Annotated in this window: 37 protein-coding genes and 1 tRNA gene; 26 read left to right on the top strand and 12 right to left on the bottom strand. The window is 61.4% G+C overall.

Annotated elements, in window-relative coordinates; translation table 11 throughout:
• Positions 1-120: 120 nt before the first annotated feature.
• The gene (gene nadE / locus RDN59_RS04130; protein WP_374044584.1) at positions 121-933 is read right to left on the bottom strand and encodes an ammonia-dependent NAD(+) synthetase; all 813 of its coding nucleotides are present in this window, start codon (positions 931-933) and stop codon (positions 121-123) included.
• Between the two features lie 217 nt (positions 934-1150).
• Between nadE and ykgO the strand changes: the two genes are divergently transcribed.
• The 4 genes from ykgO to nrdE all read left to right on the top strand — a co-directional run bounded on the left by ykgO (position 1151) and on the right by nrdE (position 4614).
• Entirely contained in the window at positions 1151-1273 is a 123-nt protein-coding gene (gene ykgO, locus RDN59_RS04125) for a type B 50S ribosomal protein L36 (RefSeq protein ID WP_003847162.1), read from the top strand.
• A 440-nt stretch (positions 1274-1713) separates the two neighbouring features.
• Entirely contained in the window at positions 1714-1953 is a 240-nt protein-coding gene (gene nrdH, locus RDN59_RS04120; RefSeq protein WP_308606737.1) for a glutaredoxin-like protein NrdH, read from the top strand.
• A 9-nt stretch (positions 1954-1962) separates the two neighbouring features.
• Complete coding sequence (gene nrdI, locus RDN59_RS04115; RefSeq protein WP_308606736.1) at positions 1963-2388, top strand: class Ib ribonucleoside-diphosphate reductase assembly flavoprotein NrdI; 426 nt, start codon at positions 1963-1965, stop codon at positions 2386-2388.
• Between the two features lie 63 nt (positions 2389-2451).
• Entirely contained in the window at positions 2452-4614 is a 2163-nt protein-coding gene (gene nrdE / locus RDN59_RS04110; RefSeq protein ID WP_308606740.1) for a class 1b ribonucleoside-diphosphate reductase subunit alpha, read from the top strand.
• On the opposite strand, the gene RDN59_RS04105 is transcribed toward nrdE, so the two are convergent.
• Entirely contained in the window at positions 4611-5300 is a 690-nt protein-coding gene (locus tag RDN59_RS04105; protein WP_308606735.1) for an FCD domain-containing protein, read from the bottom strand. The two genes, nrdE and RDN59_RS04105, sit on opposite strands and share 4 nt — an antisense overlap.
• A gap of 124 nt (positions 5301-5424) precedes the next feature.
• Between RDN59_RS04105 and nrdF the strand changes: the two genes are divergently transcribed.
• From nrdF to RDN59_RS04085, 4 genes are all read left to right on the top strand, one after another.
• Positions 5425-6414, top strand: coding sequence for a class 1b ribonucleoside-diphosphate reductase subunit beta (gene nrdF / locus RDN59_RS04100; protein ID WP_046647383.1), 990 nt, complete (start codon positions 5425-5427; stop codon positions 6412-6414).
• Positions 6415-6765: 351 nt separating this feature from the next.
• Entirely contained in the window at positions 6766-8457 is a 1692-nt protein-coding gene (gene ctaD / locus RDN59_RS04095; protein WP_070509772.1) for a cytochrome c oxidase subunit I, read from the top strand.
• 103 nt (positions 8458-8560) lie between these two features.
• Positions 8561-9754 carry a phosphoserine phosphatase SerB gene (gene serB / locus RDN59_RS04090; protein WP_308606734.1) on the top strand — a complete coding sequence of 398 codons (1194 nt, stop codon included), beginning with the start codon at positions 8561-8563 and terminating at the stop codon, positions 9752-9754.
• Complete coding sequence (locus RDN59_RS04085) at positions 9747-10472, top strand: peptidyl-tRNA hydrolase (RefSeq protein WP_308606733.1); 726 nt, start codon at positions 9747-9749, stop codon at positions 10470-10472. The genes serB and RDN59_RS04085 overlap by 8 nt, the downstream gene beginning before the upstream one ends.
• On the opposite strand, the gene RDN59_RS04080 is transcribed toward RDN59_RS04085, so the two are convergent.
• The 3 genes from RDN59_RS04080 to RDN59_RS04070 are packed head-to-tail and all read right to left on the bottom strand — an operon-like array spanning position 10469 to position 14439.
• Positions 10469-12430, bottom strand: a complete 1962-nt coding sequence (locus RDN59_RS04080) for an ATP-dependent DNA helicase (protein ID WP_308606732.1) — start codon at positions 12428-12430, stop codon at positions 10469-10471. The genes RDN59_RS04085 and RDN59_RS04080 overlap by 4 nt on opposite strands.
• A 36-nt stretch (positions 12431-12466) precedes the next feature.
• Positions 12467-13819 carry a nicotinate phosphoribosyltransferase gene (locus RDN59_RS04075; RefSeq protein ID WP_308606730.1) on the bottom strand — a complete coding sequence of 451 codons (1353 nt, stop codon included), beginning with the start codon at positions 13817-13819 and terminating at the stop codon, positions 12467-12469.
• Between the two features lie 41 nt (positions 13820-13860).
• Entirely contained in the window at positions 13861-14439 is a 579-nt protein-coding gene (locus tag RDN59_RS04070) for a hypothetical protein (RefSeq protein WP_308606728.1), read from the bottom strand.
• A gap of 88 nt (positions 14440-14527) precedes the next feature.
• Between RDN59_RS04070 and clpS the strand changes: the two genes are divergently transcribed.
• The 8 genes from clpS (at position 14528) to rdgB (ending at position 20073) form a co-directional block, all read left to right on the top strand.
• Positions 14528-14863: an ATP-dependent Clp protease adapter ClpS gene (gene clpS, locus RDN59_RS04065; protein ID WP_049155733.1), complete on the top strand. Its 336-nt coding sequence runs from the start codon at positions 14528-14530 to the stop codon at positions 14861-14863.
• 3 nt (positions 14864-14866) lie between these two features.
• Positions 14867-15403, top strand: a complete 537-nt coding sequence (locus RDN59_RS04060) for a DUF2017 domain-containing protein (RefSeq protein WP_046647374.1) — start codon at positions 14867-14869, stop codon at positions 15401-15403.
• 22 nt (positions 15404-15425) lie between these two features.
• The gene (locus RDN59_RS04055) at positions 15426-16370 is read left to right on the top strand and encodes a P1 family peptidase (protein WP_308606739.1); all 945 of its coding nucleotides are present in this window, start codon (positions 15426-15428) and stop codon (positions 16368-16370) included.
• 13 nt (positions 16371-16383) lie between these two features.
• Entirely contained in the window at positions 16384-17106 is a 723-nt protein-coding gene (locus RDN59_RS04050) for a rhomboid family intramembrane serine protease (protein ID WP_308606727.1), read from the top strand.
• The gene (gene murI / locus RDN59_RS04045) at positions 17106-17882 is read left to right on the top strand and encodes a glutamate racemase (protein ID WP_308606726.1); all 777 of its coding nucleotides are present in this window, start codon (positions 17106-17108) and stop codon (positions 17880-17882) included. The genes RDN59_RS04050 and murI overlap by 1 nt, the downstream gene beginning before the upstream one ends.
• A gap of 67 nt (positions 17883-17949) precedes the next feature.
• Positions 17950-18717, top strand: a complete 768-nt coding sequence (locus RDN59_RS04040) for an MBL fold metallo-hydrolase (protein ID WP_308606725.1) — start codon at positions 17950-17952, stop codon at positions 18715-18717.
• A gap of 22 nt (positions 18718-18739) precedes the next feature.
• The gene (gene rph / locus RDN59_RS04035) at positions 18740-19468 is read left to right on the top strand and encodes a ribonuclease PH (RefSeq protein WP_070516105.1); all 729 of its coding nucleotides are present in this window, start codon (positions 18740-18742) and stop codon (positions 19466-19468) included.
• Positions 19462-20073, top strand: a complete 612-nt coding sequence (rdgB, locus tag RDN59_RS04030; RefSeq protein ID WP_308606724.1) for an RdgB/HAM1 family non-canonical purine NTP pyrophosphatase — start codon at positions 19462-19464, stop codon at positions 20071-20073. The genes rph and rdgB overlap by 7 nt, the downstream gene beginning before the upstream one ends.
• 293 nt (positions 20074-20366) lie before the next feature.
• Here rdgB and RDN59_RS04025 read toward each other — a convergent pair.
• A tRNA-Leu gene (locus tag RDN59_RS04025) sits at positions 20367-20448 on the bottom strand.
• Positions 20449-20591: 143 nt separating this feature from the next.
• Between RDN59_RS04025 and RDN59_RS04020 the strand changes: the two genes are divergently transcribed.
• The 3 genes from RDN59_RS04020 to RDN59_RS04010 are packed head-to-tail and all read left to right on the top strand — an operon-like array spanning position 20592 to position 21955.
• Positions 20592-20987, top strand: coding sequence for a hypothetical protein (locus tag RDN59_RS04020; RefSeq protein ID WP_308606738.1), 396 nt, complete (start codon positions 20592-20594; stop codon positions 20985-20987).
• Complete coding sequence (locus RDN59_RS04015; RefSeq protein ID WP_070443384.1) at positions 20987-21343, top strand: DUF3817 domain-containing protein; 357 nt, start codon at positions 20987-20989, stop codon at positions 21341-21343. The genes RDN59_RS04020 and RDN59_RS04015 overlap by 1 nt, the downstream gene beginning before the upstream one ends.
• A 6-nt stretch (positions 21344-21349) precedes the next feature.
• A complete protein-coding gene (locus RDN59_RS04010; RefSeq protein WP_308606723.1) occupies positions 21350-21955 on the top strand; it encodes a hypothetical protein in 606 nt (201 codons plus the stop codon).
• A gap of 69 nt (positions 21956-22024) precedes the next feature.
• Here RDN59_RS04010 and RDN59_RS04005 read toward each other — a convergent pair whose 3' ends face one another.
• A complete protein-coding gene (locus RDN59_RS04005; protein ID WP_308606722.1) occupies positions 22025-23947 on the bottom strand; it encodes a solute carrier family 23 protein in 1923 nt (640 codons plus the stop codon).
• Positions 23948-24301: 354 nt separating this feature from the next.
• Between RDN59_RS04005 and pflB the strand changes: the two genes are divergently transcribed.
• The 5 genes from pflB (at position 24302) to RDN59_RS03980 (ending at position 30127) form a co-directional block, all read left to right on the top strand.
• On the top strand, positions 24302-26413 hold the full coding sequence (gene pflB / locus RDN59_RS04000; RefSeq protein ID WP_374044582.1) for a formate C-acetyltransferase: 2112 nt from the start codon (positions 24302-24304) through the stop codon (positions 26411-26413).
• Between the two features lie 35 nt (positions 26414-26448).
• Positions 26449-26700: an autonomous glycyl radical cofactor GrcA2 gene (gene grcA2, locus RDN59_RS03995; RefSeq protein WP_039676708.1), complete on the top strand. Its 252-nt coding sequence runs from the start codon at positions 26449-26451 to the stop codon at positions 26698-26700.
• Positions 26701-27570, top strand: a complete 870-nt coding sequence (gene pflA / locus RDN59_RS03990) for a pyruvate formate-lyase-activating protein (protein WP_308606720.1) — start codon at positions 26701-26703, stop codon at positions 27568-27570.
• A gap of 4 nt (positions 27571-27574) precedes the next feature.
• Complete coding sequence (locus tag RDN59_RS03985; RefSeq protein ID WP_308606719.1) at positions 27575-28825, top strand: alpha/beta fold hydrolase; 1251 nt, start codon at positions 27575-27577, stop codon at positions 28823-28825.
• Positions 28826-28930: 105 nt separating this feature from the next.
• On the top strand, positions 28931-30127 hold the full coding sequence (locus RDN59_RS03980; RefSeq protein WP_308606717.1) for an SPFH domain-containing protein: 1197 nt from the start codon (positions 28931-28933) through the stop codon (positions 30125-30127).
• A gap of 119 nt (positions 30128-30246) precedes the next feature.
• On the opposite strand, the gene RDN59_RS03975 is transcribed toward RDN59_RS03980, so the two are convergent.
• From RDN59_RS03975 to RDN59_RS03955, 5 genes are all read right to left on the bottom strand, one after another.
• Positions 30247-31956: an ABC transporter family substrate-binding protein gene (locus RDN59_RS03975; RefSeq protein ID WP_308606716.1), complete on the bottom strand. Its 1710-nt coding sequence runs from the start codon at positions 31954-31956 to the stop codon at positions 30247-30249.
• 60 nt (positions 31957-32016) lie between these two features.
• Positions 32017-33987: an ABC transporter ATP-binding protein gene (locus RDN59_RS03970; RefSeq protein WP_308606715.1), complete on the bottom strand. Its 1971-nt coding sequence runs from the start codon at positions 33985-33987 to the stop codon at positions 32017-32019.
• Positions 33984-35069, bottom strand: coding sequence for an ABC transporter permease (locus RDN59_RS03965; protein WP_308606714.1), 1086 nt, complete (start codon positions 35067-35069; stop codon positions 33984-33986). Before RDN59_RS03965 ends, RDN59_RS03970 begins: the two co-directional genes overlap by 4 nt.
• The gene (locus RDN59_RS03960) at positions 35070-36053 is read right to left on the bottom strand and encodes an ABC transporter permease (protein WP_070516086.1); all 984 of its coding nucleotides are present in this window, start codon (positions 36051-36053) and stop codon (positions 35070-35072) included. It lies immediately after the preceding gene.
• A gap of 369 nt (positions 36054-36422) precedes the next feature.
• Positions 36423-37205, bottom strand: coding sequence for an HNH endonuclease family protein (locus tag RDN59_RS03955; protein ID WP_308606713.1), 783 nt, complete (start codon positions 37203-37205; stop codon positions 36423-36425).
• 37 nt (positions 37206-37242) lie between these two features.
• Here RDN59_RS03955 and RDN59_RS03950 point away from each other — a divergent pair, with 37 nt between their 5' ends.
• The gene (locus RDN59_RS03950) at positions 37243-37413 is read left to right on the top strand and encodes a hypothetical protein (RefSeq protein ID WP_308606712.1); all 171 of its coding nucleotides are present in this window, start codon (positions 37243-37245) and stop codon (positions 37411-37413) included.
• A 5-nt stretch (positions 37414-37418) separates the two neighbouring features.
• On the top strand, positions 37419-40542 hold a 3124-nt coding region (locus RDN59_RS03945; RefSeq protein ID WP_308606711.1), incomplete at its 3' end, for a fatty acid synthase subunit beta domain-containing protein.

Raw genomic sequence — 40542 nt, 5'->3', positions numbered from 1 at the left:
GTAGGTTTCGATATCCCCCATGGGCACAGAGACTAAAACAGCACCGTGTACCCCGCAACCGGAGAGGCAAAATTCCTGGTTGGAGGGCATGCAGGTAGGGGAGGGACTGGCGAGACCTTGTTAGTTGGTGGGGCCGGGCGGCATGATGCGCTTGTGGGCGCCGCGGTGCCAGAGGCTTTCGATGCGCTCGCGGGCGTCGTCAGGCACGGCCTTGCCCTCGAGGTAGTCGTCGATATGGGCATAGGTCACGCCGAGTGCTTCCTCATCAGCTAGCTGTGGGCGGTCATCCTCCAAGTCGGCGGTAGGAACCTTCTTCCACGTGGACTCGGGTGCTCCGAGGTGCTCGAGAAGTTGAGCACCCTGACGCTTGTTGAGCCCGGCCAGCGGGATGAGGTCAGCGGCGCCGTCGCCCCACTTGGTAAAGAAAGCCGTGACGTTTTCGGCGGCATGGTCGCTTCCGATAACGAGTGCGCCGACCTCACCAGCCACCGCATATTGGGCGGACATGCGCAGGCGTGCCTTGAGATTCCCACGGTTGAAATCGTCCAAGTGCTCCGTGTCGAGTGAGGAAGCCACGGCGCCGGCGAGAGCTGCTGTGGCGTCGGCGATGTTGATGGTGAGCCGGTAATCGGGCTGGATGAAATCGAGCGCTACTTGCGCATCGTCCTCGTCTGCTTGCGTGCCGTGGGGAAGACGTACGGCCCAAAAGTGTGCGCCATCGACACGCTCGACGGCCAGCTGGGCCAAGCGGCCGGCAAGGGTAGAATCCTGGCCACCGGAAATGCCGAGAACAAAGCCCTGAGCGCTGGTGTTGCGCAGATACGTGGCGAGGAAGTCGATACGGCGTTCAATCTCCTCTGCCGGATTAATGAAAGGTTTCGTCCCTAGCGCAGCGATGATCTCTTGTTGAAGCTCCCTGGATGCTTGTGTCATAGCGACCATGGTAGCCATTACGCGCAGGGGTGGTCCGAGGGTCTGTCAGGTTGGTTCGGGGAAAACTTGGCGTGGCTAGTTCTCGGTGATGTGAGTGTTTTGGTAATGAGGCGCTCGTGGGGTAATATTTTTCCTCGTGTCATTGCTGGGTGTCTGCCCAGCTGTGCTTTGAACTAATCAATCGCATCAAGATTGCGCATAACGAAAGGAGCGCCCGATGAAGGTTCGCAAGTCGCTTCGGTCGCTGAAGAAGAAGCCGGGCGCCCAGGTTATTCGCCGCCACGGTAAGGTCTTCGTGATCAACAAGAAGGATCCGCGCTTCAAGGCTCGCCAGGGCTAAGAAACGAGTGTCCTTGGTCCGCCGTCCCCGCATTGTGGGGGCGGCGGATTTTTTATGCCTCCCTTCGCCGGCTGGGGTCGGGGGAGGCGTCGCGGGGCGGCCTGCTCCCATTTGTGGACTTTGTCACAAACTGAGTGAATGTTTGGTAAACGTGCAGGGAATATCACCCGTGTAGTTACCGCCGTGGCGGCGGGGGTTGTGGCGGGGTGTCAACATGTGGGGTCGGGCCGAGTTACATCCTGGGAATACCAGCCATGTAACTACTACATATTGTGTTGGTTGCGGGTTGTGGGCACAAAGTATAGTGTCGTTGATGTTGCTCGGGCGGCGGCCCTACATCACCGCTCAGAGCTCGCATGCAGAGCCGCTAAACGCTCTGCTCGTATCGAATTCAACAGTCACTCCGCGTGTAGTGCCGAAGGAAGCTAAAGGAACGTCACATGAGCATCACCCTCTACACCAAGCCAGCTTGTGTCCAGTGCAACGCCACCAAGAAGGCCCTCGACCGTGCTGGCCTCAATTACGAGACGGTGGATATCTCCCTAGATGATGATGCCCGCGACTACGTGATGGCTCTGGGGTACGTCCAGGCACCGGTCGTTGAGGCGCACGGTGAGCACTGGTCGGGCTTCCGTCCTGACCGCATCAAGGCACTCTCTGCGATGGCGGCGAGCGCCTAGGGCAAAACCATGTTGGTCGTGTATTTCTCTTCCGCTACGGAAAACACCCACCGCTTCGTCGAGAAGCTCGGCCTTCCCAGCGTCCGCATCCCGCTGCGTCTCAGCGATGAGCCCATCACCGTGAATGAACCCTACGTTTTGATTTGTCCGACGTATGGGGGAGGGGCATCGATGAGCGGGCGGAACACGCGGCCTGTCCCCAAGCAAGTCATTCGTTTCCTGAATGACGAACACAACCGCAGTTTCATTCGTGCTGTCGTCGCTGGAGGTAACAGCAACTTCGGCAGTGACTTTGGCAAGGCCGGCGAGGTCATCGCAGCCAAGTGTAAGGTTCCTTATGTGTACCGCTTCGAACTTCTCGGAACCGAGGAAGATGTCACAATTTGCCGTGAAGGCCTCTTGGCCAACGCGGCCGCTTTAGGTTTAGCCGCCTAAGGCTTTAATTCCTACCAACCCATCTCTCCATTTCGCCATAGCAAAGAAAGGCCCGTGAACGTCGTGACCACGCAACTGGGTAAGACCGTCGCTGAACCTGTGAAGCCGGAAGAGCAGCTGGACTACCATGCGCTCAACGCCCTGCTGAACCTGTATGACGAGAACGGCAAGATTCAGTTCGACAAGGACCGCGAGGCCGCGAACCAGTTCTTCCTCCAGCACGTCAACCAGAACACAGTCTACTTCCATGACTTGGAAGAAAAGATGCGCTACCTGGTAGAAAACAAGTACTACGAGCCGGAACTGATCGAGCAGTATGACTTTGAGTTCATCAAGTCCCTGTTTAAGCGCGCCTACGCCTTTAAGTTCCGCTTTAAGACCTTCCTGGGTGCCTACAAGTACTACACCTCCTACACGTTGAAGACCTTCGACGGCCGCCGCTACCTCGAGCGCTTCGAGGACCGTGTATCTATGACTGCCTTGTTCCTGGCTGACGGAGACACGAAGCTGGCAGAGCGCCTCGTCGATGAGATCATGACCGGTCGCTTCCAGCCGGCCACCCCGACGTTCCTCAACGCCGGCAAGGCACAGCGCGGCGAGCTGGTGTCTTGTTTCCTGTTGCGCATCGAGGACAATATGGAGTCGATCGGCCGCTCCATTAACTCTGCTCTGCAGTTGTCCAAGCGCGGTGGCGGCGTCGCTCTGCTGCTGTCCAATATCCGCGAGTCTGGTGCACCCATCAAGCACATCGAGAACCAGTCTTCCGGCGTCATCCCCGTAATGAAGCTGCTCGAGGATTCCTTCTCCTACGCCAACCAGCTGGGTGCTCGTCAGGGTGCTGGTGCGGTCTACCTCAACGCGCATCACCCAGACATCATGAACTTCCTCGACACCAAGCGTGAGAACGCAGATGAGAAGATCCGTATCAAGACTCTCTCGCTCGGCATCGTGATCCCGGATATTACGTTCGAGTTGGCAAAGAACAACGACGACATGTACCTGTTCAGCCCGTACGATGTTGAGCGCGTCTACGGTAAGGCCTTCGGCGATATTTCCGTCACTGAGCACTACGAAGAGATGGTCGAGGATCCGCGTATTCGTAAGAAGAAGATTAACGCTCGCCACTTCTTCCAGACCGTCGCGGAGCTGCAGTTCGAGTCCGGATACCCGTACATCATGTTCGAGGACACCGTGAACCGTGCCAACCCGGTCAAGACTGGGCGCATCAACATGTCGAACCTCTGCTCGGAGATTCTGCAGGTGAACTCCCCGTCGGAGCTCAACGAGGACCTCACCTACAAGACCTTGGGCAGCGACATTTCCTGCAACCTTGGATCCCTCAACATCGCCGCGACCATGGATTCTCCGGACTTTGCCCTCACGGTGGAAACGGCCATCCGCGGATTGACCGCTGTGGCAGACAAGACTTCCATCAACTCCGTGCCCTCCGTGCGCAAGGGCAACGATGATTCCCACGCCATTGGCCTGGGGCAGATGAACTTGCACGGTTACCTCGGTCGCGAGCACATCGAGTACGGATCGGAAGAAGGCCTCGATTTCACCAATGCTTACTTTGCGGCGATCATGTACGCCGCGCTGCGCGCATCTAACAAGCTGGCGCGTGAACGAGGCGAGTACTTCACGGAGTTCCCGGAGTCTGAATACGCGAGCGGCGAATTCTTCGACCGCTACGACCCGGCCGACTTTGCTCCCCGCACGGAGAAGGTCAAGGAGCTCTTCGCTAAGTCGTCGATCCACACTCCGTCGGTAGAGGAGTGGGCGGAGCTGAAGGCGGACGTCGCCAAGCATGGCATGTACAACCGCAACCTGCAGGCGGTGCCGCCGACGGGCTCGATTTCCTATATCAATAACTCGACCTCCTCGATCCATCCGATCGCGTCCAAGATCGAGATTCGTAAGGAAGGCAAGATCGGCCGCGTCTACTACCCAGCGCCGCACATGGACAACGACAACCTGGAGTACTTCAAGGACTCCTACGAGATCGGCTACGAGAAGATCATCGATACCTACGCCGAGGCCACGAAGTACGTTGACCAAGGTCTGTCGCTGACGCTGTTCTTCAAGGACACCGCTACTACCCGCGATATCAACCGCGCCCAGATTTACGCTTGGCGCAAGGGCATTAAGACCCTCTACTACATCCGCCTGCGTCAGATGGCGTTGGAGGGAACCGAGGTTGAGGGCTGCGTTTCCTGCATGCTCTAATCCTTATTCGCACGCGCCTCAAGCAAGATGGCGCGTGCGATTTTTTCTGCGCCCGGTTGGTCGCCTCGGCCGATGGCTTCTGCCAAATCGAGGTGAAGCTGGGCGGTACCGGCCGTCGGGTTTCGCTTGCGGGAACCATAGAGTGAACGCCCGCGCACCATGGAGAGGAGATAGGGGCTCAGCGCTGAGAACATCTCATTGCCTGAGGCGTGGAGGACCATGGCGTGAAAGCGTAGGTCGGTGGCGAGGTGCTCGCCGACGCGCCGTGTGGGCGTGATTTGGAGGCGCTGGGCCATCTCGAGGATCTCTTCCTTATCTTCTGGGGAAGCATGCACGGCGGCGAGCCCGGCAGCGACAGGCTCAATGGCGAGGCGCAGGTCATTAAGGGAGGTGCGCTGGCTATCGCGCGCTTTCTCTGAGCCCAGGCGCCACGAAATGATAGCGGGATCGTAGACCGCCCATTCGCTGATGGGGAGCACTGTAATGCCGACGCGGCGCGAGGAAGAGACCATTCCCAGTTGCTCCAGTGCGCGCATGGCTTCGCGCGCCACGGTTCGGGAAATACCGAAGCGCTCGCAGAGGTCGTTGAGCGTAAAACGTTCACCGGCGGGGAGGGCACCACTGACGATGTCAGTGCCCAGCGCGTCCAAAACGGTGCTGAGTAGGGGAGCGGAGGGTTCAGTCATTCCATCGAAAATCAGGGTCGTGGGAGTAGGGCTTAAGTATAAAACATGCAGGAATTTTGGCCCCTAGTTTTACCGGGTACGATGGCACCAGACTTATCAAAACTAGTAAGACGAGGTGACGTGCGTGTCTCACGAGTACGACGATTACATCGCCAGCCACGAGGCTCCGGTGAAGGCAATCAACTGGAACACCATTCCAGATGAGAAGGATCTTGAGGTGTGGGATCGTCTAACCGGCAACTTCTGGCTCCCAGAGAAGGTCCCGGTGTCCAACGACATCCAGAGCTGGAAGACGCTCACGGAGAAGGAACAGGAGACCACCATGCGCGTCTTCGCTGGCCTGACGTTGCTTGACACTATCCAGGGCACCGTGGGTGCTGTATCGCTGCTTCCCGACGCCGTCACCCCCCACGAAGAGGCCGTCTACACCAACATCGCCTTCATGGAGTCGGTGCACGCGAAGTCCTACTCCAATATCTTCATGACGCTGGCGTCGACCCCGATGATCAACGATGCTTTCCGCTGGTCTGAGGAAAATGAGAACCTGCAGCGCAAGGCCAAGATTGTTATGTCCTACTACCAGGGTGACAATCCGCTGAAGAAGAAGGTCGCCTCCACGCTGTTGGAGTCCTTCCTCTTTTACTCTGGTTTCTTCCTGCCGATGCACTTCTCTTCGCGCGCGAAGCTGACGAATACCGCTGACATCATTCGCCTGATTATCCGCGATGAGGCCGTCCACGGCTATTACATCGGCTACAAGTTCCAGCAGGGGTACAAGAAGCTGTCGGGGCCGGAGCAGGAAGAGATGAAGGGCTACGCCTTCGACCTGCTCTACGACCTCTATGAGAACGAGATCGACTACACCGAGGATCTGTATGACGAGCTGGGCTGGACCGAGGATGTGAAGCGCTTCCTGCGCTACAACGCCAACAAGGCACTGAATAACCTCGGCTTCGAGGGGCTGTTCCCGGCTGATGAGACCCGCGTGTCTCCGGCCATCCTGTCCTCGCTGTCCCCGAACGCGGACGAGAACCACGACTTCTTCTCCGGCTCCGGCTCCTCCTATGTGATTGGTAAGGCGGAGGAAACGACCGATGATGACTGGGACTTCTAGCTAGTTCCTCGCATTTACCTGTCGCCGTACCGCGCCTTCTGGCAGGGATCATCCGAAAGGTTGATTCTTTCAGGGGGTGCGTTTTCGGGTTTTGGGGGACGACACCCCCGCGCTACTGTGTTCTAGATCACCGTATGCTAAGGCGTGGTGTGGGCAGTTGGCCACGTACATGGCGTTATCTGCTCCAAACGGGGTTAGCAAGGTTGGCGGAAAATAACAGAGCGCTGGAAATTCGGCCCTGAGGTGGCCTAATATAATGCGAGTAAACCTAGGTGTTTGACTACTGAGCGTGTGGCGCGAGAAAACGCGTGATGCCGATGTGGTTAAGCACTTGTTCTTCAGGAGGATTTTATGACCGCTGTGGCGCCACGGCTCGACGATTACGTCGCGCCTACACGTCCAGAGCCGACTGGTAACGCAAAGACCGGTTCCAAGGCTTGGATGATGCTAACCACCACCGACCACAAGCAGCTGGGCATCATGTACATGATCATGTCCTTCAGCTTCTTCTTCCTCGGTGGATTCATGGCTCTGCTGCTTCGCGCTGAGCTTTTCACCCCAGGACTGCAGTTCCTGTCCAACGAGCAGTTCAACCAGCTGTTCACCATGCACGGCACCGTGATGCTGCTGCTGTTTGCGACACCAGTGGTGTGGGCATTTGGTAACTACGTTATGCCCCTGCAGATTGGCGCACCGGACGTGGCCTTCCCGCGTCTGAACGCCTTTGGCTTCTGGATTACCCTGACCGGCGGCATCGTGATGCTCGCGGGCTTCTTGACTCCGGGCGGCGCTGCTGACTTCGGCTGGACCATGTACATGCCGCTGGCTGATTCCGTCCACACCCCGGGCATCGGCGCGGACATGTGGATCGTTGGTGTGGGTGCTACCGGTGTCGGTACCATTGCTTCCGCCATCAACATGATCACCACGATTCTTACCCTGCGTGCACCGGGCATGACCATGTTCCGTCTGCCGGTTTTCACCTGGGCTATCTTTACCGCTTCCATCATCGTGCTGATGATCTTCCCGCTGCTGACTGCTGCGGCTCTGGGTGTTCTGTATGACCGCAAGCTGGGCGGCCACATCTATGACTCTGCCAACGGCGGCGCCATCCTGTGGCAGCACCTCTTCTGGTTCTTCGGCCACCCGGAGGTCTACGTCCTCGCACTGCCGTTCTTCGGCATTATCTCTGAGATTGTCCCGGTCTTCTCCCGTAAGCCGGTCTTCGGCTACATCGGCCTCGTCTTCGCTCTGCTGGCCATTGGTGCACTGTCCATGGCTGTGTGGGCACACCACATGTTCGTGACTGGCGCCATCCTGCTGCCGTTCTTCTCCTTCATGACCTTCCTGATTGCGGTTCCGACCGGTGTGAAGTTCTTCAACTGGGTCGGCACCATGTGGAAGGGCCACATCACCTGGGATACCCCGATGATCTTCGCCATGGGCTTCCTGACCACCTTCCTCTTCGGCGGTATGACCGGTATTATGCTGGCTTCCCCGGCGCTGGACTTCCACCTTGCAGAGTCCTACTTCCTTATTGCTCACTTCCACTACACCCTGTTCGGTACCGTGGTGTTCTCCGCCTTCGGTGGTCTGTACTTCTGGTTCCCGAAGATGACCGGCCGCATGTTGGATGAGCGTCTGGGCAAGATCCACTTCTGGCTGACCTTCATCGGCTTCCACGGCACCTTCCTGGTTCAGCACTGGGTGGGCAACATGGGTATGCCGCGTCGTTACGCCGACTACCTGGAGTCTGATGGCTTCACGGTCTTCAACCAGATTTCCACCATCTTCTCCTTCGTTCTCGGCGCCTCGGTTATTCCGCTGGTGTGGAACGTCTTCAAGTCCTGGCGCTACGGCGAGATCGTCACTGTGGACGATCCGTGGGGCTACGGCAACTCCCTTGAGTGGGCTACCTCCTGCCCGCCGCCGCGCCACAACTTCGTATCCCTGCCGCGCATCCGTTCCGAGCGTCCGGCCTTCGAGCTGCACTACCCGCACATGGTCAAGCGCATGCGCGAGGAAGCACACGTCGGGCACTAAGCACTCACTAGCTGAGTACTCCTGAAAACGCCGCCTCCCCATCACCGCGATGGGGAGGCGGCGTTTGCCGTTGGTGGAGATTCCAGGATCGCGGTGTGCGATAATGAGCCCCGTGGATAATCAAAGTGAACAAGTTTTCGCCGTTGTCACCGCCTCAGGTCCCGACAAACCAGGCGTGTCTGCCGCCTTCTTCCGCGTTCTTAGCTCCCATAACGTAGAGCTGGTTGATGCCGAACAGGCCATTTTCTCCGGTCGCATCTCCCTCTCCGCGTACATCCGTGTCAGCGCCTCGCGTCTGGAGGCCATGGAGCAGGGGCTGCGCAACACGTTGAGCATCTATGCGCAGTCCATCACCGTGGAGCCTCGGGAGGAGGAAGCCACCTCACGGCCGCGGTCCACGCACGTCGTCGTGGTGCTGGGTCGTCAGGTCAACGCGAGCCACATGTCGGCCATCGCCAAAGAGCTGGCCAACCTCGATGTCAACATCGACCGCATCCGTGGCCTGTCTACGTATCCGCTCAACGGCCTCGAGCTGTACATCACGATCGATGGCTCCTCTGACCCTGTTCGCGCCATGCTGGCCCGGCTAGCCACCGAGCAAGGTGTCGATATCGCCATCGAGCGCTCCGGCCTGCAGCGCCGCTCGAAGCGCCTCATTTGCTTTGACTGCGACTCTACCCTCATTACCGGCGAGGTCATCGAGATGCTGGCCGCCCACGCGGGTAAGGAGGCGGAAGTCGCCGCAGTGACGGAGCGCGCTATGCGCGGTGAGCTGGACTTCGAAGAGTCTCTCCGCGAGCGCGTCGCCACCCTGGCCGGGTTGCCGGAATCGGTCATTAAGGAAACCGCCAACGATATTCGCCTGACCCCGGGAGTGCGCACCACCATCCGCACGCTTAAGCGCATGGGCTACCGCGTTGCCGTGGTCTCCGGCGGCTTCATTCAGGTCCTCGAGGATCTAGCTAAAGAGCTCGACCTCGACTACGTGCGCGCCAACACCCTGGAAATCAAGGACGGTAAGCTCACCGGCCGGGTCATCGGGGACGTGGTGGACCGCAAGGCCAAGGAGATGTTCTTGCGTGAGTTCGCTGCAGATTCGGGCCTGAGCATGCGGCAGACCGTTGCTGTGGGCGATGGTGCTAACGATATCGACATGATTTCCGCTGCCGGCCTGGGCATTGCCTTCAACGCCAAGCCCGCCCTGCGCGAGGTGGCGGATACCTCTGTTAACCACCCATACATGGACGAAATCCTGCAGATCCTGGGCATCCCCATGGAGGAAGTTGCCAGTGAATAACCTCCGCGAGGCCCACCGTCGCCTCGCGGCTGCCTGCAGCGAGCGCAGCTGGCGCGATGATCCCGAGGATCCCGACAAGCCCGAGACCATCCAGGCGATGCAGATAGCGCTCAACCTGCCCAAGCAAGACCCGCCCGCGCGCACGGAGGTGCTGGAGGCAGCAGCGAGGGGTGTGGTCAAGCTCTGCCTCGACGATCGGGCCGGGCAGGATGGGGCCTTCGCCGAGGCGTTGGGGCAGTGGTACGGGCACCGCATCCGCAAGGTGGCGCGCCGCGCCCGCAACAAGGCCTGGCACGATGTGCAGTGCCTGCCCGGCGTCACGGTGGATGATCGCGCGCGCGTCTTCCTTCCCTCGGCAGTACAGGACGTGCATCCACTCGTGTCGAAGATGCAAATCGGCCACACCGACCTGCCGAAGGATGAGCCAGGGCCCGCGCTTGACGACGTCCCCGTGATCTACATCGACGCCTCCCTCGCCATGAGCGCGGGAAAGGCCGCAGCACAAGTAGGGCACGGCTCAATGCTGCTGGCCGCGGCGATGAGCGTCGAGGAAGTGGAGGACTGGGCAGCACAGGACTTTACGCTGTCCGTGCGCGAAATCCCCCATGAGGAATTTGCCGCGGCTTGTGCGCGTCCGGCAGCGGTGGTGGTGCACGACGCCGGCTTCACCGAGGTCGCCCCGGACTCAGCCACGGTGTGCGCGCTGCGCCGCCCCTAGCGGGCCTCGACCAGGCGCTTGAGCGCCCCGCGCACGACCTCTGGGTCGCTCGTCGGCCACATCTGCGGCATGGAGGCCCGCAGGTAGGAGCCGTAACGCTTGGTCTCTAGGCGGCTATCGAGCACGGCGACGACTCCGCGGTCCGCAGTGGAGCGCAGCAGGCGGCCCGCGCCTTGGGCCATGAGCAGCGCCGCGTGCGTCGCAGAAACCTCCATGAACCCGTTGCGTCCTGCCGCCTTTGCGGCCTCGGTCCGCGCTTGCATGAGTGGGTTATCCGGGCGGGGGAAGGGGATGCGATCGATGAGGACCAGGGAACAGGAGGGCCCCGGCACGTCGACGCCCTGCCAGAGCGTGAGCGTGCCGAAGAGACAGGAGTTTTCGTTCTTCGTGAACTTGTCCACGAGCGCACCGATGGAGTCCTCGCCCTGGAGGTAAATGTCGAAGGGGAGCGTGGGCTTGAGTTCTTCGGCTGCCTGTTGCGCGGCCCGCCGCGAGGAGAAGAGCCCGAGCGTGCGCCCGCCGGCGGCCATGATGAGCTCGCGGATCTCTTGGAGGGTCTGGGGGCTCAGCCCATCGCGTCCCGGCTGCGGCAGGTGCGCCGCGGTATAGAGGATGCCGCTGCGCGCGGGGTCAAAGGGATAGCCCACGTCGAGGCTGTCCCACGTGCCTTTCGGCAGGCCCCACTGTGCGGCCATGGCGTCGAAGCGTCCGCCTAGGGCCAGCGTGGCGGAGGTGAGCACCACGGTCTGCTCGCCGAAGAGCTTTTCGTGCAGCATGCCGGCGATGGACAGAGGGGCCACGGCAAGGGTGTCGTTCAACGTGCGCTCATCGCGCTCCAGCCACACCACGTCGGCATGCGCGGCGGGGTCACCGGTGGCGAAGACGTCGAGGATGCGGGCGATAGCCTCGACGAGAGTGGCGAGGTGGTTGGCCAGGTTCTGGCGCTCCGCAGATTTTTCCGGGTCTTGGGCCTGTTCACCCTCGGGGGCGCGGGCGATGGTTTCGCGGCAGTCGGCCAATGTGTCAGCCACGCTCATGAGTTGCTGTTTGGCTTCCTCTGGCAAGTCGGTCCAACGGCCTGGCGCGAACTCCGCGAGGAGTTGGCTCAGTTCGTTGGCTTGCTCGGTGAGGCGTTGGTCTTTGCCGTTGGCACCGAGGGACTTGGCGCGGTTAGCCGCCATCTTGAGCGCGCGCCCGGTGATCTCGGCGGTGGAGACCGAGGTGATGCGGCCGTCCAGCTCGTGGGCCTCGTCGATGATAACGACGTCGTGTTCGGGCAGGATATTGATATCCGCTACTGCGTCGATGGCGAGCAGGGCGTGGTTGGTGACGACGATATCGACGTCCGCTGCGCGGCGGCGCGCGAGTTCCGCGAAGCAGTCTTCGCCGTGCGGGCAGCGGGTGGCACCGAGGCACTCGTTCGAGGTGACGGATACCTGCCGCCACGCTAAGTCTGGCACGCCCGGTTCCAAGTCTTCGCGGTCACCAGTCTCGGTGTCTTCCGCCCACTCGTAGACGCGCTGGACGTGGCGGCCGAGGTAAGAAACAGCGTCTTCGTCGAGTAAGGCGTCCTCGTCCTCAAGCTCAGCGGCGCGGGAGACTTTGTTGAGGCAGACGTAGTTGGAGCGGCCCTTCATGATGGCGAAGGTTGGTTTCTTTTCTAGGTGCGGCTCGAGGGCCTCGGCCAAGCGCGGCAGGTCCCGCTCCACCAGCTGGCGTTGGAGCGCCAGCGTGGCCGTGGAGACGATGACGGTGTGGCCGGTCTCTTGCGCGTGGCGGAAGGCGGGCACGAGATAGGCCAAGGACTTACCTGTGCCTGTTCCTGCCTGCACGGCGAGGTGGCGCTCTTTCTCTAACGCAGTGGTCACGGCCGTCGCCATGCGCACCTGGCCGGGGCGCCGCGAGCCGCCGAGGGCGGAGACTGCGGCGTCGAGGAGGTCAACCGTTGTGTCCTGCATTGGTGCCAGTGTAGTCGGTCTTCCCCCGCGTACTTCCTAAGCGTCGAAGCCGATAAAGCGGGTGGGAACCGCGGGTTCATCGCGGGTGAGTGCGAGGCCCTCCCACGGCAGCGTCGTGATGGCCTGTGCCAGGTACTCGCGGGATTCCTCGAGGGTAGGCAGGGCGTCGAGGATTTCGCCGTCACGCATCAGCGGCACCGTCATCTCGCGGGTGCGCAGCGTGCCGGTTTCCGGGTTCTCAGCGGAGAAGGGGAGCACGAGCTCCTCGACGGCTACCCCGGAGGAGCGGTAGGTGCGCAGGGCGCGCTTTGCCCCGCCCTGCGACTTCTTCGAGGAGGAACGCTTAGCCACTGGATGTCCTTCGACCTCGACGACCTTGTAGACCATGCCCGCCGTCGGGGCGCCCGAGCCGGTGACCACCGAGGTGCCTACGCCATAGACATCGACGGGATCGCCGCGCAGACCGGCGATGGCGAACTCATCCAGGTCGGAGGAGACCACGATTTTGGTGTTGTGGTTGCCCAAATCATCGAGCTGCTTGCGCACGCGGCGGGTAACTGCGGCTAGGTCGCCAGAATCGATGCGCACACCGCCCAGCTCGGGTCCGGCCACCTTGACGGCGGTTTCCACGCCCTTGGTGATGTCATAAGTATCCACCAACAAGGTGGTCCCCACACCGAGGGTCTCGATCTGCCCGCGGAAAGCAGCCTCCTCGTTGGGGGTGCCGTCCTCATTGACGTGCGCCAGCGTCCACGCATGCGCCGCAGTACCGGAGACCGGGATGTCATAGCGGTAGCCGGCCTCCAAGTTGGAGGTGGCCTGAAAGCCTGCCAGATAGGCGGCGCGGGCAGCAGTCACTGCAGCGTATTCGTGCGTGCGGCGCGAGCCCATCTCAATGATGGGGCGGCCGTCCGCGGCAACCACCATGCGGGAAGCCGCAGAAGCCACCGCGGAATCGGAATTCATGATGGAAAGGATCACGGTTTCCAGAATGAGACACTCGCCGAAGGTGCCGCGCACGGTCAACAGTGGCGAGTTGGGGAAGTACAGCTCGCCTTCCCGGTAGCCATCGATCTGCCCGGAGAAGCGGTAATTGGCCAGGTAATCCTTGGTTTGAGCATCAAGAAAGTCCATCTCCGCCAACTGCTGAGCAGTGAAACGGAAGTCCCGGACGGCGCGAAGGACGCGCTCGGTACCGGCAACAACGCCGTAGCGCCGTTCGTTGGGAAGCCGGCGGGCAAAAACTTCGCAGGCTACCTGGCGGTGCGCGGAGCCATCGCGCAGCGCCGCTTGCAGCATGGTCAGCTCGTACTTATCGGTAAGAAGGGCCGTGGAGCGATCCGCAGGGACGTTTCCGGCATCCAGGACGTTATCTGAGGTAGTAGTCACATCGAAGATGCTACTCAGGGCGTCCTAAAAAATCAGCTGTTCTATTCCTCAAGCTGAATGACGACGTACACCTCGCCGTCGTTATAAGCCACGCCGACGGCCGCGGTGCTCATCCGGCGATCTCGCAGGGCGGCCACGTGGTCGGGGGAGGCCCGGAAGGCCTCGACGAATTCATATGCGCTGGCCTTGTCCACGGGCAGGTGGTGCTGAACCATCTGCACATTTTCTTCGGCTGGGTCTTGCGTCTTGGTGACGGCGTTGCACTCTGCCTTTTCGCGGGCTGCGGTTTGGCGGTCGATCCAGGGCACCAGTGGGGCTTGGCCGTCTTCCTTGCGCCAAGTGTTGAGCGCACCTATCAGCTCCTCTTGGATGGTTTCGAGCTGGCGTTGGACGGGAACGTCGGGAAGCTCGTAGTCGCACGCCTCCGACGTCGGGGGTTCCGTATCCGTCGAGCTGCCGTCGTCCGACGGGTTGGTCAAGCTCAGTACGGCAGCCACGAGCGTGCCGCCGAGAACGAGCACGGTGAGCACGCGCTGCAGGAGGAGCACGACATCCTCCTTCGCCGGTTGACGTCCCGCGAGAATGTCAGTGACGGCCGAGGGAAGGGAGAAAGAATTCATTGATGCCACCTGGAAACGATAATCAGGTTAAGGGTCGCTGACAGTATAACTGCTCGCGACGCGGAGAATTTTAGCTAGTGTAGAGGGCATGAAAGCGCACAACGAAACGTCCGCGGGCGTGGTGATGAGTTCACCCATGGCCACCCCGGAGCTGGATGAGGCGATTGACGTCGACGTCGCCACGAGCGAAAACCTGCCGTGGATGTGCATTGTCTGGGATGATCCAGTCAACCTGATGAGCTACGTCTCCTACGTGTTCCAGACCGTTTTAGGCTATGACAAGAAGCGAGCCAACGAGCTGATGATGCAGGTCCATACCGAAGGTAAGGCAGCCGTGTCCTCGGGTGAACGCGACAAAGTCGAAGCCGACGTGAAGAAGCTGCAGGTCGCGGGCCTCTGGGCCACGATGCAGCAGGCAGGGTAGGTTATGCAGGCTTGGAAGAAGAAAAAGTCCTTCATGCGCGGCGCCAAGTACACGGCTGTTTTCGAGCCGATGGAGCGCGAAGTCTTGGGCGACCTCACCGCGACGGTCTCTGAGGCGATCATCGCTCGCGCCCAGTCGGCGCCGAAGGATGAGCTGGCGGACATGCTCGACATGCCCACCGGCCACACCGAAGCCCCCGAAGACCCCTCGCTGGCCCGCCTCTTTCCGGACTTCAAGAAGCCGGGGGATGAGGAATTCGACGGAGACAATTCCCTCATGCGCTCGCTCCACGAGAACGACATCGCGCGCGCCAAGCTGGAGAACCTGCAGGTTATTAACACTGCGCTGGGGCCGACTGGCGGGGTAGAGGTAGCCATTAGTGAGGAAGAGGCGCATGCCTTCCTCGCGGGGCTTAATGATCTGCGCCTCTATATCGCCGCCGGGGACGTGCCGGAGGATACCCCTGGGGCGGACCGCGATACGCTCGTGGAATGGCTGGCGTTCTGCCAGGATTCGCTGCTCGACGTTCTCATGGATTAGCGCCGTGCAGACTCTTCCCGGCATGGGCTTTTCCGTTGGCCACGTGACGCGTGAGGATACCGGCGTCACCGTCATTTACTGCGGCGAACAGGGGGCCGTGGCCGGCGTCGACGTGCGGGGCGGTGGCCCAGGCACGCGCGAGACAGATCTTTTAGAGCCACACAACACGGTTGAGCGCGTTCATGCATTTGTCCTTGCAGGCGGCTCGGCCTTCGGGCTGGCCGCTGCGGATGGTGTCATGCGGGGGCTGGAGGAAGCAGGGATTGGTTTCCCCGTCTTTGGCGAGGAGGTCCCCGGCCCGCGCGTTCCTATCGTGCCGGGCGCGGTCATCTTCGACCTGCTCGCCGGGCCGCAGCGTCCCTCGGCGGCAGATGGCGAGGTAGCCCTACGCGCCGCGTTGGCAGGACACGACGCCACGAGTGGCAGCGTGGGTGCGGGCACTGGGGCCTGTGCCGGCAAGGTGCGGGGCGGGGTGGGCACCGCGCTTGTCGACGTCTCCTCGTTCTCCGTCGCCGCCGTCGTCGTGGCGAACCCGGTGGGGCAGGTGATTGATGCTGAGACTGGGCGCTTGTTTGGCGCGCCGGGTGCACCAGCCGTCGACGTTGAGCGGTTTGCCGCAGCCCGCAGCCTGGCCGAGTCATTCGCGGAATCCTCGCGGCTTAATACCACCATTGGTGCGGTGTTGACCGATGCGCCTTTAAGCAAGGCCCAGACCAAGCGCCTCGCCCTCGCGGGCCACGATGGCATCGCTCGCGCTGTGCGCCCAGCGCATTCCCCGCTGGATGGGGATACGCTGTTTGCTGCCTCCTCGGGAGTCCGCTCAGCGGAGCGGGGCATCGGCCCGGCGGAGTTGGCGTCGTTAAGCGCAGCTGCTGCTGATGCCGTGGAGGCAGCCATCGTTGACGCCGTGATGAGTGCAAGCCCAGGGCTGGGTTTGGAGGCGTATTCCTCGCTGCGGGCTTGCTAGAGTTGGAGGCATTATGACGACGAGTGGACCCTTTGGCCAGCAGCATTCGCATGAGCCTAATCCCTTTCAACCCCGCCCCGCTGCCGCGGGACAGGGGCAGCAGCCCCTCCTTAATTCAGGCGATTCGAAAAATTACACTCGGGCCGGCCGCCTCAAAACAGCCGCGACTCTTACGGTGGGGTTCCTCGCCGTCGAGTGGATCATCCACATCATTAACTTCCTGTTCTTTGGAAGCGAGCTGGGGCAGTACGGCATTCATCCGCTGGACTTCAACGGCATCTGGGGGATTTTCACCGCGCCGCTGCTCCACGCGAACTTCGAGCACCTCATCGGAAACTCGTTGCCTGGTGCGATCTTTTGTTTCCTGATTGGCTTGTCGGGCCGCAAGGCATGGTGGGAGGTCACCATCATCGTGGTGCTCATCGCCGGCGTGGGCACGTGGCTGCTGGGCGGGCCTGGGACCTCGCATATCGGTGCCTCGGGCATGGTCTATGGCTGGCTGGCCTACCTCATCGTCCGAGGAATCTTCAACCGTTCCCTGGGCCAATTTCTCGTCGGCGTGGGGCTGGGCTTTGCCTATTCCGGTCTCATCTGGGGCGTGTTGCCTATCTATGAAGGAGTCAGCTGGCAGGGCCACCTCTTCGGCGCCATTGGTGGCATCGTCGCGGGCATGGTGATCACCTCCGATGACCCGATTCAGAAGGTCAAGCCCGCGCCTCGGGGAGCGATGCGTTAATGCCTGACGCAACCTCTCCGATCGGGATTTTTGATTCGGGTGTGGGCGGCCTGACCGTCGCTCGCACGATCATCGAGCAGCTTCCCGACGAATCCATCATCTACATCGGCGATACCGCCCATACCCCCTATGGCCCGCGGCCCATCGCCGAGGTGAGGGAGCTGTCCACCGCCATCGCCGACGAGTTGGTGGAGCGCGGCTGCAAGATGCTGGTGATCGCCTGCAACACCGCCACGGCCGCTTTCCTGCACGATGCCCGCGAGCGCTATGCCATTCCGGTCGTGGAGGTCATCCGCCCGGCCGTGCGCCGCGCCATCGCCACCACCCGCAACGGCAAGATCGGCGTGATTGGTACGGAGGGAACCATTAACTCCGGGGCCTACCAGGATTTGTTCGCCGTCAACCCGAATGTTGAGTGCACGGCCGTGGCGTGCCCGGACTTCGTGAGTTTCGTTGAGCGCGGCATTACCGCCGGGCGTCAGATTCTTGGTGTGGCCGAGGGCTACCTTGCGCCGCTGCAGTCGGCGGGCGTCGACACGCTCGTTCTTGGCTGCACGCACTACCCGCTGCTCACGGGCGTCATCCAGCTCGCTATTGGGGATAACGTCACCTTGGTGTCCTCGGCGGAGGAGACTGCGAAGGATGTCCTGCGCATCCTCACCAACACGGACATGCTGGCCCCGGCAGGGCAGGTACCCACACGTAGTTTCGAGTGCACTGGCGACCACGCCACCTTCGAGCGTTTAGCCGCGCGCTTCCTGGGGCCCAAGATTTAGAGCGGGTGAGGATGTACAATCGACCCAAATCCCGCATCCCCCATTGTTTCGTGGAACTATTGAACGCATGAAGCTGACCATCCTAGGCTGTTCCGGCTCGGTGCCCACTGTGGGTAATCCGGCCTCTGGCTATCTCTTGTCTTTCCCCTCTGCTCCGTCCATCATCATGGACTTGGGCCCGGGTACGCTTGCACGCCTGCAGGAACTCCAGGATCCGTGCGATGCACACGTGGCGTTAACTCATCTCCATGCCGATCACTGCCTGGACTTTCCGTCTTTGATGGTGTGGCGCCGCTTCCACCCCACAGCACCCGCAGCCTCCCGCAATTTCTGCCTCGGGCCGTCGACGACTGAGACCCACCTGGGCCGGCTGTCCTCGGATACTCCGGACGGGGTGGATGACATGAGCGATACCTTTGCGTTCAGCCCGTGGGTGGATCGGGAACGCCAGCTTGTCGACGATGTCTATATCACCCCCTTCCGCACAGTTCACCCGGTAGAGACATACGCTTTGCGGGTTGAGCACACTAAATCCGGTGCAACCTTGTGCTATTCAGCTGATTCGGCCTATACGCCCGCGCTCGTTGAGGCTGCCCAGGGCGTGGATGTTTTCCTCTGTGAGGCCGCATGGGGCGAGACCTCGGAGGACAAGGCCCCAGACATGCACATGTCGGGGGCAGAAGCCGGGCGTCTGGCGCGTGAGGCGGGCGTGAAGAAGCTGGTGCTCGTGCACCTGCAGCCGTGGGGTGATGCCGCCGCTACCTATGCCGCAGCTGCCCGTGAGTTCGACGGTGAGATCGTCGTTGGTGCCGCCGGGATGGAGCTCGACTTTTAGCACGCGCGGTAGGGTAGGGGGCATGACTGATTTCACTCGTGCCGATGGTCGCGCGCTCGACCAACTCCGTAGCGTCCGCATTACCCGCAACTTCACCACCAACCCGGCTGGGTCGGTTTTGGTGGAGTTCGGCAACACCCGAGTCATGTGCACGGCTTCCGTGGAATTCGGGGTGCCGCGCTTCAAGAAGGACTCCGGCGAGGGCTGGTTGACCGCCGAGTACGCGATGTTGCCTGCGGCCACCCACGACCGCATGCCGCGCGAGTCGATGAAGGGCAAGGTCAAGGGACGTACCCACGAGATCTCCCGCCTAGTGGGGCGCAGCCTGCGCGCCGCCGTGGACCTGTCCGAGCTGGGGGAGAACACCATCCAGCTGGATTGCGACGTACTGCAGGCCGATGGTGGTACCCGCACGGCGTCGATTACCGGCGCGTATGTGGCGCTGGCTGATGCGATTGCCTACCTTAAGGAGGAGGGTGTCGTCCCGGGCGAGCCGCTGCTGGATCCGATCGCTGCTGTCTCCGTCGGCATCATCGACGGTCACGTGTGCCTCGACCTGCCCTATGAAGAGGACTCCCGCGCGGAGGTTGATCTCAACGTGGTGATGCAGGAGGGCGGGGACTTCGTCGAGATTCAGGGCACCGGTGAGCACGGCCTGTTCGGCCGCGCGGAGCTCAATGACATGTTGGACGTGGCCCAAGCCGGCTGCACCCAGCTTATCGACGCTCAAAAGGCGGCCCTCGGATGGTAAAGCTCCTCGTCGCTTCGAATAATGCCAAGAAGCTCAAGGAGCTGGAGAAGATTCTCGCTGATGCCGGCATTGAGGGCATCGAGCTGCTCTCGCTGTCTGCAGTGGAGGCCTACCCGGAGCCTGTGGAGGATGGCCGCACCTTTGCTGATAACGCGTTGATTAAGGCGCGCGCTGGGGTGCAGCACACCGGGTTGGCAACGATCGCGGATGATTCCGGCCTCGCGGTGGAAGAACTCAACGGTATGCCGGGCGTGCTCTCTGCTCGGTGGTCGGGCGGCCACGGTGACGATGAAGCCAATAATCGCCTGCTGCTGGGGCAGATGTCACACGTGCCCGCCGAGCGCCGCGCGGCCGCCTTTGTGTCGGTCTGCGCGTTGGTGACCCCGGATGGCCAGGAACACGTGGTGGAGGGCCGCTGGCCAGGCTCCTTGCTTACCGCCCCACAGGGAGAAAATGGCTTTGGCTACGATCCTCTCTTCCAGCCTGAGGGCGAATCCCGCTCCGCCGCCGAGATGTCCTCAGAGGAGAAGAATGCTGTCTCGCACCGCGGCCGTGCATTGGCGCAGCTGCGCGAACCCCTAGCAGCCCTCGCCGGCCAAGCCTAAGTATCCGCCAAACCATTACCGCAAGCCCCAGCATTTGCTAGCTGGGCAGGTTAAGAGGGACCAAACTAGAAGGACCATCTACGCACATTCTGCGAAGACCACCTCGGGAAATGTAGAGGTTGCCTCGCAGGTGGTCCCTTAACTTTGGTCCCTGTCACACAGGGTTCTACTCATATGGTTCGCCTGCCCCCAAACGAACCCGATGAGGGGAACCGTCTGAAAAGAATCATGTGGGCTCGCCGAGCGCTGTGACGACAAGACCCCGCACGGAAACCGCGCGGGGTCTGAATATGTGCGCCCGGTGAGACTTGAACTCACACGTCATAAGACACTAGAACCTAAATCTAGCGCGTCTGCCAATTCCGCCACGGGCGCTGGTGTCGTCACTGCGGAGCACTCTTTGCTCCGCGGAACGTTCACTAGCCTACAGGGCAGCAGCCCATAGACGGAAATCCACTTTTCTGGGCGTGGTGGGTAGGCTGTTGAGAGTGAGCACCAACCCAGCACCGAAAAAGCGGATGAAGGTTCGATGGTGGCACATCGTCCTCATCGTGCTCTTCGTCGTGCTCTTTTTGTTCCTTGCTTACTGGCAATGGACGCGGTTCCGCTCCGGTTCGGGAACCTTCCAGAACTTGGGATACGCCTTCCAATGGCCGCTGTTCGCGGTATTTGTTGTTTACGCTTACCGCACTGCCATGCGCTACGAGAATGAGCGAATCGATGCCGAGAACGAAGCCCTCGAACGGGGAGAAGAGCCTGCTCAGTATGAGGCCGAGCACGTGAGAGCATCCAAAGAGAACACCGTGACTAAAATCGACGAAGATTTCCTACCGCCTCGCCCACAGATTGATGTGGACACCTTCAACGCTATGAACAAGCAGCGCCGCCGTCGCGGCACGGAAGAGGAGTATTAATGAGCAACTCAGTCAACAACGCTGTCCACCCTGACCGTCAGGCGCGTATCCGTGGCCCGCTGAAGTTCTTTTCCATTGCCGCCACGATTACCGGTATTTTCCTTCTCATTCTTGTTGCGCGCATGATCCTGCAATACGGCGTGGGCATGGAGATGCCATCGTGGGCTACGCTCATCGCCCAAGCACACGGCGTGGCCTACATGGTCTACCTCGTGTCCATCCTGGTCCTTGGTCCGCGTGCCATGTGGCCGGTAAGCAAGCTTTTCACCACGGCGCTTGCCGGTGTTGTTCCATTCCTGTCCTTCTGGATGGAGCACAAGCGCCGCACTGAAGTTGTTGAGCAGTTCCAGCTGTAGGTAGGTATGACGAGCCGCAAACTGAGCACCACACTTATCGCGCTGGTGGTGCTTCTTTCACTCGCCTGCGCGGGCTTGGGCGTGTATGCCGTCCGCCAACCGCACGAGATTTATAGCGCCCCAGTGCAGTCAACCAACACGCAGGTTGTTAAGGCAGTGCAGCGCGAAGAACAGGTGGTCTTGCTCAGCCTGGGTATCCAGGGGCTGGCGGAGAAATCCTCTGTCGGCGAAGTATTTGGTGTGCGTGTCCCGTGGACCGACCGTACCCAGTTTGTGCAGTATTCCTACAAGGCCAAGCTTGGTATTGAGGGCAAGGACGTGAGCGTCACCGAAACCGGCGAGCATTCCTACACGGTCCACATCCCAGACTTCATTTTCATCGGGCACACCGACGAGGAGTTCAAGACCGCTGTGGAAGATAACGGCGCGTTGAGCTGGACTACGCAGCCACTCGACGCCGCATCCACGGTGTCGGACGTCCTCAGCGCCGATAAGAAGCGCAAGGACATCAACGACAACCGCGAGCTCCTGCAGGACCAAGCTCGCAATTTCTATGAGGGCATCATCCGTGGCGTTGACCCCGAGGCCCAGGTCACCATGGAGTTCAGCTGACCCTTGTCTAGTGTGGGGTGAGTTCATCACCCCACGTCGAGTGACCTCGTCTCGTGGAATGAACTACGTTCATTCCACCTCCGTGAACTTGCGGTCCCAATAAGCCCGCACAGGGTTGGCATCCGCCAGCAGGATATCGAAGCGGTCATTGGCAATCTCGATGATTTCGCTCAAGACCACGCGCTGTTCCAGCTCATCCGAGTTGGACAAGCGGCGCACGCCCGCATCGATGACGCGATCGGCCGAGTCGTTGGTGTCCAGGTATGCCACAAAGGGCATGTCGAAGCGCTCGCGGTAGGCATGTGATACGTCGATAAGCTGCTGCGTTTGGACATCGTCGAGGTCATCCAGGGCCAAGGAACCGCGGTCGGCGGAGATGGTGGCGGCCGTGTCGGAGTCAGCCAGCAGCAACTCATCCATCGCGGGGTAGTCGTGGATCAGGGCACGGCGCTGCTCGCCGGGGGCGGTGAGGACCGTGACCTGGATTGCTTCGCGCAGCTGGCTGACATCCTGGAAGGGGCGCAGCTCCCAGGCAGCTTTGAGCGGCCAAGTTTCGTTATTGAAGAGCGGGCGCAGCGCGCTGACGAAGCTATCGCGGTCCATCTCGTTGAGCTCCTTGAGCGAGACGCCGGCGCCGTCGAGGCGGCTGACATCATCGCCAGACTGCGAGCCGACATGGAAGAAGAGCAAGTTGAGCAGGATCGCGGTGATAGCGCCGATCGACATTCCGGAGGAGACGAAAATCTGCGCCCACTCCGGGAAGGCGGTGGCCACGTCCGGTTTGAACGTGACGAGCATGGCTAGCCCCAGCGCGGTGGTGACGATGGCCGCGTTGCGGCCATCACTAATGTCTTCCTTCGCGATGGTCTGCAGGCCAGCCCAGGCAACGTTGGCAAACAATGCGAGGGAGGCGCCGCCGAGCACCGGGGAGGGGATAGCCGCCACAACAGCTGCGGCCTTAGGTAGCAGGCCCAGAATGATCATGAAGCCCGCTGCGGACACAGCTACCCAGCGGGATTTCACACCAGTCAGGCGAACCAGGCCGACGTTCTGCGCGAAGCAGGTGTAGGGGAAGGAGTTCATCACGCCACCAAGGGTGGTGGAGAGACCATCGGCGCGAATGGCGCGCACTACGTCATCGCGCTTGATGCGCTTCTTCACAATCTCACCGGTGGCGAAGACATCGCCGGTGGTTTCCACCATGGTGATGATCATGACGATGATGAGGGAAAGAATCGCCATGATGTCGAACTTCGGCATACCGAAGTAGAAAGGTGTTGTCATACCGATGGCATCGGCTTCACGCACGCCGTCAAAGGACGTATCGCCCAGTGCGAAGGCCACGGAAGTACCGATGACCAAACCAAGCAGCACAGACAGAGTACCCAGGAAGCCGCGGAAGAAACGCTGCACGATGATAATGATGGTGAGCGTGCCGAAGCCATAGAGCAGATCGCGTGCGGACGGGACCCCGTCCGCGTAATTAACGAAGTCATTGGCAGAAACCGCCAGCAGCGACGTACCCATGACCAAAAGTACGGTGCCGGTGACAATCGGCGGGAAGTACTTGAGCACGCGTCCAAAGACCGGCGCGGCGAAGAAGGTAAAGATACCGGCAGCAATAATCGCGCCATAAATCGTGGGCAGTGGCTGGTCACCAGCACTCATGCCGATGGCAATGATGGGGCTGACCGCCGTGGTGGTCACGCCCTGGATGATGGGAAGGCGGACGCCGATGTGCTTGCCGACGCCCACCGCTTGGATCAACGTCGCCAGACCACAGGTCAACAGGTCAGCGTTGATGAGGTGAATCGTGGTGGCCTCATCAAGGCCCAAAGAACCGGCGATGAGCAGCGGCACGATGACCGCGCCCGCGTAGAAAGCGAGAACGTGCTGGAGTCCGAGCGCTGCCAGCTTGGGCGCTGGCGGGACAACATCAACGGGATGAGTCGGGGCAGTGGCAGGGCTAGCGGTAGCGGCGGTGTCAGACACGCAAAGAGCTCCTTGCTGAAGGGCGAGACGAGGATACTGCGCATAACAATAGAGGGCGGCGGGGACACGGGCCAAGAAGTGACCTGAAAGGTGTGGGAAAGGCCACGTCAGGGGGTGATTTACCCCCGCATCCAACCGTACGGTCGTTACCTATGAAAGAGCTGACCTGTGTGGTGCTAAAACCAGCCCGTTCGGTGCCGTGGGGCACGCATGTGCCGATGTGAGGTTATGCGTTTCTCCCCCTACTATGGGCTACAGAGAGGGGTTCGGTGGCGTACGGGTTGACCGAATTGCCTGTGAATCGAAGTCACCTACAGCCCTTCTGCGACTAAGTGTTTACGCGTCGTGTGAACTATGAAGGGAGTCAATATAGTGACCACCGCAACGGAACAGTCTGTGCAGTTCGAGGCATGGAAGGGCTTTGAGCCCGGCCCGTGGACTGAGAACATTGACGTTCGTGATTTTATCCAGCGCAACTACACCCCTTATGACGGAGATTCTTCCTTCCTCGCTGGGCCCACCGAGAAGACGCAGCGCGTGTGGGATCATTTGGAGAAGAACTACCTGTCCGTCGAGCGCCAAAAGCGCATCTTCGACGTGGACACCCACACCCCGAGCGATATCGACGCTTTCCCGGCTGGGTACATCTCCGAGGACGATGACGTCATCGTCGGCCTGCAGACGGATACGCCGCTTAAGCGCGCCATGATGCCCAACGGCGGCTGGCGCATGGTCAAGCAGGCCATTAAGGAAGCCGGCAAGGAAACCGATCCGGAGATCGAGAAGATCTTCACCCGCTACCGTAAGACGCACAACGACGCCGTCTTCGATATCTATACCCCGCGCATCCGCGCAGCGCGTTCCTCCCACATCATCACCGGCCTGCCGGATGCCTATGGCCGTGGCCGCATCATTGGTGACTACCGCCGCGTGGCCCTCTACGGCGTGGACTATCTCATCGCTGAGAAGGAGGCGTCCAAGCACGCAGTCGGTGATATCGGATTCTCTGAGCACTGGGCACGCTACCGCGAGGAGCACGCCGAGCAGATCAAGGCCCTGAAGAAACTCAAGGTCATGGCTGAGTCCTATGGCTTCGATATCTCGAAGCCCGCGAAGACCGCCCACGAGGCAGTGCAGTGGACCTACTTTGGCTATTTGGCCTCCATCAAGTCCCAGGACGGCGCCGCCATGTCCATCGGACGCCTCTCCGCATTCTTCGACTGCTACTTCGAGCGCGACCTGAACGCGGGCATCATCACCGAGGAAGACGCCCAAGAAATCATCGACCAGCTGGTGCTCAAGCTGCGCATCGTCCGCTTCCTGCGCACCGAGGACTATGACCAGATCTTCTCCGGTGACCCATACTGGGCAACCTGGTCCGATGCCGGCTTTGGCGACGATGGCCGCCACATGGTGACCAAGACTTCCTTCCGTCTGCTGCAGACGCTGATTAACTTGGGCCCGTCCCCGGAGCCGAACATCACCATCTTCTGGGATCCGCGGCTGCCGGAAGGCTACAAGGAATTCTGTGCCCACATCTCGATTGAGACTTCGTCCATCCAGTACGAGTCCGATAAGCAGATTCGTGAGCAGTGGGGCGATGACGCGGCGATTGCGTGCTGCGTGTCCCCGATGGCCGTCGGCAAGCAAATGCAGTTCTTCGGCGCCCGCGTCAACGCTGCGAAGGCCCTGCTCTACGCCATCAACGGCGGCCGCGACGAAGTCAGCGGCAAGCAGGTCGTTGACGGCTACGAGCCCATCAAGGGCGATGGACCGCTCGATTTCGACGAGGTCTGGCAGAAGTACGAGGAGATGCTGGATTGGGTCGTCGGCACCTATGTCGAAGCCCTCAACATCATCCACTACTGCCACGACAAGTACGCCTACGAGGCCATCGAGATGGCGCTGCACGATTCCGATATCGTGCGCTCCATGGGCTGCGGTATCGCCGGCCTGTCCATCGTGGCTGACTCGCTTTCCGCCATTAAGTACGCCAAGGTCTACCCGGTGCGCGATGAGACCGGTCTGATCGTGGACTACAAGACGGAAGGTGACTTCCCCTTCTACGGAAACGATGATGACCGCGCCGATGACATCGCCGCCACCATCGTTCACACCGTCATGGCGAAGATTAAGGCCATCCCGATGTACCGCAACGCCATTCCGACCCAGTCGGTGCTGACCATTACCTCCAACGTGGTCTACGGCAAGGCCACCGGCGCCTTCCCGTCCGGCCACGAGGCAGGCACCCCGTTCGCCCCGGGCGCTAACCCGGAGAACGGCGCGGATAACCACGGCATGGTCGCCTCCATGCTGTCGGTGGGCAAGTTGGACTACAAGGATGCCCTCGATGGCATCTCGCTGACCAACACCATCACCCCATCCGGATTGGGCCGCACCCCGGAGGAGCGCATCACCAACCTGGTGGGTGTCCTCGACGCCGGCTTCATTATGGATTCCGAATAGACCACTTCCACACCACTTCCCAAGGAGAACACATCATGGCAACCCCCACTTTCGACGAGCGCCTCGCCACCATGAAGGCCAACCGCACCGCCAACAACATGGACTCAGGCCTCTACCACGCCAACATCAACGTCCTGGACAAGTCCACCCTGGAGGACGCCGTTGAGCACCCAGAGAAGTACCCGAACCTCACGGTCCGTGTTTCCGGCTACGCGGTGAACTTTGTGAAGCTCACCCGCGAGCAGCAGCTCGACGTCATCTCCCGTACCTTCCACCAGGGCTCCTAAATGGCAGATGGCATTACCGGCGTCGTGCGTCTTTCTCCGGAAGAAGGGGAAAAGGTGCGCGGTGCCGCCGCCGGTTTAGGAACGGACAACGACCTCGACGGCTACACCCGCTCGGAGTTGATGCAGGCCCGCCGCTCCGGCGATGTCGCGCTCGTGCACTCCTGGGAGCTGGTGACGGCTGTTGATGGCCCCGGAACACGCATGACCATGTTCATGTCCGGGTGCCCGTTGCGCTGCCAGTATTGCCACAATCCCGACACCATGGAGATGAAGGTCGGCACTTTGGAGCGCATCGAGGATGTGGTCAAGCGCATCAAGCGTTATAAGCCCGTCTTCAAGGCTTCTGGGGGTGGACTGACCATCTCTGGTGGTGAGCCGCTCTTCCAGATCGCCTTCGCGCGGCGCCTGCTCAAGGAAGTTCACGATGCAGGCATCCACACCACGATCGACACCTCGGGCTACCTCGGCGCGCGCCTGCGTGATGAAGACCTGGACAATATCGATTTGGTGCTGCTGGACGTCAAGTCCGGTGACGAGGAGACCTATAAGAAGGTCACCCGGCGTGAATTGCAGCCGACGATCGACTTTGGGGATCGCCTCAATGCCATCGGCAAACCGGTCTGGATCCGCTTCGTGGTGGTGCCGGGGCTTACCGACGGCCCCGAAAACGTCGCCAACGTAGCCAGGATCGTCTCCCGCTGGAAGAGCAACGTCGAGCGCGTCGAGGTGCTGCCCTTCCACAACATGGGCGCGGACAAGTGGCACGAGCTGGGCTACCCGTACACCCTGGAGGATACGAAGCCGCCGAAGCCGGAAGACGTCGAAGCTATCCGCGAGGTGTTCCGCAAGGAAGGTTTCGTGGTCTACTAGAAGCATGAAACGCTTCGGCCACACCATTAAGGAACACACCATCACCGTCCCCTGGGACTATGACAATCCCGCCGCGGGGGAGTTCGAGCTCTACGCTCGGGAAATCATCCCGCCGGGCGGTGAGAATTACCCGGCGCTGCTCTATAACCAGGGCGGGCCGGGTTTTCCGGCGCCGCGGCCGACGGGTGCCTCAGGGCTCATCGGGAAGGGCCTGGAGCGCTATCGCTGGATCCTCATGGACCAGCGCGGCACTGGGCGCAGCCACCGCATTGACGAGCTCAGCCCGGCTGAGGATCGCAGCGCAGCGCGTCTGGCGCAGCTGCGGCAAGAGAATATCGTGCGCGATGCCGAGCGCCTGCGCGAGCACCTCGGTGAGGAATCCTGGGTTCTCTTCGGCCAATCCTTCGGCGGCTTCATCATCACCGCCTATGCCTCGATGTTCCCTGATTCCATCGGGCGCGCCTTCCTCACTGGTGGACTGCCCACCCTGACCAAGGGCGCGGATGATCTCTACCGCACCACTTTTGCCAAGCTCAAGGTCCGCCACGAACGCTTCTATGCCCAGTTCCCGTGGGCACAAGGGCGCATCGAGGAAATCCTCCACCACCTAGACAACTCGGAGGAGCTGCTGCCGACAGGGGAGCGCCTGTCTTCGCGCCGCTTCCGCACCATCGGAATTGAGCTGGGGCGCGGCACTGGCTTCGATTCTTTGGGCTACCTGCTGGAGGAGCCTTTCCGGACGGTGAACGGCGAAAAGCGCTTGCGTTCGGACTTCCTCAACGACGTGGGGCAGCGCGTGAGCTTCCAGGCTGGCCCGCTGTATGCGGCCATCCATGAATCTATCTACGGCGGCGTCGGCGACCAGGCCGTCACCGGCTGGGCGGCGCACCGCGTGCGTGAGGAGTTCCCCGAGTTCGCCGAGGATGGCACCTATCTGACCGGTGAGCACATCTTCCCCTGGCAATTCGATGAGGATCCGGCGCTGCGCCCCTTCAAGCAGGCCGCCGAGGAGCTCGCCGCCCACGAGTGGGCGAGCTCTCCGTATGACGCCTCTGCGCTTGCCGACGCCCCCGTGACCGCCTCCGCCGCCATCTACCTCGACGATATCTTCGTGCCCTTCGAGGATTCTCTGGCTACAGGGGAGACCTACCGCGACCTGCGCCCAGTGGTGACCAACCGCTTCCAGCACAACGGGATTAGTGAGGACGGCGCGGGGATTTTGGGTGAGCTCTTCCGAGCGGCCGACGAGCGTTAAGGGGCTCCGTGTGGGCTCGGGGAGTAGTCTCCCTCGCCGAGTGGCGGCGGTCACCGTGTGGCACACTGGTTAGGAAAATCTAAACCGAGCAGAAAGGATAAGCCTATGGGCGGTCTCATCGTCATTGGCGTGATTCTCCTACTTATTATTGCCACCGCCTTCGACGGTTTCTACATCGTCCGGACGAAGGAAGCCGCCATCATTGAGCGCATGGGTAAGTTCGTGACCGTGGCTCACGCAGGCTTGCACTTCAAGCTGCCCTATGTCGACCGCGTGCGCGCCAAGATCAGCCTGCAGATTCGTCAGCTCGATGTCATGGTGGAAACCAAGACCAAGGACAACGTCTTCGTCCAGATCCCGGTTGCCGTGCAGTACGAAGTAGTCCAGGGCAGCGAGCGTCAGGCTTTCTACACCCTGTCCAACCACGAACAGCAGATCGTGGCCTACGTTCAGGACAACGTTCGTTCCTCGGTGGCAAATATGAACCTGGACGATTCTTTCTCTTCCAAGGACACTATTGCCCGCAACGTGGCGATGTCCCTGCGCGATAACATGGCCGCCTACGGCTGGAACTTCGTCAATACCTTGGTTACCGATATTCGCCCGGATGCCCGCGTGCGTGAGTCCATGAACTCCATTAACGCGGCGCAGCGTGAGCGCGAGGCGGCCGTTGCCCAGGCGGAGGCCGAGAAGATCCGCGTGGTCAAGGAAGCCGAGGGTGCGGCCGAGGCTAAGAAACTGCAGGGTCGCGGTGTGGCTGACCAGCGAAAGGAGATCGTCGAAGGTATTGCCCAGCAGTATGAGCTGCTGCGTGCTGCCGGCGTGCAGGAGAACCCCGAGACCCTCATGCTGGTCTCCCAGTACCTCGACGCCATGGTGGACGTAGCCGACCGCGCCCACACCAATGTGCTGTACATGCCGTCTAATCCGGGCGGCATGCAGGATCTCTTCGGCGGTATGCGCGATACTTTGCTGTCCACTAACGCTATTAATGATGCCCCGAAACCGAAGGTGCCGGCCGGCGAAGCAAAGCACAGCCGCGAGAACGCCGCTGCTGAGCGTCGCCGCCGTGAGGAGCAGGAGCGCCGCGAGCGCGATGAGCGTGCCCGCCGCGATGCTGAGCTGATGGAGCAGGCGCAGCGCGCACAGCAACAGGCTCAGGAAAAGGTGCAGAACGCACAGCAGGGCCAGGGCTTTGGTCAGTTCTCGGGCTTCCCGGCCCCGCCGCAGGGTAACAACCAGCCGCAGAGCGCGCGCGATTATTTTGACCAGTTGCGCAACCAGCTCAACAAGGACAACTAAAGACAGCTAAGCACATTAAAAGAGGGCCTTCCCACAGTCCGGGAAGGCCCTCTCTTTTCTTTCGGCGGAAGTGAGAGCAAGGCTCCATGCATCATATGATGCGGCGCCGAGCGCGTTACCTACTTGACGTAGCCGATGTTTTCGACCTCGATGACAGCGAAGGATTTGGCACCGAAGTTAGCGATATCCGGGTTGGTTGCCACCATGTCCGGACCGTTGTAAATCGGCATGATGCCGTACTGGGCCAGTGCTTCCTTCTCCAGCTTGTTGGCTTCCTTGATCTGCTCGTCAGGGTCGGAGATCGTGGCGAGCTCATCGATCTTCTTGTCCATCTCCGGGGTACCCGTACCGGAGCGGTTAAGCTGCGAGCCGGAACGGTAAACCTGGCCGAAGTAGGCCACGCCGAATGGGTCACCGGAGGTGATGCCCATGGGGAAGACATCGAAGTCATAGGAGGAGGTGATCTTGGAGAAGTCCGCGGAGGGGCGCTCCTCCACCTTCAGGTCCACGCCGATGTCCTTCATCATCTTCTGGGTGGCGGTAGCCAGGGCCTTGCTGATGGAAGAATCACCCAGCAGTGTGTAGCGCATGGACAGCTTCTTGCCGTCCTTTTCGCGGATGCCGTCGCCGCCTTCCTTCCAGCCGGCCTCATCGAGCAGCGACTTGGCTTTCTCGGCGTCGAACTTCACGACGGAGCCGAAGTTATCCTCGTAGCCTTCTTGGGTCTGGTACAGGGTGAAGGAACCCGGCAGGTCCTCGGTGTAACCGTTGAGGCCGTTGAAGCGGATGCCGGACAGCGTGGAGCGGTCAATACCGGTCATGATGGCTTCGCGGACCTTGGCATCGGAAAGAATCTCGTTCTTGGAGTTGAGAACGATGAGCGAGTTGGACGGGGCCATGGCGGTGCGGATCTCAATGCCCTCCATGTCCTTGACCGCAGCCAGACGCTCCTTGTTGCCTACGCCGGTTGCATCAATTTCGCCGGCCTTGAAGGCGTTGATGGAAGCCTGGCTCTCCATCTGGCGGTAGGTTACCTTGTCCAAGAAAGGCTTGTCGCCCCACCACTTCTCATTCGGGACGAAGGTGGCGCTACCACTCTGGAAATCGACGTTCTCGATCTTGTACGGTCCCGCACCCCACTCCGGGTGAACCTTGCTTAGGTAGGCGGTATTGAACTTCTCCGCGGAATCCACCTGCGGCGGGAGTAGGAAGTTGAACAGACCCTGCCACCAGGGATAGGCCTGCTTGAAGGTGATGACGGCTTGCTTGTCGTTCTCGCCCGGCTCCACGGACTCGATGAGCTCGTAGCCGTCGGTGGAGGAAACGTTAGCCTCCTCGTTCTCACCGTTGTTGAACTTCCAGGTGTTTTCGAAGGCCTTCCAGTCAATCGGCGTGCCGTCGTTGTACTGCGCCTTCTCGTGGATGGTGTAGGTGACGACGGTCTTGCCGTCCTTCTCCTCGTCCTTGACATCCGTGATGTAGTCATTGTTGACGTGGAATTCACCTGCGCCATCGAAGAGACCGATCTGCGGGTTGTAGTACTTCCACACGTCGTTGGTGTACAGAGTGCCGTCGGCCTGGAAGGGGTTCTGCTGCTGGGAGATCTCGGTGATGGCCAAGCGCAGCTCACCGCCCTCCTTCAACTCGGAGCGGTCCTTGGCGTTGTAGGAGCCGTCCAGCTTGACGTCGAGCTTCTCGCCGGAAGCGGAGTTGCTGGAGTCCTTGGAGCCCTCAGAGTTGCCGGAGCCGCCATCGGAGGCGCAGCCGGTGAGGATGAGGGCAGAGGCGGTGACCACTGCGAGGGCCGTCCTGCGGAGCTTCATGTTCATTTTTGTGTCCTTTCGAGAGGAAACATGGAGACAAAGGGGAGTATTCAGTTATAAGTCTTGCTAAGCCGGGGTTTCGGCGGGCTGGTAAATTTCGCGCACCCGGTCGCGTTCCACGGCTGGGTCCGGCACCGGGATGGCGGAGAGCAGCGCGCGGGTGTAAGCGTGTTGGGGGTTGTCGAAGACCTCGTCGGTGGGGCCATATTCCACGAAATCGCCCTTATACATCACAGCGACCTTGTCGGAGAGGTGGCGCACAACGGACAGGTCGTGGGCGACGAAGACCAGGGAAATACCCAGACGATTCTTCAGGTCGTGCAGCAGGTTGATGATGCCAGCCTGGATGGAGACGTCGAGGGCGGAGACGGGCTCGTCGAGCACCACGATGGAGGGGTTGGTGGCTAGCGCGCGGGCCAGGCCGATGCGCTGGCGCTGACCGCCGGAGAAGTGTCCGGGGAAGCGGTCCACCTGGTGGGACTCGAGGCCGACGAGCTTCATCAGCTCTGCCACGCGCTGGCCGACGTCCCCCTCGTACCCCAGCGACTCCAGCGGCTCAGCGATGATCTCGCGGATGGTCATGCGCGGGTTGAGCGAGCTCATCGGATCTTGGAAGACGATCTGGATGTCCTTGCGCAGAGAGCGGCGTGCAGACGCGCTCAGGCCAGAAGTACTGGTGCCATTGACCACGATGGTGGAACCCTCGGGCGGGTTGAGGTCCATGATTTCCAACAAGGTCGTGGTCTTGCCGGAGCCGGACTCACCCACGATGGCGAAGCACTCGCCCTGGTGGACATCGAAGCTGACGTTCTTGACCGCGTGCACGGTACCGACGCGGCGCTTGAGAATCGCTCCCTTGATAAGCGGGAAGTCCTTGACCAGGTTCTTGACCTCCAAGGTGACAGGGCGCTGCTCATAGGGCGTATCACCCAGCGAGTCCGGGGAAATCTGCGGCAGCGGGTACATGCGCTCGCCACCAATCGTGCCGTCCTTGATCTCATCGGATCGCAGGCAGGAGGCGAAGTGGTGGGGTGCGTCGTCAAGCGCGCGCAGCTCCGGCTCCACGGTGCGGCACTCATCCTTCACCACCGGGCAGCGGTCCGCGAAGGGGCATTCGGCTGCGACCTCGATGAGGCGCGGCGGGGTGCCGGCAATAGGCGTGAGAGGCTCATCGGTGGCCTTGTCCACGCGCGGCGTGGAACCGAGAAGCCCCACGGTATAGGGCATCTTGGGGTTGTTGAAGATGGTGTCGACATCGCCCAGCTCCACCGGGCGTCCGGCGTACATGACGAGAACGTCGTCGGCGGTGCCGGCGACCACGCCCATGTCGTGGGTAATCATGATGACGGCCGCACCGGTTTCGCGCTGCGCCACCTTGAGCACCTCCAGGATCTGTGCCTGGATGGTGACGTCGAGGGCGGTGGTGGGCTCGTCAGCAATGATGACGCGCGGGTTATTCGCCATGGCAATGGCGATGACCACGCGCTGGCGCATGCCGCCCGAGAACTCGTGCGGGAAGGACTTCACGCGCTTGTCTGCCTCCGGGATGCCAACGAGTTCGAGCAGGCGAATGGCTTCCTTCTCGGCGTCCTTCTTGGAGATATCGCGGTGGGTTTGGAGTGCCTCGATGAGCTGGTCGCCGATGGAGAAAACCGGGGTCAAGGAGGAGAGCGGATCCTGGAAGATCATGGCGATGTCCTTGCCACGGATCTTCGACATCTCCTTGTCGGACTTGCCGATGAGCTCGGTGCCGGCATAGACCACGGAGCCTTCCACCTTGGCGTAGTCGGGTAGCAGACCCATAACCGCGAGGGAGGTCACAGACTTACCGGAGCCGGACTCGCCCACAATGGCCAGGGTGCGCCCAGGCATGAGGTCGAAGTCAACGCCACGCACTGCGTGGACGGAGCCAGCTTCCGAGGGGAAGGTGACGGACAGGTTGCGTACCGACAGAACCGGGTCGGCGGACCCGGCGGGACCGGTGGCGCGGCTGGCCGGGACGGCGTTGGCGGTATGCGCAGTATTCTGCGGGGTCATGCTCGGCCTCCAGAGTTCGAGTTGGGGTCAATGGCGTCGCGCAGACCGTCGGCGATAAACGCCATGGATACGGTCAGCAGCGTGAGGACGCCTGCGGGGAAGTAGAAGAGCCAGGGCGAGGCCTCGACGGCGTTGGCGCCGCCGGCGAGGAGGGTGCCCAGGGAGACGTCGGGAAGCTTCACACCCAAGCCCAGGAAGGACAGCGCGGTCTCCGACATGATGGTGGACACCACGCCCAAGGCCGCCTGGATGATGAGCAGCGAGCCGATGTTGGGAACCACGTGGCGGAAGATGGTGCGCAGGCGCGACACACCCATGTAGTCCGCGGCACGGACGTAGTCGTTTTCCCGCACACTCAGCGCCATGGCCCAGATAACACGCGCCGGGTACATCCAGCCGAAGGCAATAAGCACGACGATGAGTAGCTTCCAATCGCCGCCGGAATCGGAGACCACCAAGGCGATGAGCAGGAAGGTCGGGATGGCCAGCAGGAAGTGGATGACGGCCAAGATGACCTTTTCCACTGCGCCGCCGTACATGGCTGCAGCTGCGCCGATGAAGGCGGAGATCAGTGTGGAGGCGAGCGACACGATGAGCGCGATGATCAGCGAGCGGCCCAGGCCATGGACGGTCTGCGCGAAGAGGTCGTTACCGGAGTCAGTCGTGCCGAACCAGTGTTCAGAGGAAGGCCCGGTGGAGAGGTTGAAGAAGTCCGGTTCGTCGAAAGACCACGGAGTGAGGAAGCTTCCGAAAACGGACAACAGCGCGAGCAGCACGAAGATGACGAGGCCGATAGCAGCCGCCTTGTTGCGGAAGAAACGGCGAACATAGAGCTTGAGCTTTGAGGTGCCACGGAAATCGCTGCTGGAGTATTGCTTGCGCTGTGCGTCATCGACATCAACGCCGGAACCAAGTGCGGACTGTGCGCTGGGTTCGGTCTGCGGTGAAAAGTCAGCAGTGGCGGTATGCGGACGCACACCGAGGTTGTCAGCAGCGGAGTCGATGGCGAGATCGTTGCGGCGGTGGCGCTGCGGCTGGCGCGCTTCCGAGCGCGGCGACGTGGATTTCTTTTCTGGAGACATTTAGCTCACCCTTACTCGCGGATCGAGGGCTACGACGACGAGGTCAGCCAGGATTGCGGAGAAGGCAATCATGACGGCACCGAAAGCGGCGACGGCGGTGGTGCCGTTGACATCGTTGCGGCTGATGGTTTCGATGAAGTACTGGCCCATTCCCTTCCACGCGAAGATGGTTTCCGTCATGATGGCGCCGGTGAAGATTCCGGGAACGGAGAAGGCCACGGAGGTCGCAACCGGGATGATGGAGGTACGCAAAGCGTGCTTGCGGATAGCCTGCGAGCGCGTGAGGCCCTTGGCCCGGGCAGTGCGTACATAGTCGGCGTTGAGGTTATCCAGCAGCAACGTGCGCTGCATCATGTGGTAGCCGGCGTAGCTGATGATGATGAGGGAAATCGACGGCAGGATGAGGTGCTGCGCCATATCGAGAAGCTTGGGGAAAAAGCCCTCGACGCCGAGGCTGGAAGCGCCCGTCACATAGACCACGCGGTGGCCGGTGACGCGGTTGATCCACAGGCCACCAGCAACAACCAGAATGGAGGCGACGACCACGTGGGTGTTCATCGTGATGATGGAAACGCCCTGCCAGAAACGATCAGCCGCCTTGTACTGGCGGGAGGCGGTGTAGACACCGAGGCCGACGCCGATGATGACGGAGAGGATCGTGGCGACGAGCAGCAGCTGCGCCGAGACGAGAGCGCGGTGAGCGATTTGCGCGCTGACCGGGTCGCCGAGAGGGGAGGTACCCCAGTCCCAGTGGAAGAGAATGTTAGAGAGCCAGCCCCACCAGCGCTCAATAAGCGGGGTCTCAGGGTTGAGCCCGAGCGGAGTGAGGATGCGGCCGATTTCTTCCGGCTCGAGCGGTGGGTTGCGGCCGACATAATTTGATCGGGGATCAAGGAAGGTTGCGGCCAGGAGATACGCGATATTAGTCGCGAGGAAGATGACTACCAGCCAGCTGGCGGTCTTCTTGATGATGTACTTGAACATCACTATTCCTTCGCAGGGTTTGTCTCGGCAGATTCGGTGAGTATGGCGGCCGATAAGAGTTAACGGCACTCATGTGACCTAGACCTCAGTCTAGGTGCTGTGTCACATATTAAAAGAAATGTGAGACGGGAGAGGAATAATGATTGTTTTTTGTTTCATGGGGGCGCTCCCCATGTGTGAAACTTTGTATTAATTACATATTAGTTGGCCTATAGAATTTTGCGGCATGGGGGTGTCTGCGCAGGGCCTGAAAGCTTCTTTGGGCTCACAAATCATGCCTGATTGCCTGGGTGGGAGTGAATAATATGCGCATAGTTTGGGGGTAGTGTGCAGGGGGATTGCGCTGAATAGATAAGAATTAAGGAACGTTCAGCAAGCATGCAGCAGCCGGCTCAGTGCATCTTTTTCTGCTTCCGTGACCCAGATTTCATAGACCGCTTTTACCTCGACGATGCGACGCGCATACTCACAGCGAAAACCTTTGTTGGGCGGCAGCCACGTGGCGGCATCGCCAGCGCCTTTCTGCTGGTTGAGAGGACCATCGACGGCCAGGAGGTTGCGTGGGTCATTGGCAAAGTTGCGGCGCTTTTCGGGTGACCATTGCTGGGCGCCTTTCTGCCAGGCGTCGGCCAGCGCCACAACGTGATCGATCTGCACCGCACTCGAGGTCTGTGCCCCGCGCTGGAACTCAATGTCCTGGCCCGAATAGGGATCGTGCAAGGTGCCGGACAGTGCCACGCAGTCGTGGGTGCCTTCCTTGAGCACGAGGCTTTCCGAATCTAGGTCTCTGCGGAGGATGTCGTTGCGGGTATCGCAGCCGTTGTGGCCGAAGTCCACCGTGACGTCATCGGACCACGCCTGGCCAAACTCTTCGCGCTCATAGCCGGTCTTGGGCGCGCGGCCTTTGACCTCCAAGGAATCTAAGGCAGTGAGTGCTTCGGCGATGTCCGGCGCGGGCGCGGCCTCGTCGGCATGTTTTTCTTCGGTGCGTTCTTCTGCTGGGCCTTCCTGCGTGGGCGCCGTTGAAGTAGTGACGCTGGGCCGTTCGGGCGCAGGTTCGGTTGGGGTGGGGAGGATAAGACCGATGGCCACCAGGACTGCTACCGCGGCATTGAGGAGCGCGGCGATGAAGAACGGGGTACGAGTGGCCATGACGCATTGATCCTAGTGGGTAGAATCGGCACACGGTATGAGTATCGATATGTTCTTTGACGAGTACCTCGCTGAACGCGGCCTGACGCGCTCGGCGGAGGTCATCCCGGATCACGCCTGCCAGGTCTTTTGCGGTATGCCGAAGCCGACATCGCATCCTTCCCTCGAAGAGGCGGTGCAGCTTGTGGCGCGCACCTTGGGGGAGTAGCGCAGGTGTCTGATTTTCGCGTCTCTGCGCCTTTGTCCGTGCGCTTGGGCTCCGAGCCTTTCGCGCTGTCTTTCTCCGGACAAGGTTATGCCTGGCTGCCGACGTTGCGCGATGCCCTGGCCACCGGCGTGCGGCCACATATCGCGGAGTACCTTGCCGAAGCCGAGCAACTCCTTGCCCCGCTGGAGGAGGAACTCCTGCCTTCCACACCGCACGGGTTTGCGCCTATGGCCTGGGCAGACGAGGAGCCGGCGTGGGCGCACGCGCTGGCCGACGCCTCGCTTTCCACCCCCGGCATCCTCACCTCGCAGTTGGCAGTCCTTGAATCGCTGCGTGCGCATGGAATAAAACTCGAGGATGCCGTCACCAGCATTGGCCACTCCCAGGGCGTGCTTGCCGCGGCGGTTGTTGAGGGACGCATGAGCCCAGCTGGGGCCCTGGCGCTGGCGCGCCTCATTGGTGCGGCTATGGTAACCACCGCGCGCAGCGCTGGGCTCGTCCGCACCCCGCAGGGCGCGCCCATGGCGGCGGTGACCGGTGCGACAAAGCAGCAACTGTTCGACGCCGGCGCCCACATCGGACTCGACAACGGGCGGGGGCGCTTCGTTATTGTCGGAACACCAGCTGAGCTTGCCCGGGTGAAGACCGCGCTGCAAGAGAACTCGACCCCTACGGAAGGGGAGGAAGGCAAGCCCGCCGCAGTTACCGTTTCCGACCTTGACGTTTCAGCTGCTTTCCACCATCCCACCATGCAGTATGCGGTGGAACAGGTGGAAAGCTGGGCGGCCCGGATCGGACTGGAACCCGAATCCGCCGCGCAGCTCGCGCGGGCGGTGCTCACGGACTACGTAGATTGGCCCGAGCGCGTTGACACAGCGCTTCAGGACGGGGCGCGTTGGATTTTGGAAATCGGGCCCGCCCGTGGGGTGGAGCCGCTGACACGCGATCTCGTTGCTGGACGCGGCGTGGGCACGCTTGCCGTGGGGACGGCGGAAGGACTGGCCCAGCTCGTGGAACCGGGCCGCGCACCGTCCCTGCCTTGCGCGTGGTCCGAGTGGGCACCGCGCGTGGCAGACGGGCGTCTGGCGACTGCCTTTACCCAGTCCACCGGCTACTCGCCGGTCATGCTTCCCGGGATGACCCCCACCACGGTGGATCCGGAAATCGTCGCTGCGGCGGCCAATGCTGGGCACTGGGCGGAGCTAGCCGGCGGGGGACAGCACACCGATGGCATCCTGCAGGAGAACCTGCACACCCTGGGGCGGTTGCTGCAGCCCGGGGTGAACGCCCAGTTCAATGCGCTGTATCTCGCGGCCTCCCAGTGGCGCCGCCAGATTGAGGGACCGAACTCGATTCTGCGAGCGCGTGCGGCGGGAGCACCCATCAACGGCGTGGTGATTTCCGCCGGCATTCCTCCTGTGGAGGAGGCCGTGGAGCTGGTGGAGAAGCTCCACGCGGCAAACATCCCGTGGGTTGCCTTCAAGCCGGGCACCTCGGCGCAGGTGGAGGAGGTGCTCCGCATTGCTGATGCTCTCCCTCAGACCACTGTCATCGTGCAGCTTGAAGGTAGCGCGGCCGGTGGCCACCATTCTCTAGAGGGCCTCGATGATGTTCTGGCCGCCACCTACGCGCGGATCCGTGAGCGCGACAATGTCCTCCTCGCCGTCGGCGGGGGAATCGGCACCCCAGAGCGTGGTGCAGAGTACCTGCTGGGCACGTGGGCGCAGCGCTTCGGCCTGCCTGCGGCGCCAGTCGATGCCATCATGGTGGGTTCCGCCGCTATGGCGGCGAAGGAGTCCACCGCATCCGAGTCGGTGAAGCAGGCTCTCGTCGCCGCGCACAGCGGGGACGTTGTGTCGGGCCGCTCGGACCTGGGCGCGGACATCCATGAGCTGGATAATTCCTTCGCCCGCGCCGGGTGCCTCTTGGATGAGGTGGCCGGTGACGCCGCGGCCGTGGAGGCACGGCGTGCAGAGATTATTGAGGCCATCGGGCGCACGTGCAAGCCCTATTTCGGGGACCTCGATGAGATGTCCTATTCTGAGTGGCTGCAGCGCTACCTCGAGCTGTCCTACCTGGACGGCTGGGTGGATGAGTCCTGGTTTAACCGATTCACGCGCATGGTGGCGCGGGCCGAAGCCCGCCTCCACCCGGCCGATCACGGCGATATTGAGCTGTGCGTTGAGGCTGACCGCGAGAAACCGGCTGAGGCGATTAATCAGCTGACCGAACTCTACGGTGACGCGGCGCTGCACCCGACCGACGCCGCGTGGTTCATTCAGCTCGTGGATGGCCCTGGCAAACCCGCGAACTTTGTGCCGGTTATTGACTCCGAGATACGCCGCCGCTGGCGCCGCGACACCTTGTGGCAGGCCCACGATGAGCATTACGACGCCGACGAGGTCTGCATCATCCCCGGCACGGCAGCCGTCGAGGGAATCGAGCAGGCCAACGAGCCGGTGGCGCAGATACTTGGCCGCTTCGAACATGCGGCACTTGCGCTTCTTGACGAGACCGAGGATGACTCTGGCGAGCCCGCTTTCAGCACTGAAGAGCTCATTCGCTGCGCCCCGGGGCTGAATTGGGCCGGGCGCGAGCAGCCCAACCCCCTGCGCCTTGGCCTTGATGGGGCCGAGCTGGAAGCTGGGGGCGAAGACGCCATGTGGTTGACCGTTCCTTTCCACTCCGGAGCTGGGCTGCGTGTGCGCATCACTCTGCCGCGCATTCCGGGTGCCTCACCACTGGTCACTGTCGACGATGCCGAATCCGCCATGCGGGAGCTGCTGCGCCAAGCTGTCGGCGGCGACCTGCCTGAGGTTGATTCCGGGGCCGCAACAGTCACCGTTCACCTCAGCGCCACCGACATTGCCCAGTATGGTGCGGTGACGAGCGGGGAGATGAGCACTGCTGTTTCGCCCGATGTCCTCCTTGGTCGCGCCTGGCCGGCACTCTTCGCTGTCCTGGCCAGTGCCCACACAGAGTCCGGGGAGCCGTTGGTCGAAGGCTTCCTTGACCTCGTCCACCTCGAGCACTCGCTGAGCCTCACGCCAGACACCTGGGAGCTGCTTCGCAGCAGCGCCGCCCCAGGCTCCGAGCCCTTGGCACTGAGCTACACCGCCGAGCTGGAGG

The organism is uncultured Corynebacterium sp. (assembly GCF_902489365.1).
In the GTDB taxonomy this organism is placed as follows: domain Bacteria; phylum Actinomycetota; class Actinomycetes; order Mycobacteriales; family Mycobacteriaceae; genus Corynebacterium.
The sequence above is the reverse complement of the archived record's forward strand: the minus strand, read 5'-3'. Positions and strand labels throughout refer to the sequence as shown.

What these genes read in the sequence shown, in the direction of transcription:
- RDN59_RS04040 (WP_308606725.1), top strand. Translation starts at nt 17,950, where the DNA reads ATGAAGCTGACCATCCTAGGCTGTTCCGGCTCGGTGCCCACTGTGGGT.
- RDN59_RS04010 (WP_308606723.1), top strand. Translation starts at nt 21,350, where the DNA reads ATGACGAGCCGCAAACTGAGCACCACACTTATCGCGCTGGTGGTGCTT.
- ctaD (WP_070509772.1), top strand. Translation starts at nt 6,766, where the DNA reads ATGACCGCTGTGGCGCCACGGCTCGACGATTACGTCGCGCCTACACGT.
- nrdI (WP_308606736.1), top strand. Translation starts at nt 1,963, where the DNA reads ATGTTGGTCGTGTATTTCTCTTCCGCTACGGAAAACACCCACCGCTTC.
- RDN59_RS04015 (WP_070443384.1), top strand. Translation starts at nt 20,987, where the DNA reads ATGAGCAACTCAGTCAACAACGCTGTCCACCCTGACCGTCAGGCGCGT.
- RDN59_RS03980 (WP_308606717.1), top strand. Translation starts at nt 28,931, where the DNA reads ATGGGCGGTCTCATCGTCATTGGCGTGATTCTCCTACTTATTATTGCC.
- ykgO (WP_003847162.1), top strand. Translation starts at nt 1,151, where the DNA reads ATGAAGGTTCGCAAGTCGCTTCGGTCGCTGAAGAAGAAGCCGGGCGCC.
- pflA (WP_308606720.1), top strand. Translation starts at nt 26,701, where the DNA reads ATGGCAGATGGCATTACCGGCGTCGTGCGTCTTTCTCCGGAAGAAGGG.
- RDN59_RS03950 (WP_308606712.1), top strand. Translation starts at nt 37,243, where the DNA reads ATGAGTATCGATATGTTCTTTGACGAGTACCTCGCTGAACGCGGCCTG.
- RDN59_RS03985 (WP_308606719.1), top strand. Translation starts at nt 27,575, where the DNA reads ATGAAACGCTTCGGCCACACCATTAAGGAACACACCATCACCGTCCCC.
- RDN59_RS04050 (WP_308606727.1), top strand. Translation starts at nt 16,384, where the DNA reads ATGACGACGAGTGGACCCTTTGGCCAGCAGCATTCGCATGAGCCTAAT.
- RDN59_RS03955 (WP_308606713.1), bottom strand. Translation starts at nt 37,205, where the DNA reads ATGGCCACTCGTACCCCGTTCTTCATCGCCGCGCTCCTCAATGCCGCG.
- RDN59_RS03965 (WP_308606714.1), bottom strand. Translation starts at nt 35,069, where the DNA reads ATGTCTCCAGAAAAGAAATCCACGTCGCCGCGCTCGGAAGCGCGCCAG.
- RDN59_RS04055 (WP_308606739.1), top strand. Translation starts at nt 15,426, where the DNA reads ATGGGCTTTTCCGTTGGCCACGTGACGCGTGAGGATACCGGCGTCACC.
- nrdH (WP_308606737.1), top strand. Translation starts at nt 1,714, where the DNA reads ATGAGCATCACCCTCTACACCAAGCCAGCTTGTGTCCAGTGCAACGCC.
- rph (WP_070516105.1), top strand. Translation starts at nt 18,740, where the DNA reads ATGACTGATTTCACTCGTGCCGATGGTCGCGCGCTCGACCAACTCCGT.
- RDN59_RS03975 (WP_308606716.1), bottom strand. Translation starts at nt 31,956, where the DNA reads ATGAACATGAAGCTCCGCAGGACGGCCCTCGCAGTGGTCACCGCCTCT.
- RDN59_RS04020 (WP_308606738.1), top strand. Translation starts at nt 20,592, where the DNA reads ATGAAGGTTCGATGGTGGCACATCGTCCTCATCGTGCTCTTCGTCGTG.
- nadE (WP_374044584.1), bottom strand. Translation starts at nt 933, where the DNA reads ATGACACAAGCATCCAGGGAGCTTCAACAAGAGATCATCGCTGCGCTA.
- rdgB (WP_308606724.1), top strand. Translation starts at nt 19,462, where the DNA reads ATGGTAAAGCTCCTCGTCGCTTCGAATAATGCCAAGAAGCTCAAGGAG.
- RDN59_RS04070 (WP_308606728.1), bottom strand. Translation starts at nt 14,439, where the DNA reads ATGAATTCTTTCTCCCTTCCCTCGGCCGTCACTGACATTCTCGCGGGA.
- RDN59_RS04080 (WP_308606732.1), bottom strand. Translation starts at nt 12,430, where the DNA reads ATGCAGGACACAACGGTTGACCTCCTCGACGCCGCAGTCTCCGCCCTC.
- grcA2 (WP_039676708.1), top strand. Translation starts at nt 26,449, where the DNA reads ATGGCAACCCCCACTTTCGACGAGCGCCTCGCCACCATGAAGGCCAAC.
- RDN59_RS04060 (WP_046647374.1), top strand. Translation starts at nt 14,867, where the DNA reads ATGCAGGCTTGGAAGAAGAAAAAGTCCTTCATGCGCGGCGCCAAGTAC.
- clpS (WP_049155733.1), top strand. Translation starts at nt 14,528, where the DNA reads ATGAAAGCGCACAACGAAACGTCCGCGGGCGTGGTGATGAGTTCACCC.
- RDN59_RS04105 (WP_308606735.1), bottom strand. Translation starts at nt 5,300, where the DNA reads ATGACTGAACCCTCCGCTCCCCTACTCAGCACCGTTTTGGACGCGCTG.
- pflB (WP_374044582.1), top strand. Translation starts at nt 24,302, where the DNA reads ATGAAGGGAGTCAATATAGTGACCACCGCAACGGAACAGTCTGTGCAG.
- RDN59_RS03960 (WP_070516086.1), bottom strand. Translation starts at nt 36,053, where the DNA reads ATGTTCAAGTACATCATCAAGAAGACCGCCAGCTGGCTGGTAGTCATC.
- murI (WP_308606726.1), top strand. Translation starts at nt 17,106, where the DNA reads ATGCCTGACGCAACCTCTCCGATCGGGATTTTTGATTCGGGTGTGGGC.
- serB (WP_308606734.1), top strand. Translation starts at nt 8,561, where the DNA reads ATGAGCCCCGTGGATAATCAAAGTGAACAAGTTTTCGCCGTTGTCACC.
- RDN59_RS03970 (WP_308606715.1), bottom strand. Translation starts at nt 33,987, where the DNA reads ATGACCCCGCAGAATACTGCGCATACCGCCAACGCCGTCCCGGCCAGC.